General features: G+C 34.6%; 41 protein-coding genes and 2 pseudogenes. 35 read left to right on the plus strand and 8 right to left on the minus strand.

The window, feature by feature from the left end; all coding sequences use genetic code 11:
- Window positions 1–509: 509 nt before the first annotated feature.
- The 5 genes from ACQV2R_RS06765 to ACQV2R_RS06785 all read left to right on the plus strand — a co-directional run bounded on the left by ACQV2R_RS06765 (window position 510) and on the right by ACQV2R_RS06785 (window position 4,902).
- Window positions 510–1,172 (plus strand): response regulator transcription factor, encoded by a 663-nt coding sequence (locus ACQV2R_RS06765; protein WP_428882458.1) that lies wholly within the window; start codon window positions 510–512, stop codon window positions 1,170–1,172.
- Window positions 1,160–2,230: a sensor histidine kinase gene (locus ACQV2R_RS06770; RefSeq protein ID WP_428885355.1), complete on the plus strand. Its 1,071-nt coding sequence runs from the start codon at window positions 1,160–1,162 to the stop codon at window positions 2,228–2,230. Before ACQV2R_RS06765 ends, ACQV2R_RS06770 begins: the two co-directional genes overlap by 13 nt.
- A gap of 64 nt (window positions 2,231–2,294) precedes the next feature.
- Window positions 2,295–3,158 carry an ABC transporter ATP-binding protein gene (locus ACQV2R_RS06775; RefSeq protein WP_428891994.1) on the plus strand — a complete coding sequence of 288 codons (864 nt, stop codon included), beginning with the start codon at window positions 2,295–2,297 and terminating at the stop codon, window positions 3,156–3,158.
- Window positions 3,159–4,325 carry a hypothetical protein gene (locus ACQV2R_RS06780; protein WP_428885359.1) on the plus strand — a complete coding sequence of 389 codons (1,167 nt, stop codon included), beginning with the start codon at window positions 3,159–3,161 and terminating at the stop codon, window positions 4,323–4,325.
- A complete protein-coding gene (locus tag ACQV2R_RS06785; RefSeq protein WP_428885360.1) occupies window positions 4,279–4,902 on the plus strand; it encodes a hypothetical protein in 624 nt (207 codons plus the stop codon). The genes ACQV2R_RS06780 and ACQV2R_RS06785 overlap by 47 nt, the downstream gene beginning before the upstream one ends.
- Before the next feature lie 295 nt (window positions 4,903–5,197).
- Here the strand turns inward: ACQV2R_RS06785 and ACQV2R_RS06790 are convergent, their stop codons facing one another.
- Both ACQV2R_RS06790 and ACQV2R_RS06795 read right to left on the minus strand, forming a co-directional pair.
- Window positions 5,198–5,770, minus strand: coding sequence for a DUF2812 domain-containing protein (locus ACQV2R_RS06790; RefSeq protein ID WP_428892000.1), 573 nt, complete (start codon window positions 5,768–5,770; stop codon window positions 5,198–5,200).
- 63 nt (window positions 5,771–5,833) lie between these two features.
- Complete coding sequence (locus tag ACQV2R_RS06795) at window positions 5,834–6,154, minus strand: PadR family transcriptional regulator (protein WP_428882452.1); 321 nt, start codon at window positions 6,152–6,154, stop codon at window positions 5,834–5,836.
- Window positions 6,155–7,616: 1,462 nt separating this feature from the next.
- Between ACQV2R_RS06795 and ACQV2R_RS06800 the strand changes: the two genes are divergently transcribed.
- The 10 genes and pseudogenes from ACQV2R_RS06800 (at window position 7,617) to phnE (ACQV2R_RS06845) (ending at window position 16,417) form a co-directional block, all read left to right on the plus strand.
- Complete coding sequence (locus tag ACQV2R_RS06800; RefSeq protein WP_428875285.1) at window positions 7,617–8,033, plus strand: NUDIX domain-containing protein; 417 nt, start codon at window positions 7,617–7,619, stop codon at window positions 8,031–8,033.
- 276 nt (window positions 8,034–8,309) lie between these two features.
- The gene (locus tag ACQV2R_RS06805; RefSeq protein WP_428885385.1) at window positions 8,310–8,855 is read left to right on the plus strand and encodes an N-acetyltransferase family protein; all 546 of its coding nucleotides are present in this window, start codon (window positions 8,310–8,312) and stop codon (window positions 8,853–8,855) included.
- Between the two features lie 213 nt (window positions 8,856–9,068).
- The gene (locus ACQV2R_RS06810; protein ID WP_428885384.1) at window positions 9,069–9,638 is read left to right on the plus strand and encodes a DJ-1/PfpI family protein; all 570 of its coding nucleotides are present in this window, start codon (window positions 9,069–9,071) and stop codon (window positions 9,636–9,638) included.
- A gap of 408 nt (window positions 9,639–10,046) precedes the next feature.
- The gene (locus tag ACQV2R_RS06815; protein WP_428882448.1) at window positions 10,047–10,889 is read left to right on the plus strand and encodes a hypothetical protein; all 843 of its coding nucleotides are present in this window, start codon (window positions 10,047–10,049) and stop codon (window positions 10,887–10,889) included.
- Between the two features lie 271 nt (window positions 10,890–11,160).
- Window positions 11,161–11,676, plus strand: a complete 516-nt coding sequence (locus ACQV2R_RS06820; protein ID WP_428885382.1) for a PIN domain-containing protein — start codon at window positions 11,161–11,163, stop codon at window positions 11,674–11,676.
- Window positions 11,677–11,741: 65 nt separating this feature from the next.
- Window positions 11,742–12,374 (plus strand): hypothetical protein, encoded by a 633-nt coding sequence (locus ACQV2R_RS06825; RefSeq protein ID WP_428885381.1) that lies wholly within the window; start codon window positions 11,742–11,744, stop codon window positions 12,372–12,374.
- 520 nt (window positions 12,375–12,894) lie between these two features.
- Window positions 12,895–13,929 (plus strand): phosphate/phosphite/phosphonate ABC transporter substrate-binding protein, encoded by a 1,035-nt coding sequence (locus ACQV2R_RS06830; RefSeq protein WP_428874088.1) that lies wholly within the window; start codon window positions 12,895–12,897, stop codon window positions 13,927–13,929.
- A gap of 84 nt (window positions 13,930–14,013) precedes the next feature.
- Window positions 14,014–14,781 (plus strand): annotated as a pseudogene (gene phnC, locus ACQV2R_RS06835) (phosphonate ABC transporter ATP-binding protein).
- The gene (phnE, locus tag ACQV2R_RS06840; RefSeq protein WP_428874091.1) at window positions 14,774–15,598 is read left to right on the plus strand and encodes a phosphonate ABC transporter, permease protein PhnE; all 825 of its coding nucleotides are present in this window, start codon (window positions 14,774–14,776) and stop codon (window positions 15,596–15,598) included. The pseudogene phnC and the gene phnE (ACQV2R_RS06840) overlap by 8 nt, the downstream one beginning before the upstream one ends.
- 9 nt (window positions 15,599–15,607) lie before the next feature.
- Window positions 15,608–16,417 carry a phosphonate ABC transporter, permease protein PhnE gene (phnE, locus tag ACQV2R_RS06845; RefSeq protein WP_428885379.1) on the plus strand — a complete coding sequence of 270 codons (810 nt, stop codon included), beginning with the start codon at window positions 15,608–15,610 and terminating at the stop codon, window positions 16,415–16,417.
- 533 nt (window positions 16,418–16,950) lie between these two features.
- On the opposite strand, the pseudogene ACQV2R_RS06850 reads toward phnE (ACQV2R_RS06845), so the two are convergent.
- Together ACQV2R_RS06850 and ACQV2R_RS06855 are read right to left on the minus strand one after the other, a co-directional pair.
- Window positions 16,951–17,268: pseudogene (locus ACQV2R_RS06850) on the minus strand (transposase); the annotation flags it as partial.
- A gap of 24 nt (window positions 17,269–17,292) precedes the next feature.
- Entirely contained in the window at window positions 17,293–17,469 is a 177-nt protein-coding gene (locus tag ACQV2R_RS06855) for a hypothetical protein (RefSeq protein WP_428885344.1), read from the minus strand.
- Window positions 17,470–17,981: 512 nt separating this feature from the next.
- Here ACQV2R_RS06855 and ACQV2R_RS06860 point away from each other — a divergent pair.
- The 6 genes from ACQV2R_RS06860 (at window position 17,982) to ACQV2R_RS06885 (ending at window position 24,516) form a co-directional block, all read left to right on the plus strand.
- Complete coding sequence (locus tag ACQV2R_RS06860) at window positions 17,982–18,716, plus strand: carbon-nitrogen hydrolase family protein (protein WP_428885342.1); 735 nt, start codon at window positions 17,982–17,984, stop codon at window positions 18,714–18,716.
- 706 nt (window positions 18,717–19,422) lie between these two features.
- A complete protein-coding gene (locus ACQV2R_RS06865; protein WP_428874098.1) occupies window positions 19,423–20,055 on the plus strand; it encodes a GntR family transcriptional regulator in 633 nt (210 codons plus the stop codon).
- Between the two features lie 234 nt (window positions 20,056–20,289).
- The gene (locus ACQV2R_RS06870; protein ID WP_428876447.1) at window positions 20,290–20,661 is read left to right on the plus strand and encodes a GrdX family protein; all 372 of its coding nucleotides are present in this window, start codon (window positions 20,290–20,292) and stop codon (window positions 20,659–20,661) included.
- Window positions 20,662–20,673: 12 nt separating this feature from the next.
- Window positions 20,674–21,960: a glycine/sarcosine/betaine reductase component B subunit gene (locus ACQV2R_RS06875; protein ID WP_428874100.1), complete on the plus strand. Its 1,287-nt coding sequence runs from the start codon at window positions 20,674–20,676 to the stop codon at window positions 21,958–21,960.
- A gap of 16 nt (window positions 21,961–21,976) precedes the next feature.
- Window positions 21,977–23,272 carry a glycine/betaine/sarcosine/D-proline family reductase selenoprotein B gene (locus ACQV2R_RS06880; RefSeq protein ID WP_428891995.1) on the plus strand — a complete coding sequence of 432 codons (1,296 nt, stop codon included), beginning with the start codon at window positions 21,977–21,979 and terminating at the stop codon, window positions 23,270–23,272.
- A 146-nt stretch (window positions 23,273–23,418) separates the two neighbouring features.
- Window positions 23,419–24,516, plus strand: coding sequence for a YkvI family membrane protein (locus ACQV2R_RS06885; RefSeq protein WP_428874102.1), 1,098 nt, complete (start codon window positions 23,419–23,421; stop codon window positions 24,514–24,516).
- Between the two features lie 512 nt (window positions 24,517–25,028).
- On the opposite strand, the gene ACQV2R_RS06890 is transcribed toward ACQV2R_RS06885, so the two are convergent.
- From ACQV2R_RS06890 to ACQV2R_RS06900, 3 genes are all read right to left on the minus strand, one after another.
- Window positions 25,029–26,639: a hypothetical protein gene (locus ACQV2R_RS06890; protein ID WP_428891996.1), complete on the minus strand. Its 1,611-nt coding sequence runs from the start codon at window positions 26,637–26,639 to the stop codon at window positions 25,029–25,031.
- Window positions 26,632–27,327 carry an ATP-binding cassette domain-containing protein gene (locus ACQV2R_RS06895; RefSeq protein WP_428874104.1) on the minus strand — a complete coding sequence of 232 codons (696 nt, stop codon included), beginning with the start codon at window positions 27,325–27,327 and terminating at the stop codon, window positions 26,632–26,634. Before ACQV2R_RS06895 ends, ACQV2R_RS06890 begins: the two co-directional genes overlap by 8 nt.
- Before the next feature lie 228 nt (window positions 27,328–27,555).
- Window positions 27,556–28,143: a TetR/AcrR family transcriptional regulator C-terminal domain-containing protein gene (locus ACQV2R_RS06900; protein ID WP_428874105.1), complete on the minus strand. Its 588-nt coding sequence runs from the start codon at window positions 28,141–28,143 to the stop codon at window positions 27,556–27,558.
- A gap of 164 nt (window positions 28,144–28,307) precedes the next feature.
- Between ACQV2R_RS06900 and ACQV2R_RS06905 the strand changes: the two genes are divergently transcribed.
- Together ACQV2R_RS06905 and ACQV2R_RS06910 are read left to right on the plus strand one after the other, a co-directional pair.
- On the plus strand, window positions 28,308–30,371 hold the full coding sequence (locus ACQV2R_RS06905; protein ID WP_428874106.1) for an efflux RND transporter permease subunit: 2,064 nt from the start codon (window positions 28,308–28,310) through the stop codon (window positions 30,369–30,371).
- A gap of 2 nt (window positions 30,372–30,373) precedes the next feature.
- On the plus strand, window positions 30,374–32,374 hold the full coding sequence (locus tag ACQV2R_RS06910) for a hypothetical protein (RefSeq protein ID WP_428885338.1): 2,001 nt from the start codon (window positions 30,374–30,376) through the stop codon (window positions 32,372–32,374).
- A gap of 176 nt (window positions 32,375–32,550) precedes the next feature.
- Here the strand turns inward: ACQV2R_RS06910 and ACQV2R_RS06915 are convergent, their stop codons facing one another.
- The gene (locus tag ACQV2R_RS06915) at window positions 32,551–33,147 is read right to left on the minus strand and encodes a hypothetical protein (RefSeq protein ID WP_428876443.1); all 597 of its coding nucleotides are present in this window, start codon (window positions 33,145–33,147) and stop codon (window positions 32,551–32,553) included.
- A 178-nt stretch (window positions 33,148–33,325) separates the two neighbouring features.
- Here ACQV2R_RS06915 and ACQV2R_RS06920 point away from each other — a divergent pair, with 178 nt between their 5' ends.
- The 12 genes from ACQV2R_RS06920 to ACQV2R_RS06975 form a co-directional block, all read left to right on the plus strand.
- Window positions 33,326–34,054 (plus strand): LytR/AlgR family response regulator transcription factor, encoded by a 729-nt coding sequence (locus ACQV2R_RS06920; protein ID WP_428874109.1) that lies wholly within the window; start codon window positions 33,326–33,328, stop codon window positions 34,052–34,054.
- Entirely contained in the window at window positions 34,047–34,775 is a 729-nt protein-coding gene (locus ACQV2R_RS06925) for a sensor histidine kinase (RefSeq protein WP_428874110.1), read from the plus strand. The genes ACQV2R_RS06920 and ACQV2R_RS06925 overlap by 8 nt, the downstream gene beginning before the upstream one ends.
- A 76-nt stretch (window positions 34,776–34,851) precedes the next feature.
- Window positions 34,852–36,672 (plus strand): ABC transporter ATP-binding protein, encoded by a 1,821-nt coding sequence (locus ACQV2R_RS06930; RefSeq protein WP_428892001.1) that lies wholly within the window; start codon window positions 34,852–34,854, stop codon window positions 36,670–36,672.
- Window positions 36,672–38,486, plus strand: coding sequence for an ABC transporter ATP-binding protein (locus ACQV2R_RS06935; RefSeq protein WP_428891997.1), 1,815 nt, complete (start codon window positions 36,672–36,674; stop codon window positions 38,484–38,486). Before ACQV2R_RS06930 ends, ACQV2R_RS06935 begins: the two co-directional genes overlap by 1 nt.
- A 492-nt stretch (window positions 38,487–38,978) precedes the next feature.
- Window positions 38,979–39,221, plus strand: a complete 243-nt coding sequence (locus ACQV2R_RS06940; RefSeq protein WP_428874120.1) for a transporter substrate-binding domain-containing protein — start codon at window positions 38,979–38,981, stop codon at window positions 39,219–39,221.
- A gap of 5 nt (window positions 39,222–39,226) precedes the next feature.
- A complete protein-coding gene (locus ACQV2R_RS06945; RefSeq protein ID WP_428874113.1) occupies window positions 39,227–39,463 on the plus strand; it encodes a hypothetical protein in 237 nt (78 codons plus the stop codon).
- A 219-nt stretch (window positions 39,464–39,682) separates the two neighbouring features.
- Window positions 39,683–40,006 (plus strand): hypothetical protein, encoded by a 324-nt coding sequence (locus ACQV2R_RS06950; RefSeq protein WP_428891998.1) that lies wholly within the window; start codon window positions 39,683–39,685, stop codon window positions 40,004–40,006.
- 215 nt (window positions 40,007–40,221) lie between these two features.
- Window positions 40,222–40,596, plus strand: coding sequence for a hypothetical protein (locus ACQV2R_RS06955; RefSeq protein WP_428874115.1), 375 nt, complete (start codon window positions 40,222–40,224; stop codon window positions 40,594–40,596).
- A gap of 449 nt (window positions 40,597–41,045) precedes the next feature.
- Complete coding sequence (glnA, locus tag ACQV2R_RS06960) at window positions 41,046–42,386, plus strand: type I glutamate--ammonia ligase (protein WP_428874116.1); 1,341 nt, start codon at window positions 41,046–41,048, stop codon at window positions 42,384–42,386.
- Window positions 42,387–42,497: 111 nt separating this feature from the next.
- The gene (locus ACQV2R_RS06965) at window positions 42,498–42,965 is read left to right on the plus strand and encodes a GNAT family N-acetyltransferase (RefSeq protein ID WP_428891999.1); all 468 of its coding nucleotides are present in this window, start codon (window positions 42,498–42,500) and stop codon (window positions 42,963–42,965) included.
- Between the two features lie 4 nt (window positions 42,966–42,969).
- Window positions 42,970–43,779 carry a hypothetical protein gene (locus ACQV2R_RS06970; protein ID WP_428875532.1) on the plus strand — a complete coding sequence of 270 codons (810 nt, stop codon included), beginning with the start codon at window positions 42,970–42,972 and terminating at the stop codon, window positions 43,777–43,779.
- 133 nt (window positions 43,780–43,912) lie between these two features.
- Window positions 43,913–44,417, plus strand: a 505-nt coding sequence (locus ACQV2R_RS06975; RefSeq protein WP_428885413.1) for a LysM peptidoglycan-binding domain-containing protein, incomplete at its 3' end; no start/stop codon positions are given.

Consider the following 44,417-nt stretch of genomic DNA (forward strand, 5'->3'; position numbering starts at 1 on the left):
TGATCTCAAATTCTTTATTTCTGTCAAGGATCGCTCCGCTTTCCTCTTTGACAGAAATAAAGAATTTGAGGACTAGACGCTAAGACATAAGCATGCTCATTTAGAAGCACCTTGTGTAACATATGTTTGACAACTCTAGAGTAAAAGATAAAAGGCCATGTAAAAGGATCTTAATATAGCCTTTGTCCTTTGATAAAATGTATATTCTTTGTCTTTTGTAATGTATGAATAGTTTTTGATTTGGCATACGGATGATTTTAAGTATAAAATATATGTAATTTGAAATAGTACCTACATAGTAGAAAGTATTGAATGAGGATAATTTATTTTAGTTTCAAGTTTTTCAAGAATAAAAGCAGCTTGTCTTCTTCAATGATTGACTGATAAAAAGTCATAATCGAAGCATTAGGAAGAATATGTTGAGAAACGAATAGTAATATTGTATGTATTTATATTAAATTCTCTAGGCTTAACGATAAGAATTATTTAATAAAGGAGTTGCCCTTATAATGCAAAACAAAACGCTTTTAATCATTGAAGATGATAGAGACCTCGTGGATATGCTGGAAATGTTTTTAGAAAACAAAGAGATAACTGTCTTAAAAGCTTATAGTTCTGATGAAATTCCTAACGATCTATCTGGAGTCGATTTAATCCTTTTAGATATCAATTTGCCCAGAAATAATGGGTTTGAAATCTGTAGACGGCTAAGAGAAAGATGGTTAATGCCAATTTTGTTTTTATCAGCAAGATCTAATAAAGAAGATAAAATAAAAGGCCTAATGTTAGGGGGAGATGATTACATTACCAAGCCGTTCTCTTTAGATGAGCTCTATGCGAGAATTTATACTAACGTAACTAGAGGTGATCGAAAAGGACAAGCACAATCAAATAATATTTCGCTTCTTGTTGAATCTGGAACCTGCAAAGTTAATGGTGATGAAATTGAGTTGACAAAAACTGAATATGAAATAGTAGCCTTACTCATCAATAATCCCAAACAAATTTTTAGCAAAGAAAGAATTTATGATAGTTTAAGGGGAATTGACAGCTATGGCAGTCCCCAGGTGGTTTCGGAGCATATCAGAAATATTAGAAACAAATTATCAGAACATTCAGAAGAAGATTTGATAAAAACACACTGGGGGCTGGGCTATTCATGGATTGGCTAAGAGAATTTTCTAAAAATTGGAAACTGAGAGGGGCATTTAATTTATATTTGTCCGTTAGTCTAATTTTTTCGATTCCGTGTGGTTTGCTTCTACAAGTTTTTTTAAATGACATAAAGAAAAATTTTCTTTTATCAAATGCTTTAACTGACCGAACGAGTCTTCTTAATAGTTTGATGTTTTCAGATTTATTGCGAGCAATGATTGATTTCACACCGATTGTGGTGATTATCCTATTCTTTTGTCTTTTTTTTAACCTATTTTATAAGCATAAAATAGAATTGATTTTTAAATTTTTAGAAAATTATGAAGAGGCGAATATAGAAGACCAGAATGAACTGAGTAAGAAAGTCTTTGAATTGGTAGTGAAAAATATAGAATTAAAGAAAGATCGTTTTAATTCTATTCAAAAGACCAACGAACTATCTAAAAAATTGGATACGATTTTACATGAGATAAAGAATCCACTAGCTGTGCTAAGTGGTGACATGGAAATGCTGAATACAATTTATGAACCGGATGATGAGAGAGTGAAGCGAATTTTATCTCGCATGACTAGAAGCGAAAAGAGGATTCAAGATTATGTTAATAATCTCCAGATAGGTCAGAACATGGCAGATATGGAACTAGACATTCGGACAATCAAGAGTAAAGACTTATTGTATATGATAAAGAGAGAATTAGATTGCTGGGAGGACAATCTTTCTTTTAGGTGTAAATTAAAAGATTTATCTCAAAAAATCGACCTAGATCTAGAAAGATTCATAGAAGGTTTGGTTAATATTCTTAAAAATTCGAAAAGACATGCTAAAAATCAAATAACTCTTTCCCTTTATGAAAATGAAAGTTATTTAATAGTAGAAATAGAAGATGATGGCTTGGGATTTTCTCAAGAAGCCCTCAATAATTACAATAAGCCCTACTTTAGTGAAAACCCTTTAGTAGGTAACATGGGACTGGGATTGTACATTACAGATGAAATAATGAAAAAACAAGGGGTAAAGATGGTCTTGAGTAATAATGTAGGAGCCAATACAAAATTATTTATAAAAAAGGCCTAATCTTGGAAAATTATTGGAAATTGTTTTATATACTTCAACTAGTTTTAAAAGGGAGGTATGTAGGATGAATTCGATCGAAATTAAGAATTTGAGTTTTACTTATGGCAAGAAAAAAGTTTTATCCGACATCAATATCAGTATCAATAATGCTCTATATGGACTATTGGGTAAAAATGGAGCCGGTAAGACGACCCTGATGAAATTAATAGTGGGACTTTTACCTATAAAAACTGGTCAGATTCAAGTCTGTGGTCAATCGAACCCAAAAGAGATTCGCAGACTCGTAGGTTATTTGCCACAAGATTTTGATTTTTATCCAGAAATGAAAGTCAAAGATTCATTAATCTATTTGGGAACATTGGATAATCTCAAGCGATTTGAATTAAATCAACGAGTGGAGATGCTATTAGACTTAGTTAATCTAAACCAAGATAGAAATAAAAAAGTAAAGAGCTTATCGGGCGGTATGAAAAGACGTTTAGGTATTGCTCAAAGCCTTTTGAATGATCCAAAAGTTTTAGTGGTTGATGAACCGACCGCTGGGCTAGATCCAGAAGAACGCATTCGCTTTAGAAATTTATTGGGTGATCTAGCGACAGAAAAGATTGTTTTATTTTCAACGCATATTGCAAGCGATTTAGAAAGCACAGCTACTAAATTAGGAATATTAGACAGTGGTCATTTTATTTATGATGGATCAGTGGAAGATTTATTAAATCAATATTCTGGTGGAATTTATGAAACCCTCGTAAATAGAAAGGATTTATCAAGATTTAAAGAGGAGTACTTGGTCTTTGAGCAAAAAGAATTAGCTAATGGTATTATGGTAAGTTTCATCCATACGGGAAGACCTTTGGATCAGTTTAAGCGAATCTCTCCTAGTTTGGAATCAGCATATTTAATGAAGATTCATGAAAGGAGAGATTAGATGAAATTATTTGTAGTAGAATTAAAAAGAATAGGCAGGTCTTTAATCTTTGTAGGGGTAGCCATAGCCTTGATTATAGCTATTACAGGACAGATAGAGAGTGATTCCTATGATTTTAAAGAACCTGACCCAGGACAAGAGCAATATGGTCATTATTTAACAGAGGATCGTGCTTATATTTTTTCTAATTTGGTGAATGATTTGTACTTAAATATAGAAAACAATCATTTTATTAGTTATCCTTATGGCTTTTATCGAGAAAATAAATTAGAACAGGATGAATTAGATGCGATTAAAGATATCTTATCTGATTTAATAGGCATGCCATATGAAGATATTCCTTTGAGTCAGAATCTAGCAATTCCTACTGAAGAAAAATTAGAGACTCAATTAGGCAAAATAGACGCCTTAATAGGGGGAGGCTCTTTCTATGCTAAGAATAATTATAAGGTTCATTTTGGTGACAAAGGAATGTCTTATGAAGAGGCCATTAAGGATTATTTGCTTGTTAAGGAAGAAGGTTTAGATGTTGCTTTTGCTAGGTATTTTAGTGATTATGCAGGTATCTTCACCTTATTATTTTCTTGGTTTATAGGTTTATATTTTTGGAACAAAGACAGAAAAGAAGCTATTGAAAATACACTATATATAAAGAATACATCTTCAATCAAATTGGTTTTGACAAGGGTTTTAGCAATGAGTTTGTCACTACTATTTATTATTTTGGTACTCTTTTCCTATTATGAAATTCAATTACTGTTTGTACATGGTGCTAGTTTATTGTGTCCGTTTAAATCCTACTTCTTTGTTATATCATGGATATTGCCAATTATTTTATTTGTTATAAGTCTCACAACTTTATTAACAATAGCCAGTCATAGTATTTTATTAGGATTTCTAGGACCTATTTTTTCCTTGGTTTACATGATGTCATCTTCCACAAATGTTTTTTATAATATTGGGTATGGCCTTCTCATTAGATATAACTCTGTGGGCAATCAAGCGTATTTTGATAGTAAGGTCAATGTTTTTCTAGTGGGGAGAGGCATTTGGATAGGGCTAGCACTTTTTTTAATAATCGTTACATCCTTTTTATATGAAAGAAGAAGGAGGGGAGATTATGCTTTCAAAAACAATCTCTCAATTGAAGCTAGAGTTAAAGCATAATTTTCCTCTAGAAGTGTTTGTCTATCTAGTTATCATGGGGATCACTTACTTTGCTTTTGGGGTAAAGAATTTAGACACTACTAATGAAGCGATGATTGTCGAACGATTTTTACCTTTATCCGGAATCTTTTCTTTTGTAACATTATTTTATGCCGAGTGTCAAAGTCCAATAAAAGATCTTCTTTTAATGAGAAATACGATGCTTGAATACATATATGTGTTGCGAGGCATTGTTAGGCTGTTTTTTTACGGGGGAATGACTTTTAGCTATATCTATTTAATAAATAGTGGTGCAACAAGTTATAGCTTAATGAGGGTGGTATTTCATAGCCTTTCGATTGGAGTAATCATAGGTGTAATAGGTTTACTGTTCTTTAGCTTTAGTAATAATATCTCTTTGGCTTTTTTAGTTTCAATAGGTTTAATGCTAGCGCAATGGTTTGCTCCTAAAAATACAAATGCTTTATTATTTACTATGCCTGAGATATCCAACATTAGAATAGTACTGATATTTACTATTAGTATAATGATAGTAATACTTGCAATGGTTATTTGGAAGAGGAAGGCCATTTCTTAGTTCTACAGAGAAACGAAATGGGATTTGATGTGTTGTTTAGATTATATATTTAGTCTTAATAGAATAAAAAGAATCAAAGTAATAAAAGACACATTAAAATCGATCAGATTATTTTCCTGTGATTAATTGTCAAAGATCCACTAACTATCATAAAAGAAAGTTAGAGTAACAAAATCTATCATTATAAGGTTATTAAAATAAGAATATATTGAAGAACTAATATAAAGAATACATATATGAAGAAAGACGACAGTAATAATTCATCACTGTCGTCTTTGATGTTTTTTCAAAAATATTAATTGCTATTATGAATTAAGTCATTATATTTACGCTTATTTACAAAAGCTTCAAACCCCATCCATGCTGCTAATACCAACCAAATAACTTTAGAGAGTAGTCTCATTAATGCAAAAGGAATTTCAAATATAAAGGAAGACCAGAACTGCCAGCCGGTCATTTCCCATAAGCCAGGTGTAAAAAATGCAGTCTTTGGTTTAAAAAGTGAATAACTGTTACCTCCAGTAGAAAAGATAGTAAAGAAAAACAAAAATATAATAGACCAGTTCACCGCCTGTTGGCCGTAACGCTTGTATATTTCAGCATAGGACTCTTTATTTGAATAAATAAAGTCTTCTGAATTAGGATCATTTTGCTGGAAGTAGTGTACACCGGAATTTTTACTGCTTGAAACAACTGTCCAACCCATATCACTAAAAAGTTGAATATAGTTTTGATATTCACTCGCTTTCTCAAATTCACGATAATCGATCCGAGTAATAGGGGCTTTGTCATCAATCTTTTCAAACACAAAGCAAGCAGGGAACTTTTTATTTATAAAGCGATAACCTTCTTCTCTAAAGGAGTTAATCCAGCTTCTTGTTTGTCTAAATCTTTGAATAAGAATACTTTCCTTTTTATAATTTGTTTCATTTTAGCTTTCTCCTCCCATCAGTTCCTCTGCTAAGTTAAGTAATTCGTGCATTCTCTTTGTTTCAGCTTCAATGACATCATAACCAGATTTAGTAATTTGGTAGACTTTGCGACGTTTGTCTTCGCTTTTTACCTCTTTAATCCAACCTTGTTTTAGTAAATTATCTAAGGCACCATACATGGTGCCAGGCGCAATTTTTACATTGTTATTACTAAGCCGATCAACTTCTTGCATTATTACATAGCCGTGTGCAGGTTTTATTAGTGACAACAAAATTAAATAAGTCGTTTCTGTTAAGGGTAAACTTGGGTGTCTAGGCATAATATTAGCTCCTTTATATCGTTAAACTATTCAGTTTAAATGTATAGTCCGATTGTATATCGTCGAACTGAATAAGTCAATACATATAAAGATAAATTCTGAAATCGGACTATCGAGAGATTGGAAAAGGAAGCAACTAAAATTGAACCTATTTAGAAATATTGTCTGAAAAGAAGTTGCAGTACTGTCAAAGTTCATATTAATTTACTCTTCTATATTCATAAAGAATATCTTATCATGGGAGTAGAGTATTAAAAATTTTATGTTATTTAAAAAAACATAAAGGAGAATTGAAATTTGGATTCATATTTCTACATTATTTTATTTTCAACCATTTCAGCAATGTCCAGAGGATTAATAAGTGTGATTGATAGGTATCAAATAGGGTATAAAAAACAATCTGTGTTAAAAGTTAATTTTTCAAACAATTTATATACGCTATTATTCATAATAATTTCGTTCTTTTATATAAATGTTAATGATCTGTTTACTATGATTCTTAATTATAAAATAATCATTTACAGCATCTTAGTACAAATTGTTGCAGTAGGATACTCAAAACTATTTAAACGCTTATCCATTTTTGAATCGGCGATCGTATCAAAAACAGCTGTTTTTTTATTCCTTTAGCCTTATTTTTTACGACAGGAAGAATAAATTTTGGTAATTATTTCATTTCTATCTTAACAACTATCATAATTATTATTTGGGTAAAGAAAAAAAGTGATTTAAAAACATTATTACATGGAGTAATTATTATTGTTCCACCGTTAGTTATACAAGCTTGCTTATTTCCTCTTTTGGTTGGAGACTATAAAAAATATTGATTCACTGATTTTATTTACAGTAAGTACTTTAATATTAAGATTTTTTGTATCTTTTATAAGTTTGATTCCAACCTTAAATCAAACTGATTGGAAAAGACACAATAAAAACTCTTTCGATAATCTTTATTTTTTAGAGCAATTTTAACGTGTATTGCACAAATAACATTTGTTTTTGTGACATCTTCTAATATTTCTTCAATTGCTTGGATCTTCTTGAATATTACATCGCTTTATGGAGTAATGTTTTCAAATTTGATTTTGAAAGAGAGTAAGAATAAGAACGAGATTTATATAATCATTGTTGTGAGTACTATAACAATTTTATCGCAATTATTAATTCATGGATGATTTACACGAAGAATTTAAAAAAGCGATTTTTGTAAAAACTATCTGCACTAAAAAAAGGCTTATATAGTTGCAAAATAAATTGGCTGGATCTAAATTTTTAGGCACTACTGCTCGATTTCGTGTCATAATTAGCCATAATGCAAATAACGGTAATTGATGTTGAGTTTAAAAACTTTCTACTAGGAAAACAAATTAAAGAATGATCTACCTTTTAGAGTGATTATTGAGTTAGTTTATTCTTAAAATTTAAAAGAGCAAAAACATAATTAGATTGAGGAGGTTTAATCATGAATCAAATGAATTTTATAGGTGTTAAAGTAGCACTCATTAATAAAGGGAAAGTATTAACTATTTTAAGAGATAATCTCCCAAACATTCCTTATCCTAATATGTGGGATTTAGCTGGTGGTGGAAGAGAAAATGAAGAAACACCATATGAAACTATGAGAAGAGAGGTTAAAGAAGAATTAGCTATTGATATTTCTGAATCAAATATTGTATGGACCAAATACCATGAAAGCATCACAAATGCAGGAGAAAAATCAGTTTTTATGGTTGCTAATATATGTGATAGTCAAATCGAGAATATAAAATTTGGAGAAGAGGGACAAAAGTATGAAATGCTAGCTTTTGAAGATTTTATTGATAATGAAGATGTAATCGAACAATTAAAAAAACGTTTCTTAGAATATCTTAATAAGTAATTTAAAACTAACCAATCTCAGTTTGTTAAGTAACAAACTCTTCTAAAACAATGAAGAGTTTGAATCTACAACCATTGATATTGCGTAATATTTTTCACCCGAATCTAGTGTCAAAGTTATGAAAAGAGCAAATAGTAAAGATGAAAACTGGGTTCAAACCTTCTACTAAGGAAACGAAATGTCGAGTTAAGTGCTTTTTAGAGCAACAGATGATTATTTTCCTCTAAAAATAATACTAGGAAAAAGTACAAATTTAAATTTATGTGGGGGATAAATATGAAATATACACCAGAAAATTTTAAACTAAAAGATGGCAGAATCTGCAAAATTCGAGAGATTCAAGTAAAAGACGCTGCAGAAACTGTTGAATATTTGAAAACCATTATGGGAGAATCTGACTTTTTGAATTCCTATCCAGAAGAAATAACCATAACTGTTGAAGAGGAAGCAAAAATGATCAAAGGCTTTAATGAATCTGATAATACACTTATGATTGTTGTTGAAATGGATGGAAGACTGATTGCAAACGGCACAATAACAAGACTAAGAAAACAGAAAATGCGCCATCGAGGAAATGTTGCCCTTGCTGTGCTAAAAGAATTCTGGAACTTAGGAATAGGGAAGAAGTTACTTCAAGTTCTCGAAGACTATGCTAAAGAATGGGGCCTTTCCCAACTTGAGCTTGACTATTTCTCAGGTAATGAAAGAGGCAGGGTTCTTTATGAGAAATGCGGATTCATCCAAGTGGGAGAAACTCCTAATGCCTACATTTTGAAAGATGGAACCCGATACAACAATATAAAAATGGTAAAAAGTATTTAGAAAAGTTTTAGTTCTACAAATCCCAGTTTATTGGATTAACAGTCCACCTGAATATCTAGAAAACTTAGTATATATAAGTGTTGATATTACTTTATGATTTCACAGGTGAGTTTTGTGTCATAATTATGACAACGGTACATAGTAGCGATGGTGACTGGGTTCTAGGCTTCTACTGGAGAAATGAAACATAGCAAAATATGTGGAGGTTAACTAATGAACAAAACAGCAGTGCTTATATATGATCAATTTTGTTATTTTGAAATAAGTGTGGCATTAGAAACTTTGGCCTTAAATGGTAGAAGGATTGATGTATTTGCAAAAACTAAAGATATAGTTAAATGTGAAGAAGGTCTAAAAGTTCTCCCAGATCAAACAATTTATGATTTAAACATAGAGAGATATGATAGTCTCTTATTACCCGGTGCGGTTGATATACGTTCAGCAGTTGAAGATCATGAAATAATTGAATTTATTAAAAAGTTTGAAGGTAAAATAATAGGTGCCATTTCTATTGCTCCTATTTTGCTGGTAAGAGCCGGCATATTAAATGGCAAGGCTTTTATGATAGGAACAGATAAAGAAGGTTTGCTACAGGAGGGATACAGTGAGGCTGATCTTAAATATATGAAGGATTGGAATAATTGTATAACAAATCCTATTGAAGAAGGTTATATTCTAAATGATAATATAGTCACGTCTGTTTCTTTTGAATTTATAAGATTTGGAATTCAGTTTTGTAATATGTTGGGAATTGAAATGTCTCCAAATAGTTTTGGATTGTAAGATATTAACCACATGTTTTATTTAGCTTTAATAAAAGCTATAAGATTTATCATCTGGGTCTCATTTCATAATTATGATAATGGTAGATAGTAACGGTGAACACTAGCTTTTAAGCGCTCTATTAAGAAATTTAATATGGATTGATGTGCTTTTTAGAATACTACTTTGAAAATGTATGTATATAGGTTTGATTAAAATTTAATATTAGAAATTGTTTTTAATATTGGCAATAACGTAAGAATTAGGACATTGGGAAATAGATAAAGTAATAGGTAAAAAGGAAGCAGATAATCCTGTTCTCTTAACTTCAGTTATAAGAAGGGGTAGGTTTGAATGGATGATTAAGATAGACGGGAAAACAGCAGAAGGAGAATTTTTAAAATAGGAGAAAAAGAAAGTAGAATATATATGAGATTTAGTAAATATGATACTCAAGAGACAAAGATTAAAAAAATTGAAAAAGATATAGAGAGAGCTAAGTTTAATTGCCTTACTTTAAATGAGTTAATTGAATTGTTAAAAATAAGTTCTTTTTCTATTTTCAATCATTGTGAAAATATTTTAAATAGAATTGGAGACTATATTTATTTAAAAAAATACACTGATATCCAAATAGAGTATTTAATTTCTTTAGTTGAACGAACGATTAAAGAAGGGGAAGAAATTCCATCTAAATATAGGTATAAAAGTGATAGCTTACTTAAAAAATTACTTAGAATATTGCCAAGTGAAATCTCTTATAAATATGCAATGTCTTGTTTTAAGCATAGAAGAAAAGCTAGAAGAGAAGTAGGGTTTGATTATTTTAAAAGAAATTCTCAGTGCAAAGAAAGTATTAACAAATTATTAGAATTGTATAGAGAGACCTTTGATAAAAGAATTTTGGAGCTTATTGCTAGAAATTATAAAGTAGGTTTTCTAGAACCAAAGGATTTGAATTTTGTTTTATCTGAAATTGAAGAAGGATATTGGAGAACTCGTATAATTGAAGTTTTAATTGAAGGAGTATTAGAAGAAAATACAATAAAAATAATAAACCAATACCCTTATGACTCTACATATGCAATGGGAAGACTTGAAGATGATTCAATACTGCCAATAATAATAGATAGTTTTGAAAGTTTTGCTAGTGATTTAGAATCAATAGGGTTAGTTTTTTGGGCATTGGGTAAGGTTGGGGCTAAAGATGAAATAAATAAATTAGCCAAGATGTTTTATCAATGCTATCCGGTGGAAGAAATTAGAAAATAATAAACTATATGTACAATTAGGCTTAGTTTTAGCTACATAGTGTAGAATATCTTGTGTAAACCTAAATTGTTCATTGAATATAAAAAGCCCCGGGTTTCGTGTCATAATTATGACAACGGCAGATAGTAACGATGAACACTGGCTTTCAAGCCACGTACTATAGATACAAAATAAGGATTGGTGTATTTTTTAGACCAATTATGGCTCACGATTGTTCTAAAAGGCGTATTGGAATAGATATAATTTGTTAATTATTAAAAAGGAGGAAGAATTGGAAGGTAAAGAAGAATTAGAGTTTCCATTAAATGTTTTTGTTGATACACAAATATTTGAAAGTCAAAGTTTTGATATAAGTGATAAAAGTAGATTAGGATTGCTAAAAAAACAAGTTAAAAAGGGTGCTATCAATTTTCTTACAAGTGAGATAATTGTTGGAGAGGCAAATAAGCACATAAAAGAAAATGTTGAAAAAAACAATGAAATAAACCAAAACTTTAATAGCAGAGAAATAGCTATTCTTAGAAACAGTAAGTATGCTGATAGTTTTAATAAATTGGATACTGAAGAGGTAGTTCAAGAAGCGCTAAATCAATTTCATAATTATTTAAATGAGGCAGAAGTAACATATTTAGATTTAGATAGTATTGAATTAAAAACTATACTAAATGATTATTTTAATAACAGAAAGCCATTCGGAACAGGTAAGAAGAAGCACGAGTTTCCTGATGCTTTTAATATTTCAATGTTAAAGAGTTTAAGAAAAAAGATTATCAACCCATATATGTAATAAGTGGAGATAAAGATTTTGAGGACATAAAAGGAATTTATCTTTATAAAAGTATAGATGAATTATTGAATCTTATTAATACGGATAAACTTATCGCTCAACAAGCTTTAAAGTACATCAATAGTATTAATTATAGGTTTGCTGAGGAAATTAAAGAACAATTTTTGATAATTCACAAAACATCGAAATTGACGGGTTTGATTATGATCGTAAAGGCATTATCGGTGGATATGAATATGATGAAACTGAGCTTCAAAATGTTAAGCTCTGTAGTTATAGATTATAACTCTGAAGAGCATGAAATAGTAGTTGCTTTAAAGTGTTTAGTAGAAATTGTAATTAACTGTACATTTTTTGATTTAGAGAACTCTATTTGGGATTCTGATGATAAAGAATACGCTACAATGGAATATGGTTTAATAAAAGAAAATCACAATAAAAAAATTGAGATAGTTGCACGTATACACTATGAGTATGAAAATGAAGACGAAGATTCTTATCCAGAATTTGAAGTAGATAGCATTGAAGTAGATACAGCACAAAAACTTACGCAGAGAACGTTAAATAGTAAAGGTAGACAAATCATTAATTATCCAGATCTTATTTGGGAAAATTATTGTCCAGATTGTGGATGTGGACTAACATGGGAAAATGATGGTGGAAACGATTTTTGTGATAAGTGCGCTCCTAATCATTAACAATTCACCTAAAACAAAGGAAATATACAGAAAACACCTGGGTTTAATAATAAAAGCTCTAGTAATGTGTTAGGAATAAACTACATCCACTTTTGTATTCGCTGAAATTGCTCATGATTTTACACCCGGTAGTGGTAACTTTCTAACAGAAACTTATATTACTTTTCGTAGACTAGAAAATCAAATTCTAAAGACCCCTAAGGAAACCAGATTGTAAGGGAGAAAATGCACAACCTTATTTAGGTTTTCATTAGTCAGTTTTATGGAATTGAAATTATTGATTTTGCTGTTTCAATAATAAAAGCTTTTTAATGTAGAGAGTTTTGTCAAATTTATTTTATACGAAAATAAAAATATCTTCTTAGTATGAGAAAATAGTATTAAAAAAACACATGATAACAGGAGAGTGATTGAATGGCCCCTTACCTACTGTAAACTTTATGTAAAATTGAACAAGCAAGTTGCTCTACTTTACTTAGTTCGTTATAATTGAGCTATCAAATATTTGGAGGTAACATCTGTGAAGAAAAAGTTTAGTCTATTAATGGTCCTATCTCTACTGGCAAGTGTTTTTTTAAATGTATTTACTGTAAATGCCCAAGAAGAAGCAGTTGAAATTGAGACGTTAAAAGTTGCTTTTGTTCCATCCCGTGATCCCGAAGAAATTATTACAACAACAGAACCTTTGAAACAGCTCTTGATTGATGAGTTAGCTAAAGAAGGATTTGATGTTAAGAATGTCGAAATTACTGTCGGAACATCTTATGAAGCAGTCGGAGAAGGTATGGCTGCAGGAACGATTGATGTTGGTTTAATTCCTGGCGGAACATATGTCTTGTTCGAAGACGATGTGGACGTCCTTCTTACATCGACTCGTCAAGGTTTATCGAAAGACTCTGAGAATCCAGCAGACTGGAATGACGGACAAGCGACTGAATTAATTGAAGACCAAGTGTCTTACTACAAAGGCTTAATTATTGCAGGACCTTCTGAAAAAGGCCAAGAATTAGCTGAGAAAGTAAACAATGGCGAAGAATTAACATGGGAAGACTTAGACTCTGCTAAGTGGTCAGTCATGTCCTCCTCTTCTTCATCAGGTTACATTTATCCTTCCATTTGGTTAGGAAACCAATTCGATGGTAAACAAATTTCTGACTTATCAAATGTCGTTCAAGCAGATTCCTATCCTTCTTCCATTGCACGTTTAGCATCCGAACAAGTAGACGTAGTGGTTGGTTTTGCTGACTTACGTCGTGATAATGTCGATGCATGGATGGAAGATATGGGACGCGAAGCGAGCATTTGGGAAGAGACAAATGTCATTGGCGTTACTCCTAATGTTTACAATGACACTGTTTCTGTAAGTAAGACTTCAGAGATAATGACAGACGAATTAAAAACAGCCCTTCAAAATGCTTTCATTAATATTGCTGAAACCGAAGAAGGTAAAGAAGTCATTGCCATCTACAGTCACGAAGGCTACAAACCCGCCAAAGCTGAAGATTATGAAACAGAACGCGAAGCGCAAAAAATTCTACGTGAACAAGGTGAATAATAAATACCGACAAATAGTCTAAAACAAAACACCCACTGGACGGTGGGTGTTTCTTTAGTTGAAAGATTAAAAAAGGAGAAGGCAATGATCAAATTTGAACAAGTTTATAAAAGATATCCAAAAGGTGTATTAGCATTACAAGATATTAATTTGGAGATTGATCAAGGAGAATTCGTTGGCATTATTGGTTTATCGGGTGCAGGTAAGTCCACTCTCATTCGAACGGTTAATAAAATGCATTCCATTTCAGAAGGAAAATTAACGGTTGATGGGGTGGATGTGAGTGGCTTAAAAGGTAAGAGCTTGCGTCAGTTCCGACGTAAGATCGGGATGATTTTTCAGTCTTTTAACTTAGTAACTCGTGCAAAAGTCATCACCAATGTCTTATCGGCTTTTGTCCCTGATATCCCTTTTTGGCGCGTCTTGATTGGCTATTACAAGAAGGAAGAAGAAATAAAAGCCTTGGAAGCTTAGGACAGGGTAGGAATTCTTGATAAGGCCTATACGCGAGTCGACCAACTATCGGGTGGTCAACAACAGCGGGTGGCTCTGGCTAGGACTTTGGCGCAAGATCCACGCATTATTTTAGCCGATGAGCCTGTTGCTTCTTTGGACCCAGTCACCGCTGCTGTAGTGATGCGAGATTTCCAGAATATCAATCAAACAGACAACATCACCGTCATCATCAATATTCATCATGTGGAATTGGCGCTTGAATATTGTGATCGGATTATTGGCATTCGCGAAGGAGCAATTGTTTATGATGGGCCTTCAAATGAAGTCACCCAAGAAGTCCTAAACCATATTTATAAAGGACAAAGCACTGAAGAGGAACGTGACTCCTATGAATAATCCAATACTTTCATTTATGCGTCCCAAAGAAATAGTGCTTTCAAATGGCAAGAAGGTGTATAAGAAGCGCTCTTTTACCTTGTTAATTGTTTTATTGATTACTTTATTGATTTATTTATCAGCTAAAATGACTGGTTTTGATTTACAAGTTTTAATCAAGCGTGGTGAGGAATTCTTTGTTATTTTAAAACGGATGGTACCACCCAATACGGCTTATTTTAATGAGGTAATCCCTCCGCTGCTCGATACGATTAAAATGTCTGTACTGGGGACCTTTATTGGTGCGCTTTTAGCGATACCTTATGCCATGTGGTCTGCCACTAACTTAACTAGAAATCACTGGATAACTAGTCTTTTAAAACTATTGTTGAGTCTAATCAGAACTTTACCAACCTTAGTGACCGCTTTGATTTTGACTTATATTTTTGGGTTGGGGACTTTTGCAGGGACCTTGGCAATTGCTTTATTCACCTTTTCTTTCATAGCTAAACAACTTTATGAAGCCATTGAGACAGCGGATATGTTGCCTTATGAAGCCATGGAAGCCTTAGGAGCGAATAAAATGTATAGTTTTCTCGGAGCGATTAAACCGCAAGTGCTTCCAACTTATCTGTCAGTAGCCTTATACACTTTCGAAGGAAATGTTCGCCACGCTGCTATTTTAGGTTATGTTGGGGCAGGAGGAATCGGCATTATTCTCGATGAGAATCTAGGTTGGCGAGAATATCAGAATGTCGGAATGATCCTGCTTTGTCTGTTCTTAACGGTAGTGGTGATTGAAAGTATCAGTCGCTATCTAAGAGCAAGGTTAACATAGGAGGTAGTCATGGTAGATAAAATTAATCAAATGTATGAAAGTAAAGATACGAATCGCTGGCAAGCACTTGCTTGGACGATGTTAGTAGTTGGGCTAGTCATCTGGTCTGCTTCAACCATTAATGAAGTGGGGCTTGCTAAGCGGGGCATCACTTTTGCTGTAAGTATCATCCAAGGAATTGTTAACCCAGACAGAGAACTGCTTTTTAATCTTACGAAACAGTCGGTTCCTTATTTATTATTGGAGACGATGGCGATCGCCTTTTTAGGGACTCTGGTCGGAGCAGTCTTCTCCTTTCCTCTTTCTTTTCTAGCATCGAGTAAAGTGGTTCCGGTTCCTGTTGTAGTGATGACCCGTTTTTTGGTGATGGCTATTCGAACCATTCCAGCCTTTGTCTATGGTCTAATGTTTATTCGGGTGACGGGTCCAGGACCTTTTGCAGGCGTTATGACGATCTCAGTGACTTCCATTGGTATGTTAACCAAGTTATTTAGTGAAGCCATTGACGATATGGATAAATCCATTTTAGAAGCGCTCGATGCAGCTGGCTGCAATACTTTCGAGAAGATTCGTTGTGGGATTATTCCTCAATTATGGTCTAGTTTACTATCAACAATTATTTTCCGCTTCGATATGAATTTAAGGGATGCTTCTATTTTAGGTCTGGTAGGAGGGGGAGGAATTGGTGCACCCCTTAAATTTGCCATGTCCTCCAACCGTTGGTCGCAAGTAGGAGCCATTCTAGTAGGACTCGTTGTGCTCATCCTAGTAGTCGAATTTTCTTCTTCGTCTATTCGTAAACGGTTAACAAATGGTTAAGTAGAAGAAATCGTCAAGACATGAGAAGTTATTTTGTTAATTTATATGGCAGTAGATTTAATATCTGTAGAATATTTAGCGTACCAAGTTGAATGAGCAAGTATAAATGATAAACATACCATAGTTCTATGATAATTAACGAGATAAAACTTGATGAGCTTAGTATTGGACTAAAACTATTCGACAAAAAAAGTGCTCCTATCAAATTCATTTTAAATGAATTTGATAGGAGCACTTTTGTGTGAGAAGAGTTGGTTATTCAGCGAAAAAAATGTAGGTAAGTACATAGTTTTAAATCACGGATCCTAATTATACCATTAGTACAAATTAGGGTATTGTGGAGGCTAAAATGATAGTAGATAAATAGAAAAACTACAAATATTATACGAATTTTTCTAGATCAGAAGAGTCAAGTCCATAATCTAGTGTAAAAAAACTATACAATGATTCTATCTTCTTTTATTGAAAAGACATGCTATACTTTCTTGTAGAACTGAGTCATTCGTCATGTGTGTTTATCATGACAGCTCCAATTAACCGATTGGCTGATGAACGGTTAAGAAAGAGACTAATAATTTTTTATCTTCGACGTGCTTCTTAGCGTAATCTTTTAAGAAAGTTGTTAGTTTTAGTCGATTGTTTCCTTTACTAATTACTGTATATTGAAAGACATTTTCAAAACCATTATCTAAAATCTCACAGGCTTTTGTAATTTTTTGATCAATAGAGTTACTGATGCATCTATTTTTAGTCTCTTGTTTTGAGTCCATATCCGTAAACTTAAAATGGGTTTTAACGGTTTCTTTGAAGAGTGTAGAGTTCTTTTTAGGAAGGGTTGCAAAGGTATTTTTTAAACGGTGAACCTAGCACCTATGTCAACTTGTGCTGGTAGATGTCTTGCGAGCCACAAACAATAACTCTTTATAGGTGTCAGAAATGATGTGTTCAGTTCCTTGTAAGCAGGGTTCATAATAACCATTTTGTTGGCTTTGATACTTATATGCGCGTTCGTAACCATTGGCTTGAATGTATTCTCTTCGTTGGTTTCCCATTAATTGATTGACCACGGATGAAAAATATTATTAAAGACATCTTTTTTTCTGAATATTCACTGATATTTTGAACCGCTTCGTACGTTAGTGTCAAATCATTATGGATCGTATAAAGTCTTCTTAATTATGTGTTTGCTGTAAAAAGTAAATAGATGTAGTTATTTTTATGCTCTAAACCAATAATTGTTAAGGAACGATAGGCATTGAATATAGACGATATACTCTGATATTATTATTTTATAGAAATAAAATTGAAAGGGTTAGTAAAAATATGTGCTGGTCTATGTGGAATGAGTATTTTAATGATGTTGAAAACAGTAACATGTGAAACGAAATGAGAGGTAGAATAAAGAATAGTTTCTATTACTGTTGGTGATTGAGAGGAAAAAATACTAAGAATCACTTTTTAAGAATGGGTAATAAGCATAGTTAAAATTTCTAAAAAACACATCAATCGCGCTTTTAATGAAGTATGTAGCATTTAATTAAAATATATTGGAGGAGGTACAAATATGAAAGTTGCTTTAGCTGCGGTAGGTTTTATAACAAATGACACAGAATATAATAAAAATAAAATGATCGAAGTTTTAAAAAAATACTCAGAAGAAGCAGATTTAGTACTTTTCGGAGAAAGTTATCTTCAAGGGTTTGAATGTTTGGATTGGAATTATCAAAAAGATAACAAGGTTGCATTAACACAAGATTCTGATTTAATTCGTCAAATTGGTTTTATTGCAAAAGAATATCAAACTGCTGTTTCTTTTGGCTATATCGAAAAAGATGGGGATAAAATATATAGCAGTCAATTAACTTTAGATAAAAACGGAAATGCGCTGAACAATTTTCGAAGAGTATCTACAGGATGGAAAGAAAAAATTGCTGACTGTCATTATGTTGAAGGGAAAGGGTTTAGTCAATTTGACTATTTAGGAAAAACGTTTTCGGTTGGATTATGCGGAGATCTATGGGAGGAACAAAATTGTTTAGCACTAAAAAATTTAAATACAGATATTATTCTCTGGCCCGTATACACAGATTTCAACTTTCGAGAATGGAATACAAAAATTAAACAGGAATACTCTGAACAGTCCTTCAAGTGTGGAGATAAAGTATTATATGTAAATTCGTATTGTCTTGATGGAGAAGGATATGAGATAGCAAGAGGTGGAGCAGTATTTTTTGAAAAAGGAAAAATTGTAAGTGAGGTACCGGCGGGCAAAGAATCAGTGCTAATTGTTAATGTCTAAGAAACTCATAGAAAAGAGTAATGAGATATGTACACTAATTAGTTAGGTTTTTGGTTTAACTTTAGGGCGCAGCAAAAGTTTTATTTACTCAGTGACTAAAATTTAATTATGTAACCCATAATAATAGCAATTTGGAATAATTAAATTGTTTAAATATAGTGTAGTACTAGTTTAAAGAATGTGAAGCAATTCTTTGTAACGTTTCATATGCTGTATACTCTAGTTTGAGTAAAAATTTTAAAAAAGAGGTCATCATTAGTTGGCACCACTATTGTTATTATTTAAATATTTGTAAGCCATCAAAAAGATTCATCGTTAAATAAATGTTATTATTTCAATTTAAATTAGGGCAATGGACTGTTTATGTTATATAATTAAAGGTTCTTCTATCTTCAAAAAATGTTTAACAATACTTCTTACATTCCACTAAGTAATTTCGCAAAGAGTCAGTATAGAATAAGGATTAGAAAAAATATAACTTCAATGATAAAGAGTTAGCAATTTGAAAGAAACTATGTCAATTATGAGTGTTTTCGGGCGATTATAGATTATAATTTAACAAATTGCTTTGATGGCACAGCGGATAGTATTTTGGAATAATTAGAGTAAAAGAATATTTGATTTTCCTCAAAGATTGAGGTTATAATAAGTGAGGTCTATGTATAGTATTATACAGAATGGCTTGATAGCTAAGAGGTGAAGAAGATTGGATCAGAAAAATTTAAGTATCTATAATCAATTGAAGCGTCGCATCATTGAGTTTGAATATAAACCCGGAAAAATACTCAATGAAGTTGATCTAGCTGAAGAGTTTGGCGTAAGTCGTTCACCGATTCGATCAGCCTTGCAAGAGCTAGAGCGAGATGATCTCATTAATATTGTGCCAAGGTTTGGAGCACAAGTTGCTCCTATCGATTTTCGTAATATCAAGGGGCTATTTGATGTAACAAAGCAACTAGATCCCTATGCGACTCGTCAAGCCGTAAAACGGATCACCCCCTCACAATTAGCAGAGTTGAAGCAAATTATTAAAAATTTAGAATCTTATTCTACTACAGCAAGTTATCAAGAGGCTATCAACGAAGATGAACGATTCCATCAAATTATTTTTCAAGCTTGTGATAATCGATGGTTAAAAGAAACACTAGCTCATCTTCATTTACATACCGAAAGATTGTGGCATTATTGTAATGATTACTTTGATGATATGACTATCTTTACCAGAACCTTCCGTAAAATCGTGCAAGCGATTGAAGATCAAGATGAAGAGGCAGCCGAACAATATGCTTACGAACATATTGAAGACTTTCTTTCTAGAATTAAAGAATCTCTCTTTTAAGAGTGAATGAAATATAGTTAAAAACCTTAAGGTCTTAGTAAAAAGATCTTAAGGTTTTTTTATGTAAATTTTTATTTTAAATAAATCAAAATTTTTATCTAAATACAATTGACATTCATCTGAAAAACAGTTAGTATATCAGTGAGGTGATGAGATGGTTTCAACCCACAATTTATTATTGGATGTAAGCGTTAGCATTGTCTTCATTAAAAGTGAAAAGATAGAGGTGGTGATATGATTTTAACGAATAATATAACCGTCAATGAAAGCGGTAACATAATCTTGGTTGAAGGTGATCAATTAGCTGTTTTGAAAAAGGCACGTGACTTGATTCACAAAGGACATTATTTAATGACATCTCCTTTGGCCGCCAGTGGTCGGATGCATTTTTCTCCCGTACGGTCGATCTTGATATCAGATAAACCAGAAGGAGATAACACTCAGTCTCTTTTGGCAATTGAAAATAGCATAGAACTTTTACAAAACTCTTTAGCTACCCATACAGTGGATTACAAGAATAAGGAGGATTACGAATTTATTGATTACGAGCTTTTAAAAGTAGCTCTTAAAGAGGTAAGTGAGTTGGGAGATCGTTTTAACAAATAGGAGGGAATCAATTTGAAACTAGAAAGACGTAAAGTAAAAATTAATGATGTTGTCTTTGGCGATAAAAATGAAGTAGTAGGAGAAAAACTCGTTTTAAATCGCGAAGAATTAGTCAATTATATTAAGAGTTTGGACAATATTAAAGAGGTTACTGTCGATATCGCTAAACCAGGTGAAAAGACACGCATCATCCCTGTAAAAGATGTCATTGAACCACGGGTAAAAGTAGAAGGTGTTCCTGGATTTGCTGGGATAACTTCGCAGACTGGCCAGCTTGGGAATGGAGCTTATAACGTATTAGAAGGCGTTGCTATCGTTACAATTGGAGATATTGTCGGCTTCCAAGAAGGTGTGATTGATATGTGGGGAGAAGGAGCAAAATGGACGCCCTTCTCCAAGACTTTTAATTTAGTGGTGGATCTATCGGTAGTCGACGGATTAACAGCTCATGAACATGAATTAGCAGTTCGAATGGCAGGTCTGTTAATCTCTGAATATGTCGGACAGTTTGCAAAAGATGCTCCAGTCTATGAAATCGAAACGTTTGAAGTAGGATCAAATCCAGAAGAAACAGCTAAATATCCAGATCTTCCTAAGGTAGTCTATGCTGAGATGCTCATCACTCAAGGGCTTCTCCATGACTCTTATATCTATGGAGTGGATGCTAAAAATATTATTCCAACACTTCTGCATCCGCTGGAAGAACTGGATGGAGCAGTCGTTTCGGGCAACTGTGTAGCAGCTTGCGATAAGATTACGACTTATCAACATCAAACCAATCCAGTTATCTTAGAACTTTTGAAAAAACACGGCAAAGAAATTAATTTCCTTGGTGTGGTTATGGTTCCAGAACTAACAACCTTAGAAGGAAAATTTAGATCGTGTGATTTCACTGCTAAATTATGCAAGCAGTTGGGGGCAGATGGGGTGATTGTATCGGAAGAAGGATATGGAAATCCAGACTCTGACTTAGTCATGATTGCTGAACGATTAGAAAAACAAGGGATAAAAGCTGTTCTGATTACAGATGAATGTTCTGGTTGGGATGGAGCCAGTCAACCACTCGCAGACTCAAAACCAGAAGCAAAAGCTGTAATATCAACAGGAAACGTTTCTCACGTTGTAACATTACCAAAAGCGGACCGTATCCTGGGAGATCCAGAAGCGATTGCCAATTTGGCAGGAGGATGGGCTGGAGCCTATGATGCTGAAACCGGTGTTATGAAGTGTGAATTAAATGCTGTGATTGGAGCCACTTCAGAGATCGGATATCATAATTTGATGGTCACTGAGTATTAGAACGAGGAGGAAGACAATGGAAAAAAGAATCTTATATTATTTGAATCAGTTTTTTGGCCAGATTGGTGGAGAAGACAATGCCGACTTTGCTCCCGTTTTAAAGGAAGGGACAGTCGGACCTGCCGTAGGATTTGAAAAGGAGTTGGGCGATGCAGGTAAAGTGGTCGCGACTTTTATTTGTGGCGATAACTATATCAATGAAAACAATGAAGCAGCTTTAGCTGAATTTAAGAAAGCAATGGATGAGATTCAACCGGATTTAGTAGTAGTCGGCCCCTCCTTTAATGCGGGCCGCTATGGGGTGGCTTCATCCTTAATTGCTCAGTTCGTGGTGGATAAATACGATATCCCTGTAGTATCAGGTATGTATGAAGAAAACCCAGGTCTTGAAATTACCAGACTAAAAGCATATACCGTTCCAACTGGAAATAGTGCAGTTGATATGCGATCTGCCTTACCTAAAATGGCGGCTGTTGCTAAGAAATTATTAGCAGGCGAGCAAGTTATTCCTGAAGAAGATGGGATCTTCAAGCAAGGTAAGCGTATTACAGGCTTTTCCGATAAAATCGGTGCCGTTCGTGCGGTTGAGATGCTGATGAAACGTTTGAACAACGAAGAATATAAAACTGAAATGCCAATGCCTAGCTTTGACTTGGTTGAGCCAGCCCCTCCAATTAAGGACTTAACTAAAGCCACAATAGCTTTGGTAACTACTGGAGGGATTGTACCGGTAGGAAATCCCGATCGGATTCAGTCTGCCTCTGCTCAAAAATGGGGTAAATACAATATCGAAGATCATGCTAACCTTACAGGCGATTTCATCACCATTCATGGTGGTTTTGATCCTATCTATTGTAATGAATCGCCAGATCGTGTTCTTCCATTAGACTCTCTTAGAATAATGGAAAAAGAAGGCAAAATTGGTAAGGTTCATGAGAAATTCTACACCACGACAGGTACAGGTACGGCAGTTGGTAATGCCATCATATTCGGTAAAGAAATAGGAAAAGAATTGAAGGAAGCGGGAGTTGACGGAGTAATTCTTACCAGTACTTGAGGGACCTGTACACGTTGCGGAGCAACAATCGTTAAAGAAATCGAACGTTTTGGTATTCCAATTGTTCATATGGCTACAATTATTACCATTTCTCAATCTGTTGGAGCGAACCGAATTGTGCCAACAGTTGCTATTCCTCACCCTACTGGAGATCCATCCCTGGAGCGAAAAGATGAAGAGAAATTGCGCATGAAGATGGTTGAACGTGCGATAAATGCACTGAGCCAACCAGTAACGGAAGTTACGGTCTTCTAAATCCACTTGAATAGAGTGAATAGATTCTAAAATAATAAGAGCAGTCCCGATCGAATAGCTTTATAACTGTTCTATGGACTGCTTTTTTTTAAAATTTACTTCTTCAGAATGACAAGATGTTCGAAAGTAGAAAAGAGGGGGAAAACATGGAAAAATCAAAAATGAACATTTGGACGATTCTAGGATTTACAGGCGCGTGTATTGCCTTTTACATTGGGGCCGGATTTGCGACAATGCAAGAAGTAATGCAATATGAGGCTTCCTATGGCTCACGATTTTGGATTGTCATAGCTGTTGCGGCAATCATTTATGTCTATACGAATTTATCCTTTGCGACCAATGGTAATCGCTTGAAACTTGAAAGAGGCGGCGACATATACCAACATTATACCGGTAAGTACATCGGTGCTTTCTTTGATTATTTTTCTGCCTTTTTCTGTTATATGTGTTTTATCGTTATGTGTGGAGGGGCGAATGCTACGGCCTCTCAACAATGGGGATTAGCAAACGGAGTAGGTGCATTGGTTCTAACCATTGCAGTAGTTGCTACAGCTGTCTTTGGATTAGACGGAATTATCAAGGCACTTAGTAAAATAGGACCGATTATTATTATTCTTATTCTGATTGTATCAACAATTACTGCGATCACTGGCTTTCCAAACTTCAGCGAAAATGTAAGCGCAATTGATCGAGGCGTTTATGATTTGGTTCAAGTAGGCGGCGACAATCCATTTTTTTCAGGCGCATCATACGGTGGCTTTGTTATTTTGTGGTTTGCAGCTTTTCTATCTGAAATTGGTGCAAAAAACAAATTAAAAGAAGTGAACACAGGAATGCTTCTATCTACTTTATTCATTTTCGGGGCAGCAGCCATTTGTTGTATCGCTTTAATTAGCTACATTGGTGAAACTGGTAAGGCTGATATTCCAGCATTGGTATTAGCTAATAAAGTGAACCCGGTATTTGCGCAAGCTTTTGCCGTTATTGTTTTTGCTGGAATCTATACCACGGCAGTTCCTCTACTCTGGACAGGGGTGGGTCGTGTGGCCACAGATGGAAGCTCACGCTATAAAATCTTAACCATTTTGGGTGGAGTTATTGGAATGGTAATCGCTATTTTCTTGCCCTACAAGGATCTTGTAAATGTCCTTTATGGAATTAATGGGTATTTAGGATTTATTCTGGTTGGTTTTATGGTTGTTCATGATATCCGAACAAAAATGGGTTCAAAATTGATTCAATAAATTAAATGTCTATGCTCTATTTTAAATGGCTATTCTCTTTCTTCATTGATAGCAAAGGATCCAATCAACTAAGACCGCCATTCTTTGTGATTGCTTAAGTTCAAAATAGCATAATGTTTAAAGGCATGTTAAAGTTATAAAGGAAATTCTTAGTTTTTCTTTGTAAATGGTTAAGTGTATAGGTTAAAGAAGGGTTTTGACTGTAAGCTTTTTCCTTAACCAATGGGGAAAACAAAATCAAATGAATAAAAAGTAGGCAAATACAGACGGATAAATGAAGGTTTGAATAATATAGATGGTCTATGTAGTAGAGTTAAAATAGACTGGGCGATTATTGGATTGAGATTAAATAGCGAGAGAAAATAAAAGCACTCCCCTCAAAGTCATGTGGAATGGATTAGAAGGGAGTGCTATTCGCTGTGAGAAAAAGGTTTATTTATGGACTTTAAACGGTCATTTTATCAGATGGAAATTATTGAAATGATAAATATTTTGCATATTCTTTTGCGTATTTATCTCAGTCTAAAACGTTTGGGTCCAAATAAATATACGATCATTATACCCAAAACAACATACAAGATCACGAATAAGAAAAAGCCGAATACCAAATAGTGAGTATAGGAAGATAATCTAACCATACTAAAATACAAAATATAGAGGACAAAATTGAGAATTCCAGTATAGACAGGGTTTTTTACCTTCATTTGATTGGTAAAGGGTTGAAACATATAATAAGCAAAAAGAAAATGAAAGGTCATAAAGACATACCCACTGATTAAACTGGTGACCATCACTAAAACGCTTTGACTATCGAATAAATCCCAATGATAATAGGTGAATAATAGACCAATTAAAGCGACAATAAATTGTGGACGATTGTACTTAAGCAACTGTTTTGTTCTAAAAACAATAGCAGTAGTTATATTTTCTTTCGCTCGATAAAAATGAAAGCTTAACAGTTTACGGTCCATATAGTAAAAGCTTGTTTTGGTAAAAAACTCACCTAAATACATACTTCTAGCAAGCAGTAATAATATTAATGGAATAAATTGTGAGAGCCCTTTGACATCGGCAGGAGAGAGGGGAACAAAATACTTTACGACATTAAGCATAACAAGAGTGATGCCAATGAAGGCTAATCGAATCAGGATTTTCTTTTTAAAGACTGAACCAATTCGGTCATAAAAAATCTTGTTAATATAGATAATTCCTTGATCATCAGAATAATCATTCTTTCCTATTCGGATATCTTTATCTTCCACTTTTGCGGACTGGCTATCTATTTCATCAACGAATTGTTGGGACTCCAGTAAATCGTTAATACTTAAAGACTTCAAAATAAATTGTTCCAGATAAGTAGTTTTCAAAGTGAAAATAATGGTTAAAACGAGCATTAAAAGACCAGGGGCTAAAAAAATGACCGAGAAAAAGAAGGCATAGTTAAATCCTAAATCGATAAAAGTACCGACTATTGCCAAAAGAAAGCCTACTCCACAAGTGAAAAAAACTAGAAAATTAGCCACTTTTTTGCCGAGAGGATAATTGTTGCGACACAAGTAGAGAAAGATACTTCTAATAAATAATCTTAGTCCAATCGAAAAAATAACAAATGAAAAGCCTTCAAGTAAAGTGATCTTGAAAATAAAAGAAAAGAGGAACATCCCAATACTAAATCCGACGATTTTAGGTCCAAATTTCAAAAGATCATTGGCTAAAGAGTAGGTTCTAGGATTCACTCTAAAAATTTTGATATGCATATATTTATCTTCAGCATTTTCAAAGGCGCTATAAACTTCACTTGCTACTGCCATCATTAGCATCACAATCGATAGATAAAAGGGTCCATAGCTCAAAAACATAATCTCTTCTGATTCGACATACTTATTCGAAAAAGTAGGAAGCAAAAGACCGATAAGCGCGATAAAAATTATATTTGTTACAATGGGTTTTATAATTTGAAAGATTACTGAAAGTGGAGTTCCCCATTTAAGTAAGAATTTAGAGTGGTATAACTTATTCGAAAAGATTTTTCCAATAAGAGGTATTCTTCGCAATTTAAAGATAGCCCCATTATAAAAACTAATCAGCTGGTATTGAATTAAAAAGGTTAATATTTTATTCACCGCTCTTGTCCTCCCTTAACAGTTCAACAATTTTGGATTCGAAATCTTCATCATTTTTTAGGTGTTCAAAGGGCATGCATCTTCCATCACTTAAAATGACTATTTCATCACATAGTTCTTTGGCGAGTTCAAGCATATGCGTAGAGAGAATCAAAATATGGTCTTTTCTTAATTCTTTTAATATTTTCTTTATCTCGGCAGCCATCACAACATCGATGGAAGTCAGCGGTTCATCTAAAAGAATTATTTTTTGTTTACCGATGATAATTGAGAGGAGGGAGAGCTTGGATTTCATCCCATGCGAGTAGTCTTTGATTAAGCGGTGTCTGTCTCCTTCAGAGAACGCCATCAAATCCAAGTAATGATCAGGAGCTTGACCTTCTCCGTTTAAATCATTAAAAAACTTAATATACTCATAGCCTGTTAAGAAATCGGGCAAAAAATTTTCTGAAAATAGCATGCCAACCTGCTCATAGCTGATATCAGAAAGCCTTCCGTTTTCTTCAAGAAAAAAGAGACCACCACTTTGTTCTATTTCGCCATAAATAATATTGAAAAGGGTCGTTTTACCTGCTCCATTTTTCCCTAAAAGACCATATATTTTGCCTGCTTCAAACTCAAAGTTAACGTCTTTTAAGACTTGTGTTTCTTTAAAATCTTTTTTTAAGTGTTTTATTATTAACTTCATCTAATGGGCTCCTTACCTTTAATTAGTTTGAGTACTTTGTACCAGTAAAACTTAAGATAATAAAATCTTATCATACAAATTATTCATTAACGACTAAAAATTGAATGACAAAGGGGCTGATAACTGACGGTTTCGAGTATATTTCTGGCGAGTAAAGATCAAATAACTTTTATTAAGAAAACAAAGCCCCTGAGATCAGTCCAATCTGACTTCAGGGGTTTTTAATAGTTACTGATTAGCAAAGTGTTCATGTGTCCGTTCAAGATCAGGACGTATTCCTTCAAAGAGGGTAATAGAGATGTATTCAATATATTTTTCCTTATCTTTTTTATCCTTGTTGTGTGTCCAATTAGTCAGTAGGGAAGCAAAGGAATCGGTATAAAAGTCAATCAGGAAGTCCTTATAATCTTCAGGAATGACCATCTCTTTTGAAATGTCATCGACAATATTACGCATATTTTCAATGAAGTTATTATAGAAGAATTTTTTCAATTCATCTCTACCTAAGGCATTGATGGCTGAGCTAACTACGTGTTCATTTTCTTCCACATAGTTCATGGCAAAGCGCACCACTTCATCATATTCGGTAAAATAGTCATATTTTTGTATCGGTTCAATCGCTTCATCTTCAAACATCCAGTTGAGTAAATCGTAGATATTAGTAAAATGGTAATAAAATGTTTTGCGGTTGACGCCACAGTCTTCTACAATTTCACGAATCGATATCTTGTCTAAGGCTTTTTTATTCATTAGTTTCTTTAAAGAATCAGCTAAAGCTCTTTTCGTCATTGTTGTTGTAATTCGTTCTTTTTTCATACTTCCTCCTTGAATGAACAATCGGACAAATAATATAAAATGTCTAAAAATAGGCCAACTGTCCTTATATTGAACATTGTCTAATATATCTAGCTCTAATATACTCTAAAAGTAGTCGTTTAACAATCCTATTTAACGACAATATTTTTATTTAAGGAGGAAGTATGGAAAAAGTATTTAGAAAGATATTGCAGCATGACAAGCTTGTCTTGTTCTTTTTTATGATTGGATCTGTAATAAGTCTATTAAGTGTGCCTAGAGTACAGGTGAACTATGATATGAATGATTATCTTCCTTCAGACAGTCCTTCTACGCAAGCTTTATCAATGATGGAGGAAGAGTTTGAAGGTCAAGTCCCTAATGCGCGTTTAATGCTAGAGAACCTAACCATTCCTCAAGCGTTAGCATTTAAGGATAAAATTAGTCAAATTAAAGGAGTGGATGAGGTCCTTTGGTTAGATGACACTGTTAACATAACGGAACCATTGGATCAATATGATCAAGAGCTTGTTGAGGCTTATTATAAAAACCAAAATGCATTGTATTCAATTACTATCGATGAAAGAGAGCGAATAAAAGCGGTTGATGCTCTGCGCGATTTGATAGGAAATAGGGGATATTTGGAGGGAGCGGCGGTTAACACGGCAGTTGCAGCTGAATCCACGGTTGAAGAAATCGGTAAAATCATTAAGGTTACGATTCCAGTTGTCTTAGTTATTTTATTAATTACGACCAATTATTGGTTTGAGCCCCTTATTTTATTGTTAACGATTGGGGTATCAATTCTTTTAAATGCTGGGTCAAACTTGCTTTTTGGTACCATTTCCTTTGTAACCAGCGGTGCTGGCAATATTTTGCTCTTAGCAGTATCGCTTGACTATTCGGTCTTTTTACTCCATCGTTTTGAAGAAAATCGGCAGCTAGGTATGGAAGCTGAGGCAGCGATGGTCAAAGCTTTAAGTCAATCACGTGGTTCGATCGCTTCTAGTGGCTTGACCACCGGCATTAGTTTTGCTGCATTGACCTTAATGCAATTTAAAATTGGCCCTGATTTAGGTATAGCCTTAGCTAAAGGGATTGTGATTAGCTTACTTACTGTTTTTATCTTATTACCAGTCTTGGTTATAAAAACCTACCGTTTAATGGAAAGGACGAAACATCAACCACTTCTACCACAATTTAGAAGATTAGGTAAGGGCGTTACTAAAATGATGTTTCCATTAGTAGTTGTTTTTGCTATTTTGGTAGTTCCTTCTTTTTTAGCGCAAAAGGAAAATAACTACTATTACGGCCCTGAACATATATTTGGACCAGAGACAAAACTGGGTCAAGATTCTGCGAAAATCAAGGAACACTTTGGTCAGTCCAATCGGATGGTTTTAATTGTACCTAAAGGTGAGCAGACTAAAGAAATCGCTCTGAGTAATCAGTTGAAAAAAATTCCTGAGGTCAAGGAGATCATTTCTTATGTAGATACCGTTGGGCCTGAAATCCCTAAAGAGTTTTTAGATGCAGAGACCCTAAAGCTATTAGAATCAGAAAACTATAGTCGAATGATTCTAACAGTTGATTCGGAATATGAAGGAGAAAAATCTTTTAACTTAGTTGAGGAAATACGTGAGGTAGCTGATAAATTCTACCCTCATCAAGCCCATTTGGCGGGAGAAAGTGCGAGTACTTACGACCTAATGGATACCATAACAAAGGATAACTTGAGCGTCAATTTGATCTCAACAGCTGCTGTATTCATTGTTTTAGCCATTAGTTTCAAATCAATAATTATTCCATTCATCTTGGTTTTATCCATCGAAACAGCTGTTTGGATTAACTTAGCCACTCCTTATTTCACTGATCAGGTTCTTTTTTATTTTTCATATTTACTTGTAGGAGCGATTCAATTGGGGGCTACTGTTGATTATGCCATATTGCTGGCAAGAAGATATTTAGAAAACCGTGAAAGGCTTGAGAGAAAAGCAGCCATTATCGAAACGATTTCTAATGTTACGGTTTCAATTATGACATCTGGATCTGCCATTGTTTTAGTAGGGTCACTACTTGGTTATATAACGACCCACGGCATTTTAATGCAATTAGGAAGGCTGCTAGCTAGGGGATCTGTCTTTTCTATTTTAATTGTCCTTTTTGTTTTACCTGGTTTGCTTTATTTATTTGACAAGCCGATTGAAAAATTAACTTATGGTTTAAAATTCGTGAAGGAGGAACACTAAATATGAAGACTCAATTAATCAATAAATTGGTAAGTGGAATAGTTATTATGAATATTTTAAGCAGCAGTTTACCCAATGTTTTGGCAAGGGAAGTGAATTTAGCTAAAGAGGAGGTTGTGTATGGACTGTTAAATTATGACGGAAGTCTTAATGATGCCTATATAGTTAATATTTTTGATCAGGAAGGGGATATTACCGATTACGGTGACTATACTGAGGTTAGAAATATGACATCGGAGACTGAGTTGAAGCTAAAGGAGGGAAAGGTCGACTTTACGAATGGTAAAGATAAGCTGTATTATGAAGGGAAATTAAATAATCAACAACTACCATGGGCAATTTCGATTAAGTATTTACTTAATCAACAAGAAGTAAGCGCTCAAGACTTGGTGGGTCAATCAGGCGATTTGGAAATACAATTAAGGATTAAAGAAAGTGAACAAGTGGATCCTTTCTTTTTTAATAATTATGGTCTTCAGGCTACTTTAGTTTTTGATACTGAAAAAGTAAAAGCTATTCAAGCAGAAGAAGCAACTATCGCTAATGTGGGGAAAAACAAACAATTAACTTATACTGTTTTACCTAAACAAGGTGCCAATTTTTCAATCAAGGCTAAAGTAGAAAATTTTGAAATGGAGCCAATCGCTATTAATGGTATCAATATCAATTTGGGATTTGATTTGGAAGATGCCAACTTGCTTGAAAAAATTGAAGAATTACAAAGTGGTGTTAAGCAAATAGATGAGGGGGCAGGCGAATTAAAAGATGGAGCTTTGCAATTAAGTGAAGGGTCTGGTCAATTAGCAAGTGGTAGTCAGCGTTTAGAAGAAGGAGCTGTCAGGGTAAATAACGGAATTGTCACGCTAAAAAAAGGGATTGAGCAAATGCAAGCCGGATTAGTGGAGCTCGATAGTCATTCCGAAGAATTGAGACAAGGTTCGGATCAATTTAAAGCACTAATCAATGCATCGAATGATCAATTAAGCTTGCTAGCAGAAAAGTTAGGTAAGCTGCAACAATTAAATCAAGCATCGATCGAAATCCAAGCCGGAATAGGGGAGTTAAATAGTGGGATTACCCAATTGAATCAAAGTGTAGGCTATCAGCAATATACAGCAGCTTTAGGTCAGAATGGTTTAGACATGCAGCAATTGCAAGCAGGCAATAATAATGGAATGCAAGCCGTAAACAATTTAAACCTATCCTTATCCAGTGTCGCTTCTCAAATCAGGGCTTCAGAAATTGAGAATAAGGAAGAGCTAGCTGCTCAGCTTGATCAAGTCATTGCTCAGACACAAGCAGCGAATTTGGAACAAGTACTTGCGGCTAACAATGCGATGATTGATGCCACAGCCCAATATTTAGAGACAGTTTCTAGCTCAACTATGCAACTACAAGCAGGTAGTCAAGAGTTGACGACTGCTTATTCAGACTTTCACGCAGCCATTCAAGCAATGGTTAGTACTTCAGATGAGCTAGTAGCTGAACTACCTAAATTAAGTAGCGGTGTGGAAGATTTGGCAGTTAAATATACTCAATTTGATCAAGGACTCGATGATTATACGGGATCTCTTGGAAAGCTTGTGTCCAGTCATCAAGCTATTTTAAATGGTATTAGAAGTTTAAGTGAGGGCAGCGCCTCATTAGTGGAAGGCAGTTCTTCATTAGACGCTAATTTGAATCGATTAGTTAACGCTTCTAATGATTTATATGAGGGCAGCGACAAACTAAAGCAAGGTTCTAATAAGTTTAAGAATAAAACAGCCGGCTTAGATCAAGAAGTAGAGCAAGAAATTGATGCGACTCTTTCTGAACTGACAGGAAATGCCAATCAACCGATTTCTTACGCTTCAAGCAAGAATGGAAAAATCAAGTCCGTGCAGTTTGTCTTGAAGACAGAAAAAATACAAGCAGACAAAGAAGAGCCAGAACTCGAGCGAGAAGAATCGCAACCTTCAGTCTGGGAAAAAATAAAAGATTTATTCCAAAAGAAAGAGGATTAAATAATTCATAAAATATTTATAGTTGTTGAATAATTAGTAGCCTAAAAGCAAAACAGTTCGAATAATCGCTTGAAGGGGTAACTGAGAAGAGGCGATTTGACAAAGATTTAATTTAAAAAATACTAAAACTATAAAAGAAGTTAGACTAAAGTGTCTAACTTTTTTTATAGGAGAGACTATTTTTTCTTAGCATTCAAGTCAATCGACCCAACTAAATAGGAGCGGCAATCAGGATTATTTGATAGCTTCATAATTTCATTATGCGCAAAGGATTGATTAAAATCGTACAGAAAGTCATTGTTTTTAGTTTTGTAGATATTCAATCCATAAAGTAATAAGAAGGGGTTGGGTTGTAAACTTTCCCCCTTAATCATCATTGTAAATAAAGTTAAATGAATAAATAGGTAGGCTAATACAGAAGGCCATGTGAATGACTGAATCATATAGACCGTCGTCACATTGGAAATCAAAAAAGAGACGGGTTGACCATTGATATCGGTGATTTTATCTTTGGTAAAGTCTTCTATATGATATTGGTCTTGCTGAATATAGGCTTTACGGGCGTATTGCTTTTTCAAATGGGCATAGAGCCATCTACTTAAAAGACCTAAAACGAATAGGACCACGAGGACAATCAATATAACATGAAAATGATTGAGCTTGTATTGATCAAAGTTACTATAGAGTATTTTTAACGTGAACAAAATAATTGATAGGGACATGGAGCTGATATAATAGATAATTTGATAAAGTCTTGGTAAGTCTTTTAACATACTATTCCTTTCTTTTGCCAAAGTAACGTACATAGTTAGTAAACCATAATATTTAATAAAATAAGAATGATATGCTTCAATCAAAACAATTACTGTTTAATTTTTAAATGTGTAATCGTTTTTAATATTTTTATGATTATTTGCTATAATAAGAGAAAAATGACGACGGAGGGTAGTTATGCGTATTGTTCAAATAGTCCTAGCAGAGGATGAAGCGATTCAACGAAAAAACATGACGCGGATGATTGAAGCAGCGTGTCAAACACTCCATATCAAGCCGATTATTACTTGTTATGAATCCGCCGAGGCTTTTTTATTTCATTTAGAAGACCATCAAGAATGGCAAATCGCTTTTCTCGATATTGAAATGGCTGAAATCAATGGCATGGAATTAGCCCATCAATTAAAAGAAAAGGCCCCTTATTTAAAAATTATTTTTGCTACGGCTTATGCGGAATATGCTGTGGAAGGCTACCAAGTAGATGCGCTAGATTTTTTGTTAAAGCCGATTAATACAACAGCAATAGAGCGAGCGCTTTCTAAATATCTGCTGATTCAACCGAAATCTGAACGTTTTCTGGTTGTTGAAGACCTGATAGGAAAGCAATATGTCTTGGAACTTGATGATTTGATCCTGGTTGAGGTTAATAAACGTGAGTTGCGGTTAGTGTTATTAGACCAAGAGCTTTTTATAACAGGGGCCTTAGCTCGTTTTAAAGAGGACTTAGACCAACGGTTTGTAGCACCACATCGTTCTTATTTAATTAATTTGAATCATGTTGAGAGTATTGGGAAAGAAGAAGTCATTCTTTCTTCTGGTGCAAAGGTTCCTCTCTCGCGTCGCTCAGTTAAGACAATTCAAAAGGCTTTTATCGAACATTATAAAGGAAGTGCCTTTTATGGTTAAAGCGTTAGTAAGTTTAGTGCTTTTTGTTTTATTGCTGAGTCTGTGGTATATCTACCGTTTAAGACTGGATTTGCGTTTTCATCAAATTCAGCAAAAGGAATTGGATGACTATGCACTGGAAGTCGAGTCAATCTACCGGCAGATGCGGGGTATCCGGCATGATTACCGCAACCATCTTCAAGTCATTCAAGCCTATTTAACCAGTCAAGACTATCAAGCCTTGGATCAGTATCTGCAAGAACTGACGAATGAAATGAATCAGGTGGATACGATTATTCGGACCGGAAATACCTTAATTGATGCCTTGGTTAATACCAAGTTGACTCGGGCTCAAGCAAAGGGAGTCGACGTTCATGCCAATGCAATCGCCCCTAAAAATCTAAGTATTCATTCGACGGATTTAGCCGTTATTTTAGGGAATTTATTAAACAATGCACTTGAAGCAACCATTCATGCAAAGGATAAGCAGCCGGCCTTTATCCGTTTATACATTGCCCCCTTAAAAAACACTTTTTATATCAGCGTTCAAAACTCCATGGCTCAAAGACCCAGACAGAACTTCTTATCTTTAAAAGCGCTCAACCGGCAAGGCTTTGGATTAAAACGGATTGATGCGGCAGTCAATAAAAATCAAGGCATTGTTAATAGACAATGGGAAGAAGGGGTTTTTGCGACAGAAGTTACCTTGCCTTTGCAAAATGACCACTCATGTCAAAATTAGAACCATTGATGCACTTTCTGTTTTGAAGGTGCATTTTCCTTCTATAATATTGTCAAGAAAAGGAGAGGTGATTGCAATGAGAGACCGCACCCATACTTTAAAATTTTTAGTCACTCGTTTGTGGCAATTTGATCAATGTTTTTTCTTTTATTATTTCCTCGATATTGTATTAAGAATTATGACCCCCCTTTATCAACTATTTGTATCGGTCCATCTTATTTCTATATTAATGAAAGAAAGTGACCTCTTATCCTTTTCAAAGCAAGTGTTAGGAGTCATCGGTGGATTAATTGTTTTGGAAGCTTTAAAAACATTTGTATTGACTACCATAGAAAAGCATAGAGTATCATTTCACATACATATGTTTAATGATGTTTTTGCAGAAAGAGCAAGATTGGATTATCCTCTGTTAGTCGGGTCAGATGCCGCTAAACTCTTTGATAATGCGTCACGGTGTTTAGACCATAGTGAGGAAGCATTGGGTGGTATCATTGCGAACTCTGCTGAAGTGATGATTGCCTTGCTATCCGTTTTAATCTACATCAATGTTTTAGCTCAACTGTCTAGTATCTTTCTCTTGTTACTGGTCGTGATGATCAGTGGCTTATTGGTAATCAAGCATTTCCAAAATAAATTATTAAAGGCTAATCGTCCCCTTCATGTCAAGAATAATACGAAGTTTAGCTATTTGAATCATACGATGGGAGATCAACGAGTGGCTAAAGATGTTCGACTCTATTCCATGAGCGCTTGGTTTAAGGACATTTTCGATCAACTTTGGGCAGACTATGAAAGGATTGTGCGCCCTGAGAATAAATGGAAACGGATTGAAGGGCTCTATGTAATGGGCATGCTAGTGATCATGATGGGCCTTGCATATCATCAAAGTGTGCAAGAGATTCGAGCAGGCCAAATGGAGCCGTCAAACTTTTTGATTTATGCGAGCTTGGTAACCATGATGGCAAGCAGTTTAACCAACTTTATTAATGCGAGCGCCACCTTTTTCTTACAAAATGAAAAGTTAATGGCTCTGTATTATTATTTTAACCAGAGACCCGTCTTGAACCACCAGCCGCACGAAGCAATACCACAAGAAATTAAAACAATCGAGTTTCGTAATGTGACCTACACTTATCCGAATGCGAACCGACCGATTATTAACAACTTCAATTTAAAGATTCATGCTAATGAAAAGCTAGCTATCGTGGGTGAAAATGGAGCAGGCAAAACCACTTTAATTAAATTAATGCTAGGACTTTTAAAACCCGATCATGGTGAAGTATTAATCAATGGCATTGATCGAAGTAAATTTGCTATTGAAGATTATTACCGCCTGTTTGCGCCTGTTTTTCAAGATAATTACCTTTTTACGTTTACGATCAAAGACACTATTCTTCAAGGATATGAGGAAGATGCGCTTCGTTACCACCAAGTGCTCAATCAAAGTGGTATGGCTAAAGTGGTGGCCAGTTTGCCTCAGGGCGATCAAACTGCCATTGTTCGTGAAGTAAATAGTGAAGGCATGCAGTTATCCGGTGGGCAATTACAAAAATTAAAGTTAGCGCAAGCTTTATACAAAAAGGCTCCAATATTAGTGCTTGATGAACCGACAGCGGCTCTTGACCCGATTAGTGAGAGTGAAGTCTATCAGAATTATTTAGCCTTTTCGAAAGGGAAGATCGCCCTGTTTATATCCCACCGTCTAGCCTCGACCCAATTTTGTGAGCGAATTATATATTTACATAAGGGGCAAGTAGCAGAAGAGGGAAGTCACAAAGACTTAATGCAAGAAAAGGGCGCTTATTATCATATGTTTGAAACGCAAGCTTATTATTATCGGGAGAAGATCACAGAGCCTGAGAGTGAAGAACTTAGTGAGCAAGGAGGACTAATCTAATGACCAAGCGTCAATTATTTCTAAGAACATTTAAAGATATCTGGCAGTACGGTAAGCAAGGGCTTCTTTATAAGTTAGTAATCAGTATTTTTTCTAGTGCCATTCCTTTCTTAAATTTCATCTACATTGCTCAAATCCTAACTCATTTAGCAGCCAAAGATTTCGACCACGTCTATCAGCTAATTGCTCAATACCTCGTGCTCTTTTTAATTTTAAATACGCTGGTCCATTGGTTAAAACCAATGGTCGACAAAAAACATCAAGCCATACTGCGTAAAATAACGGCTTTACCTAACGAAAAATTACTGGTCATGAATTTCCACTATGCGGATGAGGCGACGATTAAGGAAAAAATCCACCAAATAAACCGTGATCAAATTCAAAATGCTTCCAGTTTCAAAGTTATTTATCATAACACTTACTTATTAGTGGAAGCTCTCGTTCAAATTGTTTTTGCCCTTATTCTTTTAAAGCCTTTGTGGCAATTGGATAAAGGGTATCCTTTCAACTGGTTTCATCCTTATAGTTTAAATGGTATACTCATTGTTCTTATTATAGTAGTCATCACACTTCAGACAATTTGGTCTCAAAAAACCATGCAAGGAGTGGACGAGTTATCCGGTTGGTTACTTAAGACGAATAATGCCTTTAATTATTTGGCTCATAACCTGAGTGAAGTAGAAGCTGGGAAAGAAGTGAGACTGTATCATTTACAAGATAAAATTAAACAGCATACGCAAAGGTATTTGGATGAATATAAGGTGTTTGAGAGAGTGTACTATGGAGGCTTTGGTAAAGTTCGCTTAATCAACAATGTGGGTTCACAACTTGTCACCGGAGCCATTTATTTATTAATTGGGGTACGTGTTATTTCTGGGAATTTATCGGTAGGCTTGGTTGTTCAAATGATTGGAGGGATCAACCAATTGATGGTGTCTTTGATTGAAGCCATGGCGTTTTTAAACATTTTTGCCCAAACAGCTCCCATGCAAAGGTACTATGAATTAATGGATTTACCTGATGAAGAAGCCAAAGGTTCTCTTCCGATTGAAAAAAGACTGGATAATGATTACCAATTGACTGTAAAGAACCTTTCTTTCACTTTCCCAGGTGCTGATCAAGCAACCTTACAGGGTATTACTGAAACGTTTGAAGTGGGCAAACACTATGCGATTGTTGGAGAGAATGGATCCGGTAAGACGACATTCATAAAAGTGTTGATGCGACTTTATGAACCTACTCAAGGAAAAGTTCTATTGAATAAAATTGATGCCGATAAATACGCTTTAAAAGAATTTTACCAATTATTCTCCGTGGTTTTTCAAGATTTCCGGTTGTTAGGACTTTCTATGGCAGAAAATATTGCAGTTCGACCAGATTATGATCGCCATCAAGTAAATAATGCGCTTAGAGAACTAGGTCTGAACGATTTTGTAGAAACGCTTGATAGAGGAATTGAAACATATTTAGGCACGGAGTATGATCCTGAGGGGGTCCATGTTTCTGGTGGGCAGGCTCAAAAAATTGCCATGGCCCGTGCCATATATAAAGATGCGCCAGTTTTTATTCTAGACGAGCCGACGGCAGCCTTAGATCCGGTGGCTGAATTTGAAATTTACCAAAATTTTTCCCAAATTGTAAGGGATAAAACAGCCTTCTATATTTCCCACCGTTTGTCTTCTTGCCGCTTTTGTGATGAAGTTCTCGTTTTTGATCGAGGACGAATTGTTCAAAGAGGTAGTCATGAAAACTTGGTTCACCAAGAAGGTAAATACAAGGAGTTGTGGCAAGCACAAGCACAGTATTATCAGTAAACAGTCACAGACATCTCTTGTTTTTGAGATGTCTGTAGTTGTATAGTTTTCGTTTTAAATAGTTGCCTTAAGTAACTCTTGTTCAGAATGATGGAAGGAAAATGCGTTGAAAAGTTTAGGCCCTGCACCCATCCAAACAGGATAGGAAGCACTATTAGCTGAAAATCGTTCATTGCTCAGAGCGAAGTTGATTTTTATTGGCCTGTTAAAGGTAAATTTATTTTTAATATCTAGTCGCTTAAATTTTTAATATAAAGAGAGTTTTAAGCAATATCATCATTTTAGTATTATAATATAATAACGTAAAACTTTTGATGCTGATTAAGATTCACTATGTAATTATAGGATAAGAAGTGATAATGTGAAAAAATTGTTCAACCACTGATAAAAAAGTGGCCGGTTTTAGCCACACTATTAATGAGTGTAATAATAAGTGGATTTACGGTTAATGCTCAAAATAAATAGCCATCCAACCAAGAAACCTATTCTATTATAACTGCTTCTGATTATGCACCTTTTGAATTTACCGATGATGAAGGTAATCTTAAAGGAATTGACATTGAAATTCTCGAAGCTATAGCTGATGAAGCCGGCTTCAAGATTGATTATAAAATTATGCCTTCTTCTGGCCTGCAAGCCTTAGAAAGTAATCAAGCAGATGGGATGATTGCTGCTATGGGTATAACTATGAAAGAAAAGAGACCTTTGATTTCTCAGACCTTTATTTTGAAGTAGGCTCGATGTTTACAGTGAAAGAAGATTCGAAGATGGTGGGCGATATTTTGGAAGTTATGCCAAATTTAGCAAATGATGGAATGACCATGGTGGTAACCCACGAGATAGGCTTTGCCCGCGAAGTGTCAGACCGAGTGATCTTCGTGGAAGAAGGCTATGTAATTGAAGATGCCGATACCAATCTAATTTTTAAACATCCTGCCAAAGCCAGAACCAAAGAGTTCTTGGATAAGGTGTTATAATCAATTGCGACTCAGTCTAATTATAGGCTGAGTTTTTAATTGTATCTAACTAGTATATTAAGACGTGTACCTTCTTGAAAATAATATTGTTTAGGAAGATTTAAATATGCAACCCTTAGACCAACTCCACAAAACTATTGCAGACCCAATGAATCAAGCGTATAGTAAAAAAGGTGTTCTGTCACCTTATAAATAATGTAAGAGGAAAGATTAGTCATTGTGAAGCAAGCCCCAAGCAAAAACCAGAGGTCTGTCCCCTCTTTTGGAATGATCCCAGTATGTCTGGTCCAAGCCTTTGTTGCTGCGGCAGCAGCTACGGCTATTTTAGAATTTTTAATTGCTTATGGGGTGGAAGAAGTTATAAGTGCGGGCTGCTGTGGGACTTTAGAAGAGATAGCAGAAAATACTTTTTTAACTCCTTTTAAAGCCTTGCGAGACGAAGGGACTTCCTATCATTATCAAGAAGCTACTCGTTTGGTTGAAATGAATCGTCATGCTTTAAAAGCGATTGAACAGGCCCTATCCTACCACCAAATGTATTAATAACTTTGAAGACAGACGGACTCTACCGTAAAAGGAAGGACATGGTGGCTCATCGCAAGGAAGAAGGGTGAACTGTAGTTGAGAAGATGCTTCCTTTGATGATGCTCTCATTCTTTGATGAGATGCTGTGATGAATCTTTGATGAAAGATACTTTCGCCTTTTTAAGACTTACTTTAGCTTGTGATATAATTAAACGAAATAGAGGAGGAATAATATGCAGGTAAAGATTACAAGAAATGCTTATTTTATGGGGGGATTAATGCCCCTAACTGTCTATCAGGATGGCAAGTCAATTGGGAAAATACATACGAATGAGACAATCACTCTTGAGGTAGTAGAAGGTTCAACTATAGTTGTTAAGCAATTAGGGATGAGAAGCAATCCCCTAGAGGTCAAATCGGGTGATTATATAGAGATTTCAGGTAAACCCTGGTTAGGTCTTCTTCAAGTTGTTCTTCTAATTAGTTTTCTTTTTTTATCATATATTTCAGACAATACTTTTAAAATAATTAGTTATTTTATACTACCGATTCTCTATTTTTCCTCCGTATTTTTAATTGAAAATTTTAAGCTGGAGAAAAAGAAATAAAATCATCCTGTAATTTAGGAACTATTTTGCTATTCCATTTATAGATAATGAGAATCTAATGGCATCAATTATGCAGCTGATCGATGATTTATAGGCGAAAAAACAGGCTAATTGAATCATTATCTTGAGCTGTGTTTCAATCCTATTAAGCATAATGCTGATAAAAGTAACTCTAAGTATGAAGTTAAAAAGATCATTAAAAATAAGCGATTTCTAAGTGTCAAACTTCTGACAGCTCCAAGATGTCTTTTCTTATCCCGAGTCCAAATACTTTAGAAGTTTTGAGTAATAACTCCATTTATTTTAAGTCCCCCTTATAGAAAGGAGAAAAATAAGTGGATTTATATTTCTGAACGTTCGGAAATTCAACTTAAGAAACTTTAGATTAAAGTGAAACAAGTCCCAAATAGAGGACTATAATGAGCTTATTCTTAGCTTAGGAGGCAATTATGTCACAAAACAAATGGACACGCGCAGCGATCTTACAGGATATTAAGGAACAAAAGGTTCAATTCATTCGTTTAATGTTTACCGATATTATGGGGAAAATTAAAAACGTAGAAATTCCAGTCTCACAAATCGAAAAAGCTCTTGATAATAATATGACTTTTGATGGTTCCTCCATTGATGGTTTTGTTCGGATAGAAGAAAGTGATATGTATTTGGTACCGGATTATGATTCTTGGTTAGTTTATAATTGGAAAGAAGGAAGCGGTAATGTTGCTTCTTTAATTTGTGATGTGGAAACAGCCCATCGTCAGCCCTTCTCAGGTGATCCGAGAACTAACCTGAAAAGAGTGCTTACTAAAATGCAAAAACTAGGTTTTACTTCATTCAACTTGGGGCCAGAACCAGAATTTTATCTTTTTAAAAATGATGAGAATGGGAATCCCACCATGGAATTAAATGATAAGGGAGGCTATTTTGACTTAGCTCCGATTGATTCAGCAGAAAATACTCGTCGTGATATTGTTTTAGAGTTAGAAGACTTAGGGTTTGAGATTGAAGCCAGTCACCATGAATGCGGACCTGGCCAACACGAAATTGATTGGAAATATTCAGATGCTTTAACAGCTTGTGATAACATTCAAATTTTCAAATTAATTGTTCGCTCAGTAGCCCATCGTCATAATATGCACGCATCCTTTATGCCAAAACCGGTTTATGGTTTGGCAGGTTCAGGTATGCACTTTAATCTGTCTTTGTTTACAGAAGATGGTAATGCTTTTTATGACCCGGAAGGTAAAGAGGGGCTTTCGCAAACAGCTTATTATTTCATTGGTGGTTTAATGAAGTATGCATCAGCTTACACAGCTATTGTGAATCCAACTGTTAATTCATACAAGCGCTTAGTCAGTGGCTATGAAGCGCCTGTTTATATTGCCTGGTCTGGTCAAAACCGTTCACCATTAATTCGCATTCCAGCTGCGCGTGGTAATTCTACTCGTATCGAAGTTAGAAGTGTAGATCCTTCAGCTAATCCTTATTTAGCCTTAGCTTCACTATTAACAGCTGGACTAAAAGGGATTGAGGAGAAAATTACTCCTCCAGCAGAAGTACGTGAAAATATTTATGAAATGGATCAAGAAAAACGTATGCTTAAAGGGATCTATCAGCTCCCAGCTAGTTTAAAAGAGGCTGTGAATGCACTGAAGACCAGTCCAGAAATAATGGAAAGTTTAGGTGAACATATCGCCAGTAACTTTATTCGAGAAAAAACATTGGAATATGAGGATTATTTAAAAAATGTTTCCCAATGGGAACTGGATCGATATTTTGAGACCTATTAATAGAGGTAGAGAAAATAAGGACTTAGCATTCTTTATTGCTTAGTTCTTATTTTATTGTTAAAATCAATAAGTAATTAATAAGAGCGCATCCATTAAAATAGGAGGGCTTAAATGACATGGAAAATAAAACAATTTAATGACTTGAGCACTTACGAACTTTATCAAATATTGCAATTACGGTGCCAAGTATTTGTGGTTGAGCAAAAGTGTCCCTATTTAGACATTGATTATTTAGATATAGAGGCTGATCATTTATTCCTTGAAGAAAATGGGGAAACATTTGCCTATTGTCGATTATTAGCTCCTGGGGTGAGTTTTGAAGAAGCATCAATTGGTCGTGTTTTGGTGAAAGAAGATCAACGGAATCAAGGCTTATCTTATCAAATAATGACTAAAGCTATTGAATTTCTATTTAATCAAAAAAATTATCCTTCGATCAAGCTATCCGGTCAAACTTATTTGATCGATTTTTACAAGGGCTTAGGCTTTCAACCAACTAGTTCAGTTTATCTTGAGGATAATATTGAACACATTGATTTACTGTTAAATAAGAAACTTCATAATGGAGAGAAGGAATGAAAAAATGAAAAAAATGATATTAAGTTTAATTGCAACCGTTGTGCTATTGCCACTAGTCAATCCTATTGATGCTGAGGATGACCAAACAACAGTGGAAGTAACTAGCGAGTATGTATCAAAAAAAGATGACCAAGCAATTATTGAATTTTTACCACAGGCTTATCTTGAAGCTAAGATGGAAGTAAGTGATGAAATTGAAGCCTTTAAAGAAAAATACAGAGAGTTCCGTTTAACGGAAGTCTATCAGGACCTGCTGAAAGAAGACCCGGAAGTTGAGAATTTTACCGGTTATATGTCGGTTGCTTTAAATCAGCTAAACAGTATAGTGGATCAAACTTACCTAGTTTATTTGAGAAACTACCAAGAGCGATTAGCTAAAATCGAACAAGATTTTGAGTTGGGACAATTGCAATTAACAGAAGAAGTTGCCAAGTTTGTTTCGGATTATTCTTTAACAGAGCCTGAGAAAGTAAAAGCTAAAGAATATAGTCAAGAGGAATTATTAACTCATTGGAAAAATTATGCCTATTACCAGCAAACATTAGACTTGGATAAACAAATGGAAAGTTTGTATCAAAAACATTTTGATAATCTTGCTTCATTGCCTGAAGACCAGCAAACTTATGAGGCCAATCGTGATAAAATTCAAGATATGTATCAGGAATTCGTAGATCAATTAGAATTTGCTGACCAAATTAAAAAAAGTGATTTGACTAAGATCAGTGAGTCGCAGGAGACGCTTAGTGATTTATTAGAACAATTAAAAAACATATCGCTTGAGGATGCAATTAAAGAGCAAAAGCTTTTTGAATAAATAGATTTTTATAGCCAGTTTTACTGGCTTTTTTATTACAAATATTACGAATGCGTATTATTCATTATTTTTACACAATGATATGATATACTTTGTAAGTGAAGTCAACCGAATTAATAAAGGAGGATCCATAATGAGACACAAAGCAATCAAGACAAGCCTATTGTCTATTTCAATGTCAGTATTAGCTACAGTAGCAGTTACTCAAATAGATAACTTACCAAGTGTTTATGCCCAAGAAAGTAATTATGCAATCGGTAGTTATACGGTACAGGCCGGCGATGGAGTTTATCGTATCGCGGTTAATCATGGAATGACTATGGATGAGTTGAAGGAATTAAATGGTTTAACTAGCAACCTAATCCATCCAGGAGATGTACTGAAGGTATGGGTGAAGAATGCTCATTCAGTTGTAGAAAATCAGGCAGATATTAAAGAGGAGACAACAGAAACACCTACAACAAAAACAGAAACAAGTCCGACAATTAATCAAAATGTTTCTACTAATCAACCAGCAGTATTTGTATCTCATGCAAAAACTTACACCGTACGTTCAGGCGATTGGTTAGCTAGAATAGCTGACATGCATGGGATTACGGTTGCGCAATTGAAGTCTTGGAATAATCTAAGAAGTGACT

It is taken from the genome of Facklamia sp. P12937 (genome assembly GCF_050409505.1).
In the GTDB taxonomy this organism is placed as follows: Bacteria; Bacillota; Bacilli; order Lactobacillales; family Aerococcaceae; genus Facklamia.

Excerpts from the sequence above, each read along its gene's own strand:
- ACQV2R_RS06765 (WP_428882458.1), top strand. The coding sequence starts at position 510 with ATGCAAAACAAAACGCTTTTAATCATTGAAGATGATAGAGACCTCGTG.
- ACQV2R_RS06770 (WP_428885355.1), top strand. The coding sequence starts at position 1,160 with ATGGATTGGCTAAGAGAATTTTCTAAAAATTGGAAACTGAGAGGGGCA.
- ACQV2R_RS06775 (WP_428891994.1), top strand. The coding sequence starts at position 2,295 with ATGAATTCGATCGAAATTAAGAATTTGAGTTTTACTTATGGCAAGAAA.
- ACQV2R_RS06780 (WP_428885359.1), top strand. The coding sequence starts at position 3,159 with ATGAAATTATTTGTAGTAGAATTAAAAAGAATAGGCAGGTCTTTAATC.
- ACQV2R_RS06785 (WP_428885360.1), top strand. The coding sequence starts at position 4,279 with ATGCTTTCAAAAACAATCTCTCAATTGAAGCTAGAGTTAAAGCATAAT.
- ACQV2R_RS06795 (WP_428882452.1), bottom strand. The coding sequence starts at position 6,154 with ATGCCTAGACACCCAAGTTTACCCTTAACAGAAACGACTTATTTAATT.
- ACQV2R_RS06800 (WP_428875285.1), top strand. The coding sequence starts at position 7,617 with ATGAATCAAATGAATTTTATAGGTGTTAAAGTAGCACTCATTAATAAA.
- ACQV2R_RS06805 (WP_428885385.1), top strand. The coding sequence starts at position 8,310 with ATGAAATATACACCAGAAAATTTTAAACTAAAAGATGGCAGAATCTGC.
- ACQV2R_RS06810 (WP_428885384.1), top strand. The coding sequence starts at position 9,069 with ATGAACAAAACAGCAGTGCTTATATATGATCAATTTTGTTATTTTGAA.
- ACQV2R_RS06815 (WP_428882448.1), top strand. The coding sequence starts at position 10,047 with ATGAGATTTAGTAAATATGATACTCAAGAGACAAAGATTAAAAAAATT.
- phnE (WP_428874091.1), top strand. The coding sequence starts at position 14,774 with ATGAATAATCCAATACTTTCATTTATGCGTCCCAAAGAAATAGTGCTT.
- phnE (WP_428885379.1), top strand. The coding sequence starts at position 15,608 with ATGGTAGATAAAATTAATCAAATGTATGAAAGTAAAGATACGAATCGC.
- ACQV2R_RS06855 (WP_428885344.1), bottom strand. The coding sequence starts at position 17,469 with ATGGGAAACCAACGAAGAGAATACATTCAAGCCAATGGTTACGAACGC.
- ACQV2R_RS06860 (WP_428885342.1), top strand. The coding sequence starts at position 17,982 with ATGAAAGTTGCTTTAGCTGCGGTAGGTTTTATAACAAATGACACAGAA.
- ACQV2R_RS06870 (WP_428876447.1), top strand. The coding sequence starts at position 20,290 with ATGATTTTAACGAATAATATAACCGTCAATGAAAGCGGTAACATAATC.
- ACQV2R_RS06885 (WP_428874102.1), top strand. The coding sequence starts at position 23,419 with ATGGAAAAATCAAAAATGAACATTTGGACGATTCTAGGATTTACAGGC.
- ACQV2R_RS06895 (WP_428874104.1), bottom strand. The coding sequence starts at position 27,327 with ATGAAGTTAATAATAAAACACTTAAAAAAAGATTTTAAAGAAACACAA.
- ACQV2R_RS06900 (WP_428874105.1), bottom strand. The coding sequence starts at position 28,143 with ATGAAAAAAGAACGAATTACAACAACAATGACGAAAAGAGCTTTAGCT.
- ACQV2R_RS06905 (WP_428874106.1), top strand. The coding sequence starts at position 28,308 with ATGGAAAAAGTATTTAGAAAGATATTGCAGCATGACAAGCTTGTCTTG.
- ACQV2R_RS06910 (WP_428885338.1), top strand. The coding sequence starts at position 30,374 with ATGAAGACTCAATTAATCAATAAATTGGTAAGTGGAATAGTTATTATG.
- ACQV2R_RS06915 (WP_428876443.1), bottom strand. The coding sequence starts at position 33,147 with ATGTTAAAAGACTTACCAAGACTTTATCAAATTATCTATTATATCAGC.
- ACQV2R_RS06920 (WP_428874109.1), top strand. The coding sequence starts at position 33,326 with ATGCGTATTGTTCAAATAGTCCTAGCAGAGGATGAAGCGATTCAACGA.
- ACQV2R_RS06925 (WP_428874110.1), top strand. The coding sequence starts at position 34,047 with ATGGTTAAAGCGTTAGTAAGTTTAGTGCTTTTTGTTTTATTGCTGAGT.
- ACQV2R_RS06930 (WP_428892001.1), top strand. The coding sequence starts at position 34,852 with ATGAGAGACCGCACCCATACTTTAAAATTTTTAGTCACTCGTTTGTGG.
- ACQV2R_RS06935 (WP_428891997.1), top strand. The coding sequence starts at position 36,672 with ATGACCAAGCGTCAATTATTTCTAAGAACATTTAAAGATATCTGGCAG.
- ACQV2R_RS06945 (WP_428874113.1), top strand. The coding sequence starts at position 39,227 with ATGTTTACAGTGAAAGAAGATTCGAAGATGGTGGGCGATATTTTGGAA.
- ACQV2R_RS06955 (WP_428874115.1), top strand. The coding sequence starts at position 40,222 with ATGCAGGTAAAGATTACAAGAAATGCTTATTTTATGGGGGGATTAATG.
- glnA (WP_428874116.1), top strand. The coding sequence starts at position 41,046 with ATGTCACAAAACAAATGGACACGCGCAGCGATCTTACAGGATATTAAG.
- ACQV2R_RS06965 (WP_428891999.1), top strand. The coding sequence starts at position 42,498 with ATGACATGGAAAATAAAACAATTTAATGACTTGAGCACTTACGAACTT.
- ACQV2R_RS06970 (WP_428875532.1), top strand. The coding sequence starts at position 42,970 with ATGAAAAAAATGATATTAAGTTTAATTGCAACCGTTGTGCTATTGCCA.